General features: G+C 54.2%; 56 protein-coding genes, 4 tRNA genes and 1 other RNA gene (2 of these 61 cut by a window edge). 57 read left to right on the forward strand and 4 right to left on the reverse strand.

Annotated features, from left to right (window positions below; translation table 11 throughout):
• A protein-coding gene (holA, locus tag GX030_06745; protein ID NLV92074.1) for a DNA polymerase III subunit delta crosses the window boundary here: on the forward strand, positions 1–234 show its 3' portion. 765 nt of this gene lie to the left of the window's left edge; only the last 234 of its 999 coding nucleotides appear in the window; the start codon falls outside the window, past its left edge; it ends in the stop codon at positions 232–234.
• 52 nt (positions 235–286) lie between these two features.
• On the opposite strand, the gene rpsT is transcribed toward holA, so the two are convergent.
• On the reverse strand, positions 287–547 hold the full coding sequence (gene rpsT / locus GX030_06750) for a 30S ribosomal protein S20 (GenBank protein NLV92075.1): 261 nt from the start codon (positions 545–547) through the stop codon (positions 287–289).
• 148 nt (positions 548–695) lie between these two features.
• On the opposite strand from rpsT, the gene GX030_06755 reads away from it, so the two are divergent.
• From GX030_06755 to GX030_06775, 5 genes are all read left to right on the forward strand, one after another.
• On the forward strand, positions 696–965 hold the full coding sequence (locus GX030_06755) for a hypothetical protein (protein NLV92076.1): 270 nt from the start codon (positions 696–698) through the stop codon (positions 963–965).
• A 63-nt stretch (positions 966–1,028) separates the two neighbouring features.
• Entirely contained in the window at positions 1,029–2,171 is a 1,143-nt protein-coding gene (locus tag GX030_06760) for a GPR endopeptidase (GenBank protein NLV92077.1), read from the forward strand.
• A 128-nt stretch (positions 2,172–2,299) separates the two neighbouring features.
• Entirely contained in the window at positions 2,300–2,821 is a 522-nt protein-coding gene (locus GX030_06765; GenBank protein ID NLV92078.1) for a hypothetical protein, read from the forward strand.
• 120 nt (positions 2,822–2,941) lie between these two features.
• A complete protein-coding gene (locus tag GX030_06770; protein NLV92079.1) occupies positions 2,942–4,288 on the forward strand; it encodes a hypothetical protein in 1,347 nt (448 codons plus the stop codon).
• 123 nt (positions 4,289–4,411) lie between these two features.
• Positions 4,412–5,191, forward strand: a complete 780-nt coding sequence (locus tag GX030_06775; GenBank protein ID NLV92080.1) for a glucosamine-6-phosphate deaminase — start codon at positions 4,412–4,414, stop codon at positions 5,189–5,191.
• 9 nt (positions 5,192–5,200) lie between these two features.
• Here GX030_06775 and murJ read toward each other — a convergent pair whose 3' ends face one another.
• A complete protein-coding gene (gene murJ / locus GX030_06780; GenBank protein ID NLV92081.1) occupies positions 5,201–6,772 on the reverse strand; it encodes a murein biosynthesis integral membrane protein MurJ in 1,572 nt (523 codons plus the stop codon).
• A gap of 133 nt (positions 6,773–6,905) precedes the next feature.
• Here murJ and lepA point away from each other — a divergent pair, with 133 nt between their 5' ends.
• From lepA to yajC, 28 genes are all read left to right on the forward strand, one after another.
• Positions 6,906–8,738 carry an elongation factor 4 gene (gene lepA, locus GX030_06785; GenBank protein ID NLV92082.1) on the forward strand — a complete coding sequence of 611 codons (1,833 nt, stop codon included), beginning with the start codon at positions 6,906–6,908 and terminating at the stop codon, positions 8,736–8,738.
• Between the two features lie 107 nt (positions 8,739–8,845).
• Positions 8,846–9,994: a radical SAM family heme chaperone HemW gene (gene hemW, locus GX030_06790; protein NLV92083.1), complete on the forward strand. Its 1,149-nt coding sequence runs from the start codon at positions 8,846–8,848 to the stop codon at positions 9,992–9,994.
• Positions 9,995–10,139: 145 nt separating this feature from the next.
• On the forward strand, positions 10,140–11,180 hold the full coding sequence (hrcA, locus tag GX030_06795) for a heat-inducible transcription repressor HrcA (GenBank protein ID NLV92084.1): 1,041 nt from the start codon (positions 10,140–10,142) through the stop codon (positions 11,178–11,180).
• Positions 11,181–11,227: 47 nt separating this feature from the next.
• Positions 11,228–11,833: a nucleotide exchange factor GrpE gene (gene grpE / locus GX030_06800; GenBank protein NLV92085.1), complete on the forward strand. Its 606-nt coding sequence runs from the start codon at positions 11,228–11,230 to the stop codon at positions 11,831–11,833.
• A gap of 32 nt (positions 11,834–11,865) precedes the next feature.
• Entirely contained in the window at positions 11,866–13,719 is a 1,854-nt protein-coding gene (gene dnaK, locus GX030_06805; GenBank protein ID NLV92086.1) for a molecular chaperone DnaK, read from the forward strand.
• 130 nt (positions 13,720–13,849) lie between these two features.
• Positions 13,850–15,007, forward strand: a complete 1,158-nt coding sequence (gene dnaJ, locus GX030_06810) for a molecular chaperone DnaJ (GenBank protein ID NLV92087.1) — start codon at positions 13,850–13,852, stop codon at positions 15,005–15,007.
• Positions 15,004–15,957, forward strand: coding sequence for a 50S ribosomal protein L11 methyltransferase (prmA, locus tag GX030_06815; GenBank protein NLV92088.1), 954 nt, complete (start codon positions 15,004–15,006; stop codon positions 15,955–15,957). Before dnaJ ends, prmA begins: the two co-directional genes overlap by 4 nt.
• 17 nt (positions 15,958–15,974) lie before the next feature.
• Positions 15,975–16,733: a 16S rRNA (uracil(1498)-N(3))-methyltransferase gene (locus GX030_06820; GenBank protein ID NLV92089.1), complete on the forward strand. Its 759-nt coding sequence runs from the start codon at positions 15,975–15,977 to the stop codon at positions 16,731–16,733.
• A 49-nt stretch (positions 16,734–16,782) separates the two neighbouring features.
• Positions 16,783–17,310 carry a metallophosphoesterase family protein gene (locus GX030_06825; protein NLV92090.1) on the forward strand — a complete coding sequence of 176 codons (528 nt, stop codon included), beginning with the start codon at positions 16,783–16,785 and terminating at the stop codon, positions 17,308–17,310.
• 3 nt (positions 17,311–17,313) lie between these two features.
• A complete protein-coding gene (gene mtaB / locus GX030_06830) occupies positions 17,314–18,693 on the forward strand; it encodes a tRNA (N(6)-L-threonylcarbamoyladenosine(37)-C(2))-methylthiotransferase MtaB (GenBank protein NLV92091.1) in 1,380 nt (459 codons plus the stop codon).
• A gap of 80 nt (positions 18,694–18,773) precedes the next feature.
• Positions 18,774–19,118: a histidine triad nucleotide-binding protein gene (locus GX030_06835; GenBank protein ID NLV92092.1), complete on the forward strand. Its 345-nt coding sequence runs from the start codon at positions 18,774–18,776 to the stop codon at positions 19,116–19,118.
• A 167-nt stretch (positions 19,119–19,285) separates the two neighbouring features.
• Positions 19,286–19,477, forward strand: a complete 192-nt coding sequence (locus GX030_06840; GenBank protein NLV92093.1) for a 30S ribosomal protein S21 — start codon at positions 19,286–19,288, stop codon at positions 19,475–19,477.
• A 203-nt stretch (positions 19,478–19,680) separates the two neighbouring features.
• A complete protein-coding gene (locus GX030_06845; GenBank protein ID NLV92094.1) occupies positions 19,681–20,970 on the forward strand; it encodes a nodulation protein NfeD in 1,290 nt (429 codons plus the stop codon).
• Positions 20,970–21,974, forward strand: a complete 1,005-nt coding sequence (gene floA / locus GX030_06850) for a flotillin-like protein FloA (GenBank protein ID NLV92095.1) — start codon at positions 20,970–20,972, stop codon at positions 21,972–21,974. The genes GX030_06845 and floA overlap by 1 nt, the downstream gene beginning before the upstream one ends.
• Positions 21,975–22,010: 36 nt before the next feature.
• Positions 22,011–22,532 carry a hypothetical protein gene (locus GX030_06855; GenBank protein ID NLV92096.1) on the forward strand — a complete coding sequence of 174 codons (522 nt, stop codon included), beginning with the start codon at positions 22,011–22,013 and terminating at the stop codon, positions 22,530–22,532.
• Positions 22,533–22,661: 129 nt separating this feature from the next.
• A complete protein-coding gene (gene yqfC / locus GX030_06860; protein ID NLV92097.1) occupies positions 22,662–22,943 on the forward strand; it encodes a sporulation protein YqfC in 282 nt (93 codons plus the stop codon).
• A complete protein-coding gene (gene yqfD / locus GX030_06865; GenBank protein NLV92098.1) occupies positions 22,943–24,196 on the forward strand; it encodes a sporulation protein YqfD in 1,254 nt (417 codons plus the stop codon). Before yqfC ends, yqfD begins: the two co-directional genes overlap by 1 nt.
• 134 nt (positions 24,197–24,330) lie before the next feature.
• Positions 24,331–25,239, forward strand: a complete 909-nt coding sequence (locus tag GX030_06870) for a PhoH family protein (protein NLV92099.1) — start codon at positions 24,331–24,333, stop codon at positions 25,237–25,239.
• Complete coding sequence (locus tag GX030_06875) at positions 25,217–27,454, forward strand: HDIG domain-containing protein (GenBank protein ID NLV92100.1); 2,238 nt, start codon at positions 25,217–25,219, stop codon at positions 27,452–27,454. Before GX030_06870 ends, GX030_06875 begins: the two co-directional genes overlap by 23 nt.
• Before the next feature lie 4 nt (positions 27,455–27,458).
• A complete protein-coding gene (gene ybeY / locus GX030_06880) occupies positions 27,459–27,941 on the forward strand; it encodes an rRNA maturation RNase YbeY (GenBank protein NLV92101.1) in 483 nt (160 codons plus the stop codon).
• Between the two features lie 6 nt (positions 27,942–27,947).
• On the forward strand, positions 27,948–28,655 hold the full coding sequence (locus GX030_06885; protein NLV92102.1) for a phosphatase PAP2 family protein: 708 nt from the start codon (positions 27,948–27,950) through the stop codon (positions 28,653–28,655).
• A 178-nt stretch (positions 28,656–28,833) separates the two neighbouring features.
• Entirely contained in the window at positions 28,834–29,892 is a 1,059-nt protein-coding gene (locus tag GX030_06890; protein NLV92103.1) for a peptidoglycan DD-metalloendopeptidase family protein, read from the forward strand.
• A gap of 91 nt (positions 29,893–29,983) precedes the next feature.
• Positions 29,984–30,403: a cytidine deaminase gene (locus GX030_06895; protein NLV92104.1), complete on the forward strand. Its 420-nt coding sequence runs from the start codon at positions 29,984–29,986 to the stop codon at positions 30,401–30,403.
• Positions 30,396–30,875 (forward strand): GNAT family N-acetyltransferase, encoded by a 480-nt coding sequence (locus GX030_06900; GenBank protein ID NLV92105.1) that lies wholly within the window; start codon positions 30,396–30,398, stop codon positions 30,873–30,875. Before GX030_06895 ends, GX030_06900 begins: the two co-directional genes overlap by 8 nt.
• Positions 30,872–31,765: a GTPase Era gene (locus tag GX030_06905; protein NLV92106.1), complete on the forward strand. Its 894-nt coding sequence runs from the start codon at positions 30,872–30,874 to the stop codon at positions 31,763–31,765. Before GX030_06900 ends, GX030_06905 begins: the two co-directional genes overlap by 4 nt.
• 30 nt (positions 31,766–31,795) lie before the next feature.
• Positions 31,796–32,821 carry a tRNA preQ1(34) S-adenosylmethionine ribosyltransferase-isomerase QueA gene (gene queA / locus GX030_06910; GenBank protein ID NLV92107.1) on the forward strand — a complete coding sequence of 342 codons (1,026 nt, stop codon included), beginning with the start codon at positions 31,796–31,798 and terminating at the stop codon, positions 32,819–32,821.
• Between the two features lie 57 nt (positions 32,822–32,878).
• Positions 32,879–33,997, forward strand: coding sequence for a tRNA guanosine(34) transglycosylase Tgt (gene tgt, locus GX030_06915; GenBank protein ID NLV92108.1), 1,119 nt, complete (start codon positions 32,879–32,881; stop codon positions 33,995–33,997).
• Between the two features lie 66 nt (positions 33,998–34,063).
• A complete protein-coding gene (gene yajC, locus GX030_06920; GenBank protein NLV92109.1) occupies positions 34,064–34,360 on the forward strand; it encodes a preprotein translocase subunit YajC in 297 nt (98 codons plus the stop codon).
• A gap of 46 nt (positions 34,361–34,406) precedes the next feature.
• On the opposite strand, the gene ssrA is transcribed toward yajC, so the two are convergent.
• Both ssrA and smpB read right to left on the reverse strand, forming a co-directional pair.
• Positions 34,407–34,768: a transfer-messenger RNA gene (ssrA, locus tag GX030_06925) on the reverse strand.
• Between the two features lie 65 nt (positions 34,769–34,833).
• Positions 34,834–35,307 carry an SsrA-binding protein SmpB gene (gene smpB, locus GX030_06930; GenBank protein NLV92110.1) on the reverse strand — a complete coding sequence of 158 codons (474 nt, stop codon included), beginning with the start codon at positions 35,305–35,307 and terminating at the stop codon, positions 34,834–34,836.
• A 155-nt stretch (positions 35,308–35,462) separates the two neighbouring features.
• Between smpB and GX030_06935 the strand changes: the two genes are divergently transcribed.
• The 23 genes from GX030_06935 to GX030_07045 form a co-directional block, all read left to right on the forward strand.
• Positions 35,463–36,410 carry an ABC transporter ATP-binding protein gene (locus tag GX030_06935; protein ID NLV92111.1) on the forward strand — a complete coding sequence of 316 codons (948 nt, stop codon included), beginning with the start codon at positions 35,463–35,465 and terminating at the stop codon, positions 36,408–36,410.
• Positions 36,407–37,240: an ABC transporter permease subunit gene (locus GX030_06940; protein ID NLV92112.1), complete on the forward strand. Its 834-nt coding sequence runs from the start codon at positions 36,407–36,409 to the stop codon at positions 37,238–37,240. Before GX030_06935 ends, GX030_06940 begins: the two co-directional genes overlap by 4 nt.
• Positions 37,237–38,565: a hypothetical protein gene (locus GX030_06945; protein ID NLV92113.1), complete on the forward strand. Its 1,329-nt coding sequence runs from the start codon at positions 37,237–37,239 to the stop codon at positions 38,563–38,565. The genes GX030_06940 and GX030_06945 overlap by 4 nt, the downstream gene beginning before the upstream one ends.
• 134 nt (positions 38,566–38,699) lie before the next feature.
• Positions 38,700–39,536, forward strand: a complete 837-nt coding sequence (locus GX030_06950) for a carboxypeptidase regulatory-like domain-containing protein (protein ID NLV92114.1) — start codon at positions 38,700–38,702, stop codon at positions 39,534–39,536.
• 80 nt (positions 39,537–39,616) lie between these two features.
• Entirely contained in the window at positions 39,617–41,782 is a 2,166-nt protein-coding gene (locus tag GX030_06955; GenBank protein ID NLV92115.1) for an AMIN domain-containing protein, read from the forward strand.
• Positions 41,779–42,306, forward strand: a complete 528-nt coding sequence (locus tag GX030_06960; GenBank protein ID NLV92116.1) for a GerMN domain-containing protein — start codon at positions 41,779–41,781, stop codon at positions 42,304–42,306. Before GX030_06955 ends, GX030_06960 begins: the two co-directional genes overlap by 4 nt.
• Positions 42,307–42,325: 19 nt before the next feature.
• On the forward strand, positions 42,326–43,132 hold the full coding sequence (locus GX030_06965; GenBank protein NLV92117.1) for a glutamate racemase: 807 nt from the start codon (positions 42,326–42,328) through the stop codon (positions 43,130–43,132).
• Between the two features lie 16 nt (positions 43,133–43,148).
• The gene (locus GX030_06970; GenBank protein ID NLV92118.1) at positions 43,149–44,531 is read left to right on the forward strand and encodes a UDP-N-acetylmuramoyl-L-alanine--D-glutamate ligase; all 1,383 of its coding nucleotides are present in this window, start codon (positions 43,149–43,151) and stop codon (positions 44,529–44,531) included.
• A gap of 25 nt (positions 44,532–44,556) precedes the next feature.
• Positions 44,557–45,336 carry a ribonuclease PH gene (rph, locus tag GX030_06975; protein ID NLV92119.1) on the forward strand — a complete coding sequence of 260 codons (780 nt, stop codon included), beginning with the start codon at positions 44,557–44,559 and terminating at the stop codon, positions 45,334–45,336.
• The gene (locus GX030_06980) at positions 45,305–45,925 is read left to right on the forward strand and encodes an XTP/dITP diphosphatase (protein NLV92120.1); all 621 of its coding nucleotides are present in this window, start codon (positions 45,305–45,307) and stop codon (positions 45,923–45,925) included. The genes rph and GX030_06980 overlap by 32 nt, the downstream gene beginning before the upstream one ends.
• Before the next feature lie 105 nt (positions 45,926–46,030).
• Positions 46,031–46,108, forward strand: a tRNA-Pro gene (locus tag GX030_06985).
• A 77-nt stretch (positions 46,109–46,185) separates the two neighbouring features.
• Positions 46,186–46,259: transfer RNA gene (locus tag GX030_06990), tRNA-Gly, on the forward strand.
• Positions 46,260–46,288: 29 nt separating this feature from the next.
• A tRNA-Arg gene (locus GX030_06995) sits at positions 46,289–46,364 on the forward strand.
• A gap of 7 nt (positions 46,365–46,371) precedes the next feature.
• Positions 46,372–46,448: transfer RNA gene (locus GX030_07000), tRNA-His, on the forward strand.
• Between the two features lie 641 nt (positions 46,449–47,089).
• Positions 47,090–48,073, forward strand: a complete 984-nt coding sequence (locus GX030_07005; protein ID NLV92121.1) for an ABC transporter permease — start codon at positions 47,090–47,092, stop codon at positions 48,071–48,073.
• 15 nt (positions 48,074–48,088) lie between these two features.
• Positions 48,089–49,231 carry an ABC transporter permease gene (locus tag GX030_07010; GenBank protein NLV92122.1) on the forward strand — a complete coding sequence of 381 codons (1,143 nt, stop codon included), beginning with the start codon at positions 48,089–48,091 and terminating at the stop codon, positions 49,229–49,231.
• 33 nt (positions 49,232–49,264) lie between these two features.
• Positions 49,265–50,284 (forward strand): ABC transporter ATP-binding protein, encoded by a 1,020-nt coding sequence (locus tag GX030_07015; GenBank protein ID NLV92123.1) that lies wholly within the window; start codon positions 49,265–49,267, stop codon positions 50,282–50,284.
• Positions 50,285–50,294: 10 nt separating this feature from the next.
• On the forward strand, positions 50,295–51,371 hold the full coding sequence (locus GX030_07020; protein NLV92124.1) for an ABC transporter ATP-binding protein: 1,077 nt from the start codon (positions 50,295–50,297) through the stop codon (positions 51,369–51,371).
• Positions 51,372–51,515: 144 nt separating this feature from the next.
• Complete coding sequence (locus GX030_07025) at positions 51,516–51,986, forward strand: hypothetical protein (protein NLV92125.1); 471 nt, start codon at positions 51,516–51,518, stop codon at positions 51,984–51,986.
• Positions 51,987–52,350: 364 nt separating this feature from the next.
• The gene (locus GX030_07030) at positions 52,351–54,222 is read left to right on the forward strand and encodes an ABC transporter substrate-binding protein (protein ID NLV92126.1); all 1,872 of its coding nucleotides are present in this window, start codon (positions 52,351–52,353) and stop codon (positions 54,220–54,222) included.
• Positions 54,223–54,563: 341 nt separating this feature from the next.
• Entirely contained in the window at positions 54,564–56,543 is a 1,980-nt protein-coding gene (locus tag GX030_07035; protein ID NLV92127.1) for an ABC transporter substrate-binding protein, read from the forward strand.
• 164 nt (positions 56,544–56,707) lie between these two features.
• Positions 56,708–57,436, forward strand: coding sequence for an ABC transporter ATP-binding protein (locus GX030_07040; GenBank protein ID NLV92128.1), 729 nt, complete (start codon positions 56,708–56,710; stop codon positions 57,434–57,436).
• Positions 57,433–57,671, forward strand: the 5' portion of a protein-coding gene (locus tag GX030_07045) for an efflux RND transporter periplasmic adaptor subunit (protein NLV92129.1). It continues 868 nt past the right edge of the window; only the first 239 of its 1,107 coding nucleotides appear in the window; it begins with the start codon at positions 57,433–57,435; its stop codon lies off the right edge, out of view. The genes GX030_07040 and GX030_07045 overlap by 4 nt, the downstream gene beginning before the upstream one ends.

Here is a 57,671-nt window from a genome sequence, read left to right on the forward strand (position 1 = left end):
GGGATGTCGACGGGACAGGTTCCCCGCCGCATCACCCAAACCATGGGAATGAAGTCTTATCCCGCGGAGAAGGCCAGCCAGGTGGCTGCTCGCTTAGGAGTCAAAAATGCCTACCGGGCCTTCAACAAAATCTTCACCGCCAATTACCACAGCCGCCTGGGGGTGCACAGTCCCGAGGTAGCCCTGGAACTACTTGTGATAGAGCTGTCTCATCTTTGCGCGGCCCAAGGGTAGGCATAAAAAAACGCCCGAAACGGGCGATTTTTTTATCCTCAATTACTGGCGCTTACATGGCAGCAAACCGCTTAGTGAGGCGAGATTTCTGGTTAGCAGCTTTGTTCTTGTGGATGATTCCCTTGCTGGCTGCTTTATCTAAACTCCGAATGGCGGCGGTCAAAGCAGTCTTTGCGGCCTCCTTGTCACCGGCGGCGACTAGGGCTTCAAACCTCTTGACTGCGTTACGATAAGCAGACCGCTGGGCCCGGTTGTATGCCGTTTCTTTCTTGGTCAACCGAACTCTTTCCACAGCTGATTTGATGTTAGGCACGTCATCTCACCTCCTTGCGTTCTTAACAAATTCATGGACAAAACATATTCTAGCACGGTTTCAAGGGAATTGCAACCGCGAATAGTTTTCCCCAGTCTGCCAAAGACTAGGCCAAGGCAAGTTTTGGGATTGGGAAGGGAGATGTCCGGTGGTGAAAATGCGCCAGGAAACTAAACTGTTAGTTGGCCCGACAACCGATGAACAGCTGATCCTTCCCTTGGTCAGATATTGGGTTTGTGTAGTGCCCCTGGAATCCTTTGTTTTCATCTTCGGGCAGGCCACCTTCTTGGGCCTCGTGGTGGCAGATCTGACGGGCCCCACTGCCCAGGCTCGATTGTTGTTGCAGGACTCCTATGGATATATTAACCCAAACTCCAACTGGGAAGACCTATTGACTCAGTGGACCTTCGCGGGATAGAGGAGGCCAATCATGGCAACCCTAGCATTGGATTCATCATGCTAAGGGGTGAACTGTATGCCGATGGTATATCCCAGTGAAGAGTTTTTCCGCAAGTACAACGTCAGAACGGACTTGGCTCTCGAAGCCCATCAGGTGATTGTCGAGCAGGAGGGTCCACCGGAAATTCCCGGAGTGATCGTGGAAGAGGAAGAGGGCGACAATTACACCGTTTCCCGAATGACCATCGAAACCGACGAAGGGTCCCGGGCTATGGGAAAGGCCAAGGGCAACTACGTAACCTTGATTGCCAAGGGACTGCGACAACGGGACAAGATGGTTCAGGATGCCATTGCCCAGAAAATGGCCCAGGAGTTACAGGGCTTCTTGCAGCGCATGGGTCTAGGGGAAGAGGACCCCGTCTTGGTGGTTGGTCTTGGCAATTGGAATGCCACCCCCGATGCCCTGGGGCCTCGGGTAGTGTCTAAACTCTTAGTTACCCGCCATCTGTACCAAATGTCTCCTCCGGAACTAAGGGGAGGATTGCGTCCGGTGTCCTCGGTGGCCCCCGGGGTTCTGGGCTTGACGGGGATCGAGACCGGGGAGATTGTCCAGGGGATCGTGGAAAAATCCCGGCCGAAGGTAGTCATTTGTGTCGATGCCTTGGCTTCCAGAAGCACCGAGCGGCTTTGCACTACCATTCAAATTGCCGACACTGGTATCCACCCAGGTTCTGGAATAGGCAACAAGCGCTTGGGAATTACCGCCGAGACCATGGGAGTTCCCGTTATCGCCATTGGAGTTCCCACCGTGGTCCATGCTATTACCATTGTCTCCGACGCCCTCGATATGATCGGCAGGGAATCCCAGGTTAGTCCCACTGCTCCGGGACCGATGCATCGTTCCTCGCCACCGCCTCCCCAAAGTCCGATGCTGGATCCCAACCAGATCAATTTGCTTCAGGGCCAAGGAAACCCACCGGTGATGAGTGGCGTGGGCAATTACCAGCATGAGGTGGGTATGATGCCCTTCCAGGTTCCCATCGATGCCGCCACCAAACGAGACCTCATCCAAAGGGTTCTCACCCCTTATATGGGAACGATGGTGGTTACTCCCAAGGAAATCGATGTCCTGATTGAAGACGCAGCTCAGGTGGTGGCCGGTGGGATCAATGGTGCCTTCCATCCGGCCATAGACCAATCTGAGCTGGCCTTCTACACCCGTTAGGGCAAAGTACATTCTGTCTTGAAGGAGCTGGAGTTGCCGAAGGCATCTTTCCGGCTCCTACTTTTTGCTCTACAATGAACGAGAGGCATCATAGTGAGAGCTGCCGTAGGCAGAAGGGAGGAAGGACAGTGAGGAGTGTGCGAGAGGTTCTGCGGGAGCGATTGTCTCCAGCGGATTACCAGCGGCTGGAGGAACTGACCCAGGGTTGGCAGGAGATTCCCTTTGAGTATTATCCCGACTGCAATGCCTTTCAAACCAGTGACGAATGGGAGCTGAGCCACAGCCACTTGGGTGAGGAGGACTTGCAGTTACTCCTTCGGGCCTGCGAGGTCCTGTCTCAGTTGGGGGAAGCGGTAGATATCCCCGTATATCGGGACCAGGCACCGGAGTGGTTCACTCAAGACTTCATCTTCGATGACGGCAACAGCAGGGACAGCACTGTCGTTGGTGCCAAGTTTATTGCCTTGCTGGCAAAGAATCCTGCCTATCGAGTTGAGGCCAGGGAATTTCCTGGGGGATTGCACGTGCAGGTTACCTTTTCCTATCGCAGTGAATTGGAGTTCTCTCGGGAGCATAACAATGTTCGTCTCCTGCTAGAGTCGGCCAGAAACGTGGTTCAACGGCGTTTCTTTGGAGGTTATCGGCTCTAGTATCGGGCGCAGTGGGTCGGGGGGTCTTGGACATATTTTCTGCAGTCAACGCATAGTATATGGAGAATTTTGCTGCAGATTATGTTGCTCCCAGGTTCCATCCCCGACGAGGTGAGTGGTATGCTGCGTCAGATGCATCGACGCTGGAGATTATTTCGGTTTAGAGTCTTTGGCTTTTCCGTTGGTCGGCGAAGGGCGATCCTCAACGTCTTGGCTTTGTACGTAGTGGTGGCGATTTTGGCGGGAGCCATCGCTTACATCGGACTGCATCCCCGGGCCCTGGCTGTGATCTCCCATTGGGGTAGGCAAGGGGTGTCTTGGCTGGTTACCGATGGGTGGGAGATGTTTCCCAGGCTAGTGCAACGGATTCCCATCTCCGAAACCACGGCTCAGTCTATGTTGAAACAAGCCATTCCCCTGCTCAAGGAGCGGGAGACAGCCGGTGATGATCTGCGGATTTCCGAAGCCGCGGTCCGGGATATTCTTGCAATGGTAACCAATTATGACCTGCAGCAACCGGCGTCCTTTCTGGAGGGGCAAATCCCGGTGATCTCCGTGGCTGGCTGGCAGTTGACCTCCCGGGGTGAGGAAGATAGTCCAGGACAGCGCCCCTCAGTGCCCGCTCAGGCCCAGAAGGAAGCCCCCAATGTGACGATCACCGCGGTTCCAAGGGATCCTGAGCCCCCTTCTGTTCCCCAACAGCCCAGTGTCCCGGAACCACCCCCAGCGGTTCATGAGCCAGTGTTAGCACCAGAGGCCAGGAGGCGGGAATTTGCCAGTTTTTATCGGGATTCACGGCCGTTAGTTGGGATTTATCACACCCATACCGGGGAAACCTATCGCACCCACGACAATCTGGCGGGTAAGTCCTATGCTTGGGACAATTACAAACCCGCGGAGGGCCCCATCCCCGGCGTCGTCCAAGCTGGGGTGGTGATCGCCGAAGAGCTGAGAAACCGATACCATATTCCCGTGATCCATTCTACAAGAATCCATGATTACCCCGTCTGGTCCCGGGCCTATGCCAACTCCCTGCAGACTGCCCGAGAGATGGCCCAACAAAACAGCCAGCTGCGTCTCTTGATCGACCTGCATCGGGATGAAGGTAGAACCACCAAGGTGATCGGGGGCCGGCAGCTGGTTCAAGTGTTATTGGTGGTTGCCGCGGGAACCGAGGACTTACCCCATCCCCGCTGGCAAGAGAATCTGGAATTGGCCAAGAAGATTAACGCCAAGTTTGAGGCCCTTTATCCCGGGTTGTCCCGGGGAATTAGGATTCGCTATGACAGCAGGTTCAATCAACACCTTCATCCCGGCGCAGTATTGCTGGAGATCGGCGGGAGTGAGGATGAATTGGAACACGCCCTCAACACCGCCACCATCGTTGCCCATGTTCTCTCCGAGGTGATCTACGACGAGATGCTAGCCGATGGTAGACAGGGCTTGCCGCTACCGGGAGTGCGCTAGGCAAGTTGCCATCAGATGACACAATCTTGCAGGATTATCGAATTTGGCGCAGTAGTCTTGGATTGAGCCAAAATAAGGCCTACTTGGTAGCGGGCCCTTTTGCGGAAAGGTGAGGATAGCATCATGGTACCAACTCCAGTACGGGAGAAGAAGTATGATAACGTCACCGTCAAGATCTTTGCCAATAAGGAGGACTTGGGGCGGGCTGCTGCTGCGGCGGCAGCGGAGCACATTGCTGCCCTGCAGACCCAGGAGGATAGGGTCAATCTGATGTTCTCCACCGGGGCTTCTCAGTTTGAGTTCGTGGCGGCCCTGAAGGACCACAAGGAAATCGATTGGAGTAGGGTCAACGGCTTCCATCTCGATGAGTACATCGACATGGATGATCAACATCCCGCCAGTTTTCGGTTGTGGCTGCGGACCCGGGTGGAGGAGCCCTTCCAGCCCGGTAAGTTCTATTACATAGAGGGAGACGCCGAGGATACCGAGGCTGAGATCCAGCGCTATGCCCGCCTGCTGGAGGAAAACCCCATTGACCTGGGCTTCATTGGCATCGGGGAGAATGGGCATATCGCTTTTAATGATCCCCCGGTGGCGGACTTTGAGGATCCCAAGGCCGTGAAAGTGGTGGAATTGGATGAGGCCTGTCGGCGGCAGCAGCTGGGCGAAGGCTGGTTCCCGACCTTAGAGGACGTGCCCCGCTATGCCATCAGCCTCACGATTCCCAGCATCATGAAGTGCAAGAAGATTATTTCCGTTGTTCCCGATGGGCGCAAGGCGGAGGCAGTGAGAAAGGCTTTGGAGGGTCCGATTGAAACCGCCTGTCCCGCTTCGATTCTCCGGACCCATCCCGACGTCACCATCTTCCTTGACCAAGACTCTGCATCCTTGCTGTCAGACTAGATAAATTCCCTATTCCTTTCCAAACCTAGCTTTGAAGCGGCGGAGGAAGATGTCCAGGATTTCCTGGGCCTCTTCCATCCGCAGGCCGTAGGTGATCAGACCGTAGACGAGAACTCCCCACCCCGAGAGAACTAGAACCTGTGCTGTGGTAGCCCACCACTTACCGGCAAGGTAGGGCGTGATTATCTTGCCGGCCCATACCACTGCCAGTGCCATTACTCCGCTGGCGACCGTTGCCTTCACGATGGTGCTGACCAAGCGTCGGCCATCGATCCTTCCCAACTTACCCCTGAGGATCAGTAAGTACAAACAAAAGCTCAGTACCGCTGAAGCGGAATAGGCCAGGGCCAGAGCCCCGTGGGCCAAGCTGGTGGTGATCAGCAGGAACAAGCTCAACCCGGTATTAAGCACCATGGTGATCACCGAGATTTTCACCGGTGTCTTGGTATCCTGCAGCGAATAGTAGATCCGGGTAATAATCTGGATTCCCGATTGGGCCGCCAGCCCCAGACAGTAATAGAGTAGGGCATGGGCGGTGGCCATGGTATCGGAGGCGGTGAATTCGCCGGTTTCAAACAAAAAGCTAACCAAGGGTACCCGCAGCACTATCAGCCCCGCCGCGGAGGGAATGGTAACAAACAAGATGGACCTAAGCCCCTTGGAGAAGGTTTCTCTAAAGGCGTCCATTTGTCCCTGGGCTACCTGGCGGGTCATCGTTGGAAAATAGACCTGAGAGGTGGCCATGGCAAAGATCCCCAGGGGAAACTGCATCAGGCGGTTGGCCAGCTGGAGGGCGGTAATGGAGCCTTGGGCCAGTCCCGAAGCTAGGTTTTGGGTGATGATTTGATTGAGTTGAGTGATGGAAAGGCCCAATATAGCCGGGAGCATCAGCCGCAGCATTTGCTTAATCCCGGGATGGGATAACTGTAGGGTGGGCCGATACTGCCACTTCACTCGCAGGAGTACGGCAAATTGCAGGAGGAAGTTGGCACAGGCGCCAACTACGGTACCCACTGCCATTCCGGTGATTCCCATCCTAGGTCCCAACAGGTACGCCCCTAGAATAATGAAGAGGTTATAGATGATGGGCCCCACCACGGGAGCGATAAAGTGTTGATAGGAATTCAGTACCCCTGCCGTTAGGCCTGAGAGGGCAGTAAAAAAGACCGCGGGAAACATTACTCGCATCAGATGGATCAGCAGGAGTCTCTGGCTGCCGGTGAACTGATAGGCCACCAAAGGGGCCAGCACCGGCGCGAAGATGATTCCCAGAACAGTTAACATAATCAACAGGCCCCCGGTAACGGTCAAGAAGGTGCTGGCTACTACCCAGCCCTCCTCTTCCCGGTTCTTGGCCAGATAGCTGGTAAACACAGGAATAAAGGCCGACGATAAAGCTCCGGCAACTAAGAGAAAATACATGAGATCGGGAATAACAAAGGCGGCATTGAAGGCGTCGGTCTCTGCCGTCCGTCCAAAGACCTGGCTAGCGGCCCGCAGCCGGACAAAGCCCAGCACACGGCTGATAAAGATCAGGACCATCATCGTTCCGGCGGTACGGGTTAGTCGTTGTTGGCTCATCAGTTTGCTCCTTTCCTACGATACCAAGGGTCAAATTCTGGAGAGGAAGGCAGGAGTCCTCCACTTCTAAGGCCATGAAGGGGGGATAATTGCACAATCCGATGACTCAATGATATAATGTGCTTTGAGTCCAATGCCTGATTCGGCGAAAGAGGGAACTGTAGTGCAGCAAAGCAGAATTAGAAACTTTTGTATCATTGCCCATATCGACCACGGTAAGTCCACCTTGGCGGACCGCCTGTTGGAAAACACCAAGACCGTCTCGGAGCGAAAAATGACGGAGCAGGTGCTCGACTCCATGGATTTGGAGCGGGAGCGGGGAATTACCATCAAGCTCCAGGCGGTGCGGATGGAATACCGGGCCCAGGATGGAAATGAATATATCCTTAATTTGATCGATACGCCCGGCCACGTGGATTTTTCCTACGAGGTCTCCCGCAGTCTAGCCGCCTGTGAGGGTGCACTTCTTGTTGTCGATGCCTCTCAAGGGATTGAGGCCCAGACCTTGGCCAATTTGTATATGGCCATTGAACACGACTTAGAGATTATTCCGGTGATTAACAAGATTGATCTGCCTAACGCGGATCCGGAGCGGGTCAAGCGGGAGTTGGAGGAGTCCATCGGTCTTGATGCCAGTAACGCTATTTTGGCCAGTGCCAAGACGGGAGAAGGGACTATGGAGATCCTCGAGGCCATCGTCCGGGACATTCCGCCTCCGACGGGCGATCCCGATTTGCCCACCCGAGCCCTGATCTTTGACTCCCACTTCAATGCCTACAAGGGTGCAGTGGCCTACGTTCGGGTGGTGGAGGGTCGGCTCCGAGTCGGCGATGAGATCATTATGATGTCCAGTGACCGGAGATTTGAAATCACCGACTTGGGCGTTTTCACCCCAACCATGGTTCCCGTTGATGAACTGGGACCGGGGGAAGTGGGCTGTGTGATGGCCAGTATGAAGCAGGTACGGGATTGTCGTGTCGGCGATACCATCACCTGTGCCCAGCGGCCAGCCTCAGAACCCTTGCCCGGTTACCAGAAGGCCGTACCGATGGTGTATTGCGGGTTGTATCCCGTAGATAATGACGCCTATCCTGACCTGCGAGACGCCTTGGAACGGCTGCAGCTCAATGACGCGGCCTTGTCCTTTGAACCGGAAAGCTCGGCAGCCTTGGGCTTTGGATTTCGGTGTGGGTTCCTGGGACTATTACACATGGACATTATTCAGGAACGCTTGGAGCGAGAATTTGATATCGCGCTGATTGCCACCGCTCCCAGTGTTGAGTATCGGGTGACCACCACCGATGGCAGCGTCCGCCTGATTGAAAACCCCGCGGATTTCCCGGAGCAGAACGAGATCGAACTTATTGAGGAACCCTTTGTCGAGGCCTCGATTGTGGTGCCGGAACAATGGGTCGGAGCCATTATGGAGCTGTGTCAGAACAAGCGGGGGATATTCAGCAACATGGAGTACTTGACTCCCGAGCGAACCCGTTTGGTGTACGAGTTACCCTTGAGCGAGATTCTGCTGGAGTTTTTCGACCAACTGAAGTCTCGCACTAAAGGCTATGCCTCTTTGGACTATGAGTTTATCGGGTACAAGCCAGCTAAACTGGTGAAACTGGATGTGCTGCTGAATGGCGAACCGGTGGATGCTCTCAGCTGTATTGTCCACCGAGACTATGCCGCCAGCCGAGGGCGACAATTAGCCCGCAAGTTGAAGGAAGTTATCCCGCGGCAGATGTTTGAGGTACCCATCCAAGCAGCCATTGGGCGGAAGATTGTTGCCCGGGAGACCATTCGAGCTGCTCGCAAAGACGTTTTGGCCAAGTGCTACGGCGGAGACGTCACTCGGAAACGAAAGCTCTTGGAGCGGCAAAAGGAAGGTAAGAAACGGATGAAACAACTGGGCCGAGTCGAGGTTCCCCAGGAGGCCTTCTTGGCAGTGCTCAGTGTGGAGGATGACTAGGTTCACCAGATTATTGCACAAGGATCGTGGCCCTTGGGTGTTTCCCATGGGCCATCGTTGTCTTAGTGGGGAGTTGTTGATTTTTGCAGATAAGGGAGCAAACCCGTATGGTGGAATCCATTGGGATTTATGTTCACTTTCCCTTTTGCGAGAGAAAGTGTTGGTACTGCGATTTTGTCTCCTACGGACGGGACTCGGGGCTGCACAGTCTCATCCCCCGATACGTTGAGACCCTGTGTCGAGAGATTAAGTTGTGGGGGGAAAAGATAGACTCCCTTCCGGTGACCAGCCTGTTCTTCGGTGGGGGTACACCAACCTTGGTGCCGGCCAGGGAACTGGAATCGGTGTTGGAGACTATCGACAAATCCTTCACCCTGGCCGCCGATGCAGAGGTTACCATCGAAGCTAACCCCGGGACGGTCTCTCCAAGCCTATTGGGAGATTTGCGGGCAATGGGGATCAATCGCCTCAGTCTGGGGATTCAAAGCTTTGATGATCAGGTTCTCAAGAGGCTCGGCAGGGGGCATACCGCTCTTCAGGGATTAGAGGCCTGTAACTGGGCCAGAGCTCAAGGGTTTTCCAATCTCAGTCTCGATCTGATGTTTGCTGTGCCGGGGCAGAATCTGGAAAGCTGGGAAGAGACCCTGGCAATCACCACCGAGCTGGCGCCGGAGCATGTGTCGGCCTACAGCCTTATCGTCGAGGAGGATACTCCCTATGGCCAGTGGTGCCAGCAGGGACTCTTGGATGTGCCCTCAGAGGATCTGTGGGCTGACATGATGGAACTTACCGAGGCCCGGTTGGCCTCCGCCGGTCTTGAACGATATGAGATCTCCAATTACGCTCGCCGGGGCTTTGAGTCCCGGCACAACCAAATCTACTGGCGCAATGGACCCTATCTTGGCTTTGGCGCCGGCGCCCACTCCTACTGGCAGCAGCGGCGCTGGGCCAATACCTCCGATGTTACCCGGTATATTAGGGACTTTGCGGTGACGGGAGCGCCCGTTGCTGGGGAAGAGACCCTGGATCTGCCGGGGCAGATGGGGGAAACGGTGATGCTGGGGCTGCGGTTGCTGCGGGGAGTGGACCTTGCAGAGTTTCGCCGCCGCTTTGGGCGGGACTTGTTGGAGGTCTATGCCGAGACGGTGGAGGAGTTAGTGGAGTTGGGGTTGGTTGAGGTTACCCCTGACGGATATCTTCGGCTCACAGCTCGGGGATTGGAATTGGCCAACCAGGTGATGGCCAGGTTTGTTTAGGTTGTCTTGACAAAGACAGGGCTCAGTGGTATGTTATCACTAGGTGTTAGCACTCATCGGGGATGAGTGCTAATCCCGCAGAGGCTGAGTAACAAAGGGTTTAGCCATCCATCTCTTGGTGGCGAATGAAAATGGGGTGAGAAAGATGAAAGAACGGAAAAGGCGGATTTTGCAGGCGATCACCGATGATTACATCGCTTATGCAGAACCTGTTGGCTCCCGTACCTTGGCAAAGAAGTATCGCTTGGGTGTAAGCCCTGCCACCATTCGCAATGAGATGGCTGATCTGGAGGAAGGCGGGTATCTGCGGCAACCCCATACCTCTGCCGGTCGGATCCCCTCCGACAAGGGATATCGCTATTATGTTGATGTATTAATGATTCCTGAGGTCATTTCTGACGAACAGCGGAATGTCCTGCGGCAGGAGATTTTGCGGAAGCAGTATGCCATTGAAGAGATGATTCGTCATGCTTCACGATTACTTGCCCTCTTGACCAATGAAATTGCCATTGTTGTCGCCCCCAGTTTGTCTAATTCGACCTTTCGCCATATCCAATATATCCCCATCGATCCGATGAGCGTTCTAGTTATTCTCGTGGTGGATCCGGGATTTGTCCAGAACAGCTTGGTGCAGCTGGGAGGTCCCATCTCTCCCGTGGAACTGGAGCGAATCAATCATCATTGTAATCGCTTGATGCAAGGGATCTGCCTCAGTGACATTGGCCAGTCCTTGGTGAAGGATCTAAAGCAGGTAATCGAAGACGGCGCTTTATTTGAAGCTACCCTGGAGTTGGTCTACCGGGGACTAGCCAAGAAGACTACGGATCGAGCCTTTGTTGAGGGATCGGTGAATTTGCTGGCTCAGCCGGAATTTCGCGATGTCGAAAAGCTGCGGGTGCTGCTGGAAGTTTTGGAAAACACCGATGTGATCATGGATGCCATCGGCTCATCTTCGACATCGGGGGTTCGGGCCCAAATCGGGGTAGAGAACCAGCTGGATGAACTCAGTGACTGTTCTATTGTCAGTACCACTTACAGTATTATTTACGATGTTGTCGGAGCTATTGGGATTCTCGGCCCTACGCGGATGGACTATGGGAAGGTGTTTGCGACGGTGGAGTACATGGCGGAGGCTCTCAGTGAGCTGCTGTCCGAGGGCCCCGGGAGCGGATGGAGCGTGGGGTAAGGTAGCGGGCAGGTCAGACAACGTTGGGAAGGGATGTGCCAGTAGGAATGACGGAAGAAGTCAAGGCCCAAGAAACTAGCGCGCAAGAAACTGATGCCACTGTCCAGGAGCAGCGGATGGAAGATACGTCGGAGCCCACCGAAGATACAGCCTGTGACCAGGAACTTGGCCCTGAAGAGCTTCAGGCTCTGGTGGAGGCTCAAAGGGAGCAAATTGACCGTCTCCAGCAAGAGTCTGCAGCCCTCAAGGATCGGCTCCTGAGGTTGCAGGCGGATTTTGATAACTTCCGACGGCGAAGCCGCGAGGAAGTAACCCGAGCCGGTGACCAGGCCAACGAGCGGTTTTTCCTGGAGCTTCTCCCTGTGGTGGATAATCTAGAACGGGCCGTAGCCGCGGGCGAGGAGTCCCAGGGCAGTGGGATGGTGGCCGGTGTTCAAATGGTACTTAAACAACTGCAGGATCTTCTGGCCCGGTGGGAAGTTCAGCCAATTCCCGCAGTGGGGGAAGCCTTTGATCCCAGGCTGCACGAGGCAATCATGCAGGTTGAAGCTGAAGACGAAACCGAGAGCGGTACCATTGTGGAGCAACTGCAAAAAGGGTACACCTTCAAGGATAAGACCCTGCGTGCTAGTCTGGTACATGTAGCAAAATAGGATTGTGGAAGTTAAGCAGGAGGAGATGTAATATGGGAAAGATCATTGGCATAGACTTGGGAACCACAAATTCCTGTGTGGCAGTTATGGAGGGTGGAGAACCCATCGTTATTCCCAGTACCGAGGGTAGTCGGACGACTCCTTCGGTTGTTGCCTTTTCTAAGTCTGGAGAACTCTTAGTTGGTCAAGTCGCCAAGCGCCAGGCGATTACCAATCCCGATAATACAGTCATTTCTATCAAGCGGCATATGGGTACCGACTACAAGGCCCAGATCGACGGTAAGGATTATACCCCCCAAGAGCTGTCCGCCCTGATCCTTCGCAAGCTCAAAGAGGACGCGGAAGCATATCTTGGTGAGGAGGTTACCCAGGCGGTAATCACCGTTCCTGCCTACTTCACCGACGCGCAGCGGCAGGCAACCAAGGATGCCGGGCGGATTGCCGGTCTGGAAGTGATGCGGATTATTAACGAGCCGACGGCGGCTTCCCTGGCCTATGGTCTGGACAAAGAAGATGAGCAGACCATTTTGGTCTTTGACCTTGGCGGCGGTACCTTTGACGTTTCCATTCTGGAGCTGGGCGATGGTGTCTTTGAAGTACTGGCCACCAGCGGTAACAACCGCCTCGGCGGCGATGACTTCGACCAACGGCTGATGGACTATCTGATCAGCGAGTTCCGCAAGGAGCATGGGATCGATCTCAGCAAGGATCGGATGGCTGTACAGCGCTTGAAGGAAGCCGCTGAGAAGGCAAAAATCGAATTGTCCAGTCTGCAAACGACGAATATCAACCTCCCCTTCATCAGCGCCGGCGCCGATGGTCCCCTCCATTTGGATATGAATATCACCCGGGCAAAGTTTAACGAACTGACGGAGGATCTGGTTGAGGCAACGATGGGACCCACTCAAAGGGCCTTGGAAGATGCCGGGCTATCCCCCAGTGATATCGATAAGATCCTGCTGGTCGGTGGCTCCACCCGGATCGTCGCGGTCCAGGAAGCCATTGCCCGCAAGCTGGGCAAAGAACCCTCCAAGGGAGTGAATCCCGATGAGTGCGTGGCTTTAGGTGCGGCCATTCAAGGCGGTGTCTTGGCCGGTGAAGTGAGCGACATTGTCCTCCTGGATGTGACTCCGCTATCTTTGGGTATCGAAACCTTGGGTGGAGTATTTACTCGCCTCATCGAGCGAAATACCACCATTCCGACGAAGAAGACCCAGATCTTTAGCACCGCAGCCGATAACCAGACCGCGGTGGATATCCACGTTCTACAGGGGGAACGGCCGATGGCCGCGGATAACGTCACCTTGGGTCGCTTCCAACTGACGGGAATTCCTCCGGCACCCCGGGGTGTGCCTCAAATCGAGGTTACCTTCGACATTGATGCCAACGGTATCGTCAACGTTTCCGCCAAGGACCTGGGAACCGGTAAGGAACAGAAGGTTACCTTGACTGCCTCCAGCGGTCTGTCGGAAAGTGACATCGAGCGGATGGTTCAGGATGCCGAGAAGTTTGCTGAAGAGGACAAGAAGCGTAAGGAGCTCGTTGAGGCCCGCAACCAGGCCGACAACTTGATCTACACCATCGACAAGACCCTGAAGGATCTGGGAGATCAGGTTACCGCCGACGAGAAGGCGAAGATTGAGGCAGCCAAGTCTGATCTCCAGAAGGTTCTGGATAGCGACGACATCCAGCAAATCCAGGATAAGACCGAGGCCTTAAGTGCCCACTTACACACGGTATCCCAGAGGATTTATTCCCAGGCGCAAGGATCTCAGGGTGCTGCCAATGCCGGGGCGCAAGGCGAGACCGGTGGTGCCACCTCCGGCGGCGATGACAATGTGGTAGATGCCGACTACACCGTCGTCGATGACGAAGAGGAGAAATAATCCTGCATGCTGAATTGGTTCCAGGTGCTGATGGCGAAAATGCAGGGACGAGAGCGGGACAAGGAGATGAGAGACCGCGGTCGCGGTCTCCTCTCCTTGTCTGGCATTGTGGTGGAAGGCGGTGTGTCTTGTGGCAAAACGAGACTATTATGAAGTGCTAGGGGTAGATCGTTCTGCCGGCCCCGATGAAATTAAAAAGGCCTATCGGAGGTTGGCTCGTAAGTATCATCCCGACGTCAATCGAGATGATCCCGATGCTGAGGAGAAATTCAAAGAGGCCACAGAGGCCTATAAGGTGCTCAGTGATGAGCAAGCTAGAGCTAGATATGATCAGTTTGGCCATGCGGCCTTTGACAACAACGGTGCCGGTGGCGCCGGTGGTTTTGACTTTGGTGGCTTCGGTGGCTTTGACGATTTGGGAGACATCTTCGACATGTTCTTTGGCGGCGGGATGGGAACTCGCCGGCAACGCAGCGGCCCCACCAGGGGTGCAGATCTGCGCTATGATTTGGAGATAGATTTCGTTGAAGCGGCCTTTGGTACCGAGGTAGATATTGAGGTTCCTAGAACCGAGACCTGTCCCCGCTGTCACGGCAATAAGGCGGAACCGGGCACTCCCATCGATACTTGTTCCCATTGCCATGGCACCGGTGAGATTCGAGCTGCACAGCAGACTGCCTTTGGGCAGTTTGTCAACGTTCGCCCCTGTCCCACCTGTCATGGTGAAGGTTCCACGGTACGGACCCCCTGTTCCGAGTGTCACGGCAACGGCAGGGTGCGGCGAACTCGGAAGATTCAAGTCAAGATTCCCGCGGGAATCGACGATGGCTATCGGATTCGAGTATCCGGTGAAGGGGAAGCTGGTACTCGAGGTGGCCCCAACGGAGACCTTTACGTTTTCGTTAGCGTCAGACCCCATGAGCTTTTTGAACGTCGAGGTAATGACATCTACCTAGAGGTGCCCATCAGTTTTGCCCAGGCAGCTTTGGGCGATGAGATAGAAGTTCCCACTCTAGATGGGAAGGTAAAACTCAGAATTCCGGAAGGCACTCAAACAGGAACGTCCTTCCGTCTGCGGGGAAAGGGAATTCCCCACGTCCGGGGTTATGGTCGCGGAGACGAACATGTTCGGGTCAAGGTAGTTACCCCGAGAAACCTCTCGCCGAAACAGCGGGAGGCCGTTCGTAAGCTGGCAGAAAGCCTGGGCGAAGACGTCAAGGAACAGGAAAAGGGGTTCTTTGAGAAAATCAGGGATGCCTTTGACGGATTAGGGAGGCATGCCCATTGAAATGGGTAGAGGTATCGGTGCACACAACGTCGGAAGCGTCGGATGCGGTGGCCAGCAAGCTGCTGTCTTACCAGGAATTGTGTGGAGACTATCCCGCGGGGGGAGTCTCCATCGAGGATTCCCAAGCCCTGGCCGCCAAGGCCAAGCGGTTGGTGTGGGATGAAGTAGTGGAGCTTCCCCAAGGGTTAGCAGACACCGGAGTGGTGGTGCGGGCCTACTTTCCACCGGCGGTGGTGACTCCGAGATGGTTGGAGGAGCTGCAGGCCTGGCTTGACCAACTGCCGGAATTTGGTCTCGACGCGGAAGGGACAAAATTAAAGCTCAAGGCGGTACAGACGGAGGATTGGGCCCATGCCTGGAAGGCCCACTTTCATCGGCAGGCCATCGGTAATAGGTTAGTGATCCTTCCTTCCTGGGAAGAATATACTCCCGGTCCCCAAGAGTGTGTTATTACCTTGGATCCGGGAATGGCCTTTGGCACCGGTACCCATCCCACTACGGTATTGTGTCTTGAGGCCTTGGAACAATGGATCACCCCCGGGGATGTAGTCTTTGATGTCGGTACGGGATCGGGGATCTTGGCCATTGCCGCGGCTAAGCTGGGGGCAAGACAGGTTACCGCGGTGGACATTGATCCCGTCGCCGCTGAAGCGGCCCAAGCCAACGTCACTGGTAACGACGTTGCCGATATCGTTACAGTTCGGCAAGGGGTAGTTACCGATATTGCCGGCCAAGGGGATCTAGTCTTGGCGAATATCATCGCTAAGGTGATTATCGGGATTGCTCCAGAGCTGTATCACCGGGTCAAACCCGGGGGCATGCTGCTGGCCTCGGGAATTATCGCGGACAAAGAAGCGGCGGTGGTCGCAGCCCTAGTTGACGTGGGATTTACGATTATCCAGCGAACCACCAAAGAAGAATGGGTATGTTTGGCGGTCCGTCGCCCCTAAGGAGTCGAAGCTAACCGATGCGATTTTTCGTTAGTCAAGACAACATCACCGAGGAGCAAGTGATTATCACCGGTGAGGATTTGAAACATATGAAGGTGTTGCGGTTGGAGCCCGGTGATATCATCGAGGTCTGTGACGGGCAAGGATGGGACTATTCCTGTCGCTTGCTGGAGATCACCGGAGATCGAGCTCTGGCCGCTATCGTCACTAAAGGGGAGAATCGGGCAGAGCCAAAGGTAAGAATTACCCTGTACCAGGGATTGCCCAAATCCGATAAGATGGATCTGATTGTCCAGAAGTGTACGGAAATTGGAGTGGCAAGAATCGTCCCGGTGACTACCCAGCGTACCGTTGTCCAACTGAACGCCAAAAAAGCGCAGCAGCGTCGGGAACGGTGGGAGCGGATCGCAACGGCTGCTGCCAAACAAAGCGGTCGGGGCAGAATCCCACAGGTGGGCCCGGTGATGTCCTGGCAGGCGGCCTTGACCGATGCCCAGGAGCTGCGAAGCCAAGTGGGCTCTGAGCGCTTTGGCGCGGTGATTCCCTACGAACTGGAGAATACAGTGTTTGTCGGGACGGTGTTTCGTCGGTGGCGGGAGCAGGCGGTTCTTGAGGTGGCGATTTTTATCGGGCCGGAGGGCGGCTTTGCCGAAGAGGAAGTGACCCAGGCCCAGGACATCGGAGCCCACAGCGTATCCTTGGGACCTAGGATTTTGCGAACGGAAACAGCGGGTTTGATTACCGCCGGATGCCTGTTGTATGAGATGGAACAATAACTGAACCCGGGCCATTGGTTAGCCGGTGCAAAGGTAAGGTGTGATCCTGGTGAAGGTTGGACTGATTTCCGATACCCATATTCCCTATCGAGCTAGGCACTTACCGAAGGAGATTTTCACCCTCTTTTCTCAAGTGGACCTAATCTTGCACGCGGGTGATCTGCTGGAGCTGTCGGTAATTGGAGACCTGTCGGTTTTGGCCCCGGTGGAGGCCGTGGCGGGAAACGTCGATTCCTTCGAAGTCAGAGCCAAATTGCCCCGGCGGCGATTACTACAACTGGAGGACGCAGCCGTGGGCCTAATCCACGGTGATGGCTCCGGTTACGACACTCCCGGACGGGCCTTGCGAGCCTTTCCCGATGCGGACTGTGTAGTTTTTGGGCATTCCCACCGCCCGATGATTGAGATCAGAGGCGGCAAGCTGTTGGTCAATCCCGGTTCTGCCTGTGATCCTCGGACGATGCCGGAACCCACCGTCGGTTTCTTATATATTGAGGCCGACGGGATGCGGGCTGAGATTGTGGGACTTCATTCTGGCCAGGTGACCCAAGGTCCATGGCATAAATATGGTGGTTAAGACATGAAGCAAGAATTGAGCAGTCAACGGGTGGCCTTTTACACCCTAGGCTGCAAAGTAAACCAATATGATACCGAAGCAGTAGCGGAGCTCTTTGCCCGCGAGGGTTGGCAGATTGTAGAATTTTCCGAGCCCGCGGATGTATATATAATCAATACCTGTACCGTCACCAATATGGGCGATAGAAAATCCCGGCAGATTATTCGCCGGGCGGTGCGGCAAAATCCCGAGGCCGCGGTGGTGGTGATGGGATGCTATGCCCAGGTGGCCCCCGGGGAAGTGGCAGAGATTGAGGGCGTGGACTTGGTGGTCGGGACCAATGAGCGAGGACGATTGGTGGATCTAGTTCGGGAGTTTACCACCAGCGGCAAGCGGCAGTTTGTTGTCAACGATATCTTTCAGACCATAGAGTTTGAAGATCTGCCTATTACCCAGTTCAAGGGGAGAACCAGGGCAACGATTAAGATTCAAGAGGGCTGCAATGAGTTTTGTAGTTACTGCAAGATCCCCTATGCTCGGGGACGGAGTCGCTCTCGTCCCTTAGAATCCGTTGTGGCCGAGGTCAAACGCCTGGAGGCCGCGGGGTTTTCCGAGGTGGTTCTGACTGGAATTCACTTGGGAGCATATGGCCGGGATTTGGACGGGAAACTAGAGCTAGCCGATGTCCTGTCCGCGGTGGCCCAATCCACGGAGATCCCCCGTATTCGGATCAGTTCCATTGATCCCCATGAAGTCACTCCTAGATTTATTCAGGTGATGGAGGAACACCCCAACATCTGTCGGCATCTGCATATCCCTCTTCAGGGGGGACACGACGAGATTCTGCGAGCAATGCGCCGGCGATACACCCTCGCGGAGTATCAAAGAACAGTGGAGCAACTGCGAGAGGTATTTCCCGAGATTGCTCTGACCACCGATATTATCGTGGGGTTTCCCGGGGAGACGGAGGATCAGTTCGCCTCCAGTCTGCAGTTCGTTGAGGCCATGGGCTTTAGTCGGTTACATGTCTTTCGGTACTCCCGCCGCTCAGGGACCCCGGCAGCCAAGCTAGCCAATCAGGTGTCGGTGGCTGAGAAACAGGAGCGCAGCCAGCGAATGCTGGAGTTGGGCCAGCGCCTGGCTCTGAGATATCACGAGGGATTCTTGCAGCGATCGTTGCCGGTGCTCTTTGAGGAGCCCGCGTCGGAGGAAACAGTGGCGGTGGCTGTGGGCTCTACTCCCACCCTTGCTCCCGATGAGCAGCTGTGGGAGGGCCTGACCGACAACTACATTCGGGTACTCGCGCCGGCAGCAGGGGATGTGTCGGGCCGGATCCTCCCGGTACGGCTTCAGGGCGCTTCGGAGGATCTGATGGTGGGGCAAATCGAGAAAAATAGCCAATAATTACCGATTTCCCGCAGGACAGAGTCCTTCGGTGGCGAATCTAAGTAGAGTAAGAGTCCGCCGGGGAGGAGGTGGAGTCGTTGTCGGAGTGCATTTTCTGTAAGATCTTGGCCAAAGAGATCCCAACTGAAGTGCTGTATGAGGACGATTTGGTGATGGCTTTTCCCGACGTATCGCCTCAGGCACCGGAACACATCCTCATTATACCCAAGAAGCATATTCCCTCCCTCGCCGACCTGTCACCGGAAGACGAAGGGGTGATGGGACGCATCGTTAGTGTGGCTAATCGGCTGGCACAGGAGAAGGGATTTGCCCAAGAGGGATACCGGCTAGTGGCTAATTGTGGGAAGCAGGCAGGTCAAACGGTCTTCCACATCCATTTTCATCTGCTGGGTGGCAGGGACTTTGGTTGGCCACCGGGTTGAACCGGGGATGGATGTAGGGCCGAAGAGATTGACACTGCTTAGACTTTCAGAGTATAATCAACTCATATGTTTGTGGTGTTGTTCCTGTCAACTCAAGACTACAGATGTTTGGTTTGGCGTAGGCAGGAGTAGCCCCTCTAATGTAGGTGTTGGAGGGAGGGAGATGGATGCCGGAGGTTCGGGTTGGTAAAGACGAATCCCTCGATCGCGCTCTACGCCGTTTCAAGCAGCAATGTCGTCGCAGCGGCGTTCTTAGAGATGCTCGCAAGCATGAGGTCTATGAGAAGCCTAGTGTCAGACGCAAGAAAAAGTCTGAGGCTGCTCGCAGAAGAGCAAGCAGAGCTAGAAGATTTGGTTAAAATCTGATACGAGAATAACTAACCCACCGCCTTGGTTGCGGTGGGTTTTGCGCGTATGGCCGAATCAGCCAGGAATTCTCGGGGCGAAGTTGAAGAGGTTGCATGAACCGAAGCGGATGGGGAAAGTAGGATAGTAGGAGAGGTGACAGGGTAGAACGCTGCGAAGGGAGGCGAAAAATCTGCGTCCAAGAGGATATCAATTGTTGATCGCTGTCATAACACTGCTGGTATTGTTGTCTACCAACGCAGCCTTGGCTGGTCAGTTGGTCTATGGTTTGCGACTGGAGGGAACTATTGAGCCGGGGCTTGCGGCCTTTGTGAACCGCGGAATGACCGAGGCCCGACAGAACCAGGCTGCGGCCATCCTGATTGAATTAAACACCTTTGGTGGTCGGGTTGATGCCGCAACGGAGATTCGAGACTTGATCATGGCATCCCCGGTACCGGTAATTGCCTATGTGACGGAACGGGCCTGGTCCGCCGGGGCATTAATTGCTACTGCCTCACATCATCTCTACATGGCCCCCGGTAGCAGTATCGGCGCAGCAGAACCCAGACCCGCGGAGGAAAAAACCGTTGCCGCCCTGCGTTCGGAATTTGTCGCTACTGCCCAGGGGCGGGATAGGGATCCCCAGATGGCTGCTGCTATGGTGGATAAGGATGTGGTCATCCCCGGTGTCGTGGAAGCCGGGAAAATCCTCAGCTTGCCTGCGAAGGACGCGGTGGAGTTTGGCTATGCCGATGGCTTAGCAACCAGCCGCCGGGAGGTTTTGGCGGCGGTGGATTTAGCAGAAACCGACATCACCTGGGTTGAGCTGACCTGGGCTGAGCGGTTGGCCCGGTTTGTCACGGAGCCAACGGTCAGTTCCTTGCTTTTGACCATTGGCTTTTTGGGGATCTTATTGGAGCTTTTCACCGCGGGCTTTGGGCTAACGGGGATTATCGGGCTGATTTCCCTGGGACTCTTCTTCGGTGGTCGGATCATCGCCGGCTTGGCCGGGGCCGAAGTGATTGTCCTGTTTGTCAGCGGTCTTGTGCTATTGGCCATTGAACTGGGGGTGCCCGGCGGGGTCTTCGGAGTGGCAGGAATCCTGGCGATTATCACCAGTATCATCCTGAGCTACTCCAGTGCTAGGGCGGCAGCCTATTCTCTCACAGTAGCCGTCGTTCTCACAATTATCTTGTTCTGGTGGTTGTCTCGCTATTTTAAGAAGTCAAATACCTGGGGTAAATTGATTCTCAAGGCAGAGCAGACAAAGACCCAAGGGTATGTAGGAACCAAGGCGAACCCCGATCTTGTGGGTAAACAGGGAATCACCCTGACTGCCTGTCGCCCCGGGGGCACGGTTTTGATTGACGATGTTCGTTATGATGCCATCACCCAAGGCGAATACCTTGGGGCCGATGTCCCGGTAGAAGTAATTGGTCGCTCCGGTGCTCAAGTTGTGATCCGCCAGATTCACCAGCCTACAGATGAAGGGAAGGGTGTTTAGTGGAACTCTTTGCGTTTCTCCCCCTGATTGTGATTATCGTTGGCTTGTTGGTGTTGTTGAACTTTGTTCCCCTGGGCCTGTGGATTTCCGCCTTGGCCGCGGGAGTTAATATCAGTATCTTCAACTTGATTGGGATGCGTTTGCGGCGGGTACCGGCTAGGGCCATTGTCTTGCCTCTGATTAAGTCCACGAAGGCTGGCCTGCCCGATATCACCATCGACCGCCTAGAGGCCCATTACTTGGCCGGTGGTAACGTAGACATTGTTGTCGATGCTCTGATTGCCGCCCAGCGAGCGGAAATTGACCTGGGCTTTGAGCGAGCCGCGGCCATTGATTTGGCTGGCAGGAATGTGCTTGAGGCCGTGCAAATGAGCGTCAACCCTCGAGTGATCGAAACTCCAGTGATCTCTGCCGTTGCCAAGGATGGCATCGAACTCAAGGCCAAGGCCCGGGTCACCGTCCGAGCCAACATCGATCGCTTGGTGGGTGGTGCCGGGGAGCCAACGATTATTGCCCGAGTTGGTGAGGGAGTTGTCACTACCGTTGGCTCTTCAGAGAGTCACAAGGATGTCTTGGAGAATCCAGACTTGATTTCCAAACGGATCCTGGAGAAGGGATTAGATGCCGGTACGGCCTTTGAGATTCTGTCTATTGACATTGCCGACGTTGATGTCGGGCGAAACATCGGCGCGAAATTGGAGATGGAACAGGCTGAGGCCGACAAGAATATCGCGCAGGCCAAGGCCGCCGAAAGGAGATTTGCCGCCCAAGCCCGGGAACAGGAGATGAAGGCACGGGTGCAGGAAATGCGGGCGTTGGTGGTGGAATCCGAAGCCGAGGTTCCCAAGGCCCTAGCCCAGGCCCTTAAGGAAGGCAAGATGGGTGTGATGGATTACTACAGCCTACGGAACTTGCTAGCTGATACCGGGATGCGAGAAGCCATTTCCCGCAGTTCTGATCCAGCCCACCAATCCGAGGGTGATGATGCCGGTAAGACCCGCTAAGGGTTAACTGGCTCGGGAAGATAAGGAGATGGTGCCATGGAAGGTTTATTCGGCCTTCTCGTCATTCTGTATCTAATCTGGTCGGTGGTGGGCGCGGTGCTGGACAAGGTCCGACAAGGTCCGGTATTGTCGGAACCCTTTCCTACCCAAGAGACTACGGGGCAGGAAGAGGTAACGGTTTTCCCTCTAGAGGGTATCCCGTCTCCTGAAAGGCCAGAGTTCTCGGGCCTGCCTCAAGGGGCAGAACCGGAACCCGACCGGGCGGCTGAGCCGGAGGTAACGATGCCAGGGCCTGAACCAGTCCTGGAGCCGGTGATGACCCAGGAGGGACCCGAGGACTTTGGGTGGGAGGATGACTGGACCGAGGAGGATGATTGGTCGGAGTTTGACGACCGGGAAACACTGCTTCCCTGGGAGGAGACCCGTGGTCGCCGGCAAGTACAGCAACAGGCCGCAGGGGGAAGGGTGCCTTTACCGGCTACCCCTTCACAGTGGCAGCGGGCCTTTGTCTTGGCAGAAATATTGGCGCCGCCCTTGAGTCGCCGCCGATACCGATAGATTTGACCCTAAGAAACAAGCAGGTCGCGCAGCGCGAGTGCTTGTTTCTTTCTTTTGTGCTGATTTATCCTGTCCCTGCATAGATTTGATAGCATGGAAGGGTGGGATGGCACGATGATTCGACGGTTAATGCCGAAGGTATCGCGGCGGATAATCGATATGATAGAGATGCCTCGGGACGTCTTTTTGGGTCTACCTAAAATCACTGTGATTGGCTCGATGCAAATGGTGATCGAGAACCACAAGGGGGTCTTAGAGTACAATCCGGAGAGAATCAGGATCCGGTCAACCCAGGGCGAGGTATTGGTATCCGGCCGATACCTCAAGCTAGGGTCCATTGCCTCCAGCGAATTGGTCATCGACGGCAAGATTGATGGCATTGCCTTTAACGGCCAGGGGGGCGATGTGTAGTGGCTTTGCGGTCTTTATGGTCATACATCTTCGGCTATGTTATAATCAAAATCAAAGGTCCCAGAGTCGAACAACTGCTGAACCGGGCGATGCGAGGGGGAATTTCCCTATGGAATTGCCGGCAGCTGGCTCCAGGATTCTATGTGGCGGCGGTGGGAATTTCCGGCTATCGTCGTTTACGTCCTTTGGTGCGGCGCTTGGGGCTGGAGGTTCGGATCCTGCGCCGGGTGGGACTTCCCTTTGTGATCCAACGAGGGGCAAAGCGCCCAGGATTCCTGGCAGGCATGGTTATCTGTGGCCTTATGCTCTTTTATTTATCGGGATTTGTCTGGTTTATTGAGGTAGAAGGTCTTGTGGACCTATCGCCGGAAGAGGTGCTGCAGGAGGCACAGGCCGCGGGCCTCAAGGTCGGTGCTGCTAAGGCAGACATTGTCACCGCGGATATCACTCACCATCTCTTGAGTCAGATTCCAGAGCTGGCCTGGGTTGGTATTAGACTGGAAGGAACCCGGGTGGTCCTGGAGGTAGCGGAGAGGGAAATTGTCCTTCAAGACCAGAACTTACCGGGAGACGTGGTGGCGGCCAAGAGCGGATTAATCGAACAGATCATTCCCCTGGTGGGCTTGCCCTTGGTCAAGGAAGGGGATACCGTTATAGCGGGACAGGTGTTGATCTCTGGGCGACCCCACTACTACGATGAAACGGGAGTTCCTCATTTTTTGCAGGATGGCTTATACCAACGGGCAGAGGGAATCGTCAAGGCCCGGGTGTGGTATGAGGCTCAGGTTGACATTCCCTTGACCCAGGTGGAGGAGTTCCCAACAGGACGGGAAATGCAGACTGTAGAGGTAGATTTATTCGGCCGCCGACTGTGGTTGGGGCCGAAGCCACCTCAGGATGGATTCTGGGAGGAAACCACCGAGAGGATTCCAGTGGTATTGGGGCAGGTGGAGTTTCCCATCGAGGTGATTCGGCATCGGTTTATTGAGCTGGATCGCCGTGTTTACCTGCTGGACAAAGAAGTGGCCATCGAGTTGGGAGTGGCACAGGCCCAAGCCAGTATTCGCCGGGAGGTTCCCCCCAATACTGCGCTGAAGTTCTTGCCGGAGGAAGTGGAGGAGATCGACACTTCAGAGGGAACTGTGATCGCAATCGCAGTAGTGGGAGAGGCTGTGGAGAACATCGCCGCAACCACTCAGATTCAATGGGGGTCGCAACAGCAGTCTTCCTTCGATCAAGCCTTTGGTCAATAACCCAGTGAAGGAGGGTCTTGTCTAGTTTGGGACAAGGTATAGTAGAAAAGAAATTCGTAGCAAATGACATCCCCACGGCGCTGGCCCTGTTTGGTGATCGGGACAGAAACCTACGGGCCCTGGCCAGCAAAACCATGGTTAGTTTCGTTCCCCGGGGTAATGAAGTGGCTATCAAGGGAGATGCCGCTTCGGTGGATAAGGTACTGCGGGTCTTGGATGAATTGGCGAAGATTGCTACGGAAAGGGAGGTCAATTTACAGGAATTGGGCTACACATTGGAATTGGCGGAACGGGGGCAGGAGCAGGCACTGACGGAACTTGAGTCCGATGTCATTCAGGTTACCTGCCGCGGCAAGAAGATTACGCCAAGAACCACGGGGCAACGTCGCTATGTCCAGGCAGTTCGGGAAAACGGAATTGTGTTTTGTATCGGTCCGGCAGGGACGGGAAAGACTTACCTGGCAATGGCTATGGCCGTTGCTGAGCTGAAAGCCAAGCGAGTGGGGCGGATCATCTTAACCCGACCGGCGGTGGAAGCCGGAGAGCGTCTGGGGTTTTTGCCCGGCGATCTGCAGGATAAGGTGGATCCGTATTTGCGGCCTTTATATGATGCTTTGTATGATATTCTCGGCGCCGAGATTTATGAGAAGTACTCGGAGAAGGGTATTATAGAAGTGGCGCCCTTGGCTTATATGCGGGGTAGGACCCTGGATGATTCCTTTATTATTTTAGATGAAGCACAAAATACCACTCCAGAACAGATGAAGATGTTCTTAACCAGGATGGGATTTGGTTCGAAGATGATTATTACCGGAGACATCACTCAGGTAGACTTGCCTCGGGACAAGTCCTCCGGCTTGCAGCAGGTACAAGGGATTCTTCGGGATGTGGAGGGCATCGAGTTCGTATATCTGGATAATCGTGATGTGGTTCGTCACGAGTTGGTCCAGAGGATAATTAAGGCCTATGACCTCTTTGAACAAAAGCAGGTTGTGGCCGAAAAAGATGGTGTGATCAATAATGGAGTGGTGGAAGAGGTCTAGGCGACAGGTAATGCGGTTTTTTGGCGGGCTGTGGGAAAGAGATGGAGCCCGCCACTGGATCGTGGCCTCCATTGTCTATGTCACTCTGCTGGGTATTCTGCTCGCCAACTTGATCCCCAGTCGCTCAGAACTGCGGGTGGGGCAAGTGGCGACCCGGGATATCAGTGCGCCGAAAACCATTGTCAATAGATATCGTACCCAACAACTCCGGCAGCAGGAGGCAGAACTGGCCGTTGACGAGGCGCTGCAGGATCCGGCCAACTACGTCATCGATGGCAAAGTGGCAACTGCCGCCGGAGAGAAGTTGGGTTTAGTCTTTGATCGGGCTCGGGAGCTGCGCTCGCAGTTACCGCCGGCTCAGCCGGAAGGGCTGACCAGTGGTACCAACGGAAGCGAGTCGGCCCCGTCTTCTAGCTTAGCCCCTACCAGCGGCCAGATATCAGCTTTGCAGCAAACCATTGAAGCCGATGCAGGCCTGCGGGTGGACAAGCAGACTCTGACTCTGGTACTGTCCTGTTCTTGGCAGGATTTTATGCAGTTGGAGCGGGTCACGCTGCAGCTGACCCAGGACCTTCTCGGTGGCCGGCGAATCGGCACAGGAGACCGGGAGCGGGTGGTGGCTGAGTTGCCGGATCTCGTGGACAGTTATCTTGAGAGGGAAGGGCTGTTACCCGCGGGTCCGGGAACCAGGGAGACGGTGGCTGAGGCCGTTGTGGCCTTGGTAGAATCTGTCGTGCAGCCTAACCTGATTCCCGATGAAGCCAAGCTGCGGACCATTGCTGAACAGGCTGCGGATACCGTAGAGCCCGTGATGGTTCTGCAGGGTGAGATTGTGGTGCGTCGAGGCGATGTGATTACTCGGGAGCATGCCGAGGTCCTGAAGGATTTGGGCTTGCAGAGGCTGCGAACAAACTATCTCACCGTGGCGGGGATTGCCGGGGTACTGCTGCTGAGCTTGGTGTTCCTGGCAGTGTATCTGTGGCAGCATCAACGGGAAGTGGCCGCTAATGATGGACTTTTGGCCCTCCTGGGCTTGGTGCTGATTATCTCGGTCTTCCTTGCCAAGATTTTATCCCTGATTCCCTGGGAAGGGATTGGCTACCTCATTCCTTCGGCCTTTGCAGCAATGCTAATTACCCTGTTGCTGGATTCCCATCTAGCTATCGTGGTGGTAGTAGCGCTGTCGGTGATTGTGGGGATGGTGACGGATTTTCAGATCTCCACCGTGGTTACCGTGATGGCCGGTGGGATTACCGGAGTGTTTAGCGTAGGACGCATCAGCCAACGGTCGGATTTGACCCGGGCGGGCTTTATTGTCGGTGTAGTCAATTTTGCTACCATCGTCTTCATGGCTTTGGCCACAAATAATCTTTTTATCCTGCGACACTCCTATCTCGGAATAGTCAATGGAATTGTTTCCGCGGTGCTCACCATTGGCTTTTTGCCCTATTTGGAGAGCCTCTTTGGGATTACTTCATCGATTAAGCTTTTGGAGCTGTCCAATCCCAACCAACCGCTGCTGCGCCGTCTCCTATTAGAAGCGCCGGGTACCTATCACCATAGTATTCTGGTGGGTAACCTGGCAGAGACCGCGGCCGACGCCGTAGGGGCCGATGGCCTGTTAGCTCGGGTGGGTGCCACTTACCACGATATCGGTAAGTTGAAGAGGCCCTATCTGTTTGTGGAGAACCAGTTTACTACGGAGAACCCCCACGATAAGTTGTCGCCTTCCTTAAGCACCTTGATTATCACTTCCCATGTCAAGGATGGCTTGGAATTGGCTCGGCAACACAAGCTGCCCCCGGCGCTGATGGATTTCATCGCCCAGCATCACGGCGATGATCTGGTGAAGTTTTTCTACCACAAGGCGGTGGAAGCGGGGATGGCCGTCGATGAATCCGACTTTCGCTACGGAGGCCCGAAGCCCCAGACTAAGGAGACGGCCATTGTGATGTTGGCCGATTCCGTGGAGGCTGCCGTCCGTTCCCTGGCGAAACCCACCCCGGGGCGAATCGAAGGAATGGTTCGCAAGCTAATTAAGAGCCGCCTCAACAGCGGTCAGCTGGACGAATGTAGTCTTACGCTGAAGGATCTCGACAAAATCGCCCATGCCTTTGTTCAGGTATTGGGGGGAATCTATCACAGTCGGGTAGAGTATCCGGAAAGTGCCCTCAAGGAAGAGTTGTCACGGGACAATGCAGAGGGTAGGGGGTGAAACTATGCTTGAGGTGGAGATGACTAATCTTCAGGAGAAACTGTCGGTGGACGAAGCCTTGCAGGCCCTAGTGACCGAGGCTTGTGCAGTGACCTATGAGTTAGCGGGGCCAAGGGATGATGGAACTCTTCCGGCGGCAGAGGTGAGCATCACCTTCATGGACGATGCGGGGATTCAAGAGCTTAATCGCGAGCACCGAGGGATCGATGAGCCCACCGATGTGCTCTCCTTTGCGATGGGCGAAGGTGAGCTCTTTCCCCATAGTGAAGAGCTGGCCCTGCCCCTAGGTGATATTATCATTTCCCTGGAGCGGGCTTGGGTGCAAAGCCAAGAATACGGTCATAGTTTCACTCGGGAAGTTGCCTTCCTTACCGTACATGGGATGTGCCATCTGTTGGGATATGATCATCTGACTGAGACCGAAAGGCAAGAGATGCGCCAGATGGAAGAGAAGGTGCTGGCCAGGCTCGGTCAGAAACGGGAGTAGCCGACGATGCCCTTTAAGACCCGTAATCTCGTGGAAAGCTTTCGCTATGCCTTTGCGGGGCTATGGTTTGCCCTGCGAAGGGAAAGGAATATTCGGATTCACGGTATCGTCGGGACCTTGACTGTGATCTTGGCCGTTCATTTGGGGGTAACTCGCCTGGAGCTGGCGGTAATCCTGTTGACCATTGGCCTGGTATTGACCGCCGAGATGGTCAATACCGCTTTGGAGACTGTCGTGGATTTGTTTACCGATGAGTATCATCCCTTGGCCGCGCTCAGCAAGAATCTGGCTGCGGGAGCGGTACTGGTGACGGCAATTACCGCGGTACCCGTCGGGATCTTGGTGATGGGCAAGTACCTGGTGATCGCCCAGGGAAGGGTGGTGCCTTTGAAGCTGCGCTCGGGGTTGTTGGTGGCTATTGTGGGGGCTGTCTTTGTGGTCCTACTGGTGGTGGCCATTAAGGCAGCCCTGGGCAACCTGCGGGGGTTCCGAGGTGGAATGCCCAGTGGCCATTCGGCCCTGGCGGCGGCTTTGGTAACGGCCATTTACTTTGTTGGGGCTTCCCCCACCGTAGTGGCCTTGGCCATCGGTTTGGCGCTCTTGGTGGCTCAGAGTCGGTTAGAGGCGAGGATTCATTCGCTGACCGAGGTGCTAATCGGCATGATAGTGGGCATAGGAATGGCCTGGTTGGTCTTTTCCCTCCTGGCAGTCTAGTCCAGGTGAGGCAGTGATTGGCCGTTAGGTTGGATATCCCTTGCGCGACTTGCAGAGTATATTGTAGCAGCATTGCAGCCATCGATTGACCTAGAATCTAACAAGTGGCAAAGGAAAATCAGGACTTGGGTTCGAAATGTAACAAGTGTAACAAAAAGAACAGCAACAGGGGGCAACCATGAAGTCACGTATTCTTGTCGCACTTATCTTATCCTTCGTCTTACTATGTTCCACCGTGTCCGCGGCGGCAGCCTTCGGGGGTCGAGTAATTGAGAGAAACATGAGCGGTCCCGATGTGGCTGAAATTCAGCGGATGTTACAGAATCTGGGGTATGATGTTGTTCCCGATGGCAAGTTTGGAGCCAAAACTCAGGCTGCGGTGAAGACCTTTCAGCAGGACAACGGGATTGTCGCCGATGGAATCGTGGGACCGCAGACCTACAAATGCCTGAGGGATGCTGGTTTGAATCTGGTTCATCGGGTCCAGCGGGGAGATACTCTGATTGGACTGGCCAAGCGCTATGGTTCCTCCGTAGAGGCAATTATGGACGCCAATGACTTGACCAGCGACAGGATTTACCGGGGCCAGAAGTTGGTAATTCCCGTTGACAGGGATACTTCCGGTGCCGGCGGCAATGGTGGCGACCAGGTCAAGGACGCCAGCAGTCAAGGTGGGGAAACTGCGGCGATGATGACCTACACCGTGCAGCGGGGAGAAAGCGCTTACATCATTGCTCGGAAGTTTAACACCACGATTAGTGCCATTGCCCGGGCCAATAACCTTCGGGATCCCGGATTTTTGCGGGAGGGACAGCAGCTCTTGATCCCCAGTGTCGGGGGCGGCAGGGTCTTAGAGAGCCTTCGCTGGCCTGTCAAGGGTAGCATTTCCTCGGGATATGGTTGGCGAACCCACCCAGTATATAAGAACCGGCAATTCCATGGGGGGATTGATATCGCTGTCCCCACCGGTACCATCGTCCGAGCTGCAGCCTCGGGAACGGTAATTCAAGCGGAAAATATGGGTGGCTTTGGTCTGGGGGTAGTCATTGACCACGGTGGTGGAGTAACCACTTGGTATGGTCACAACTCCCGGCTGTTGGTGAAAAAGGGTGACAAGGTGGTCCGAGGACAGGCCATTGCCAACTCCGGAAACACCGGTGTCAGTACCGGTCCCCATCTGGATTTTCGGATCAAGATCAATGGAAACACCGTCAATCCACTGTTGTGGTTACCCTAGAATTGAGTTAGGCAAAGAAAGCGACGACCGGTGGGAAGGTCCTTCTTCTAACCGGTCGTTTTCCTGTGGATTATTGGGGAGGGGTTGAGCTGTGAAGAATCCTGACAACAAGGAACTATTGGCCTTGGCTCAGCAGGCCCGTCAGTTTGCCCATGCGCCCTACTCTCAGTTTGCCGTGGGTGCCGCGGTCCGGGGAGGAAGTGGTCGGGTTTATCTGGGGTGCAACATTGAGAATGCCAGCTATGGTGCCACTTGCTGCGCCGAGCGGGTGGCCATGTTTAAAGCTATCTCCGAAGGAGAAAGGGTATTGGAGGAAATTGCCGTGGTTGCCGATACCCAGGGGCCCTGCTCTCCCTGTGGCCTTTGCCGGCAGGTGATGGTGGAACTAGGTCCCAAGATGAAGGTTTGGTTGGGTAATTTGCGGGGAGATGTTCTAGAGACTACAGTGGCAGAGCTGATGCCCTACAGTTTTGACCAGCAGTCATTGAGTGGAGAGAGCGGCTATGAGTGAGTCAGATCTTTCGGTGACTTGGGAAAGGGAACTATCCCAAGAGCTATTAGCGACCTTGGTTGAAATGGAAATCGATGCCTTTGGCATTGGAGGTATGAATGAGTGGTTCTTGCCGGCCTTTGCTCGCCATGGGGCAGTGTTTGTCCTGTGGCATCGCCGCCAACCGGTAGGAGTGGCGGAGTGTATGAGGGATTGGGAGGATCCGGCGACTGCCTATCTCTTCGCCTTTTCTATTGTCGCCGGTAAGCGGGGTCGAGGATGGGGCAAAGTATTCTTGAGGGAGATTTGCCGCCGATTATCGGAGATGAGAATTGCCAAACTAGCCCTAACGGTGGCACCGGAGAATTCCCGTGCCCTGTCCCTCTATCGTGGGGCCGGTTTTCAAAGGGTCAAGATGATTCCCGATGCCTATGGTCCCGGGACCAACCGATACTATTTGATCAAGACTTTGGCTGAAGAGGTGAAGGAATGAGTCAGTTTCGATCAGGATTTGTCGCAGTGGTCGGCCGCCCAAACGTAGGTAAGTCAACGCTCCTTAACAGTCTGCTGGGAGAAAAAGTAGTGATTGTCGCCGACAAGCCCCAGACAACCCGCAACAAAATTCGTTGTATCCTCACTCGCCGGGATGCTCAGATCATTTTCCTAGATACTCCGGGAATTCACCGGCCAAAGAACAAACTGGGAGAGCACATGGTGAAGGTGGCAAGGAGTGCCATTTCCGAAGTGGATGGGATCCTGTTCATCATCGATGGCGTCGATGGGATTCGCCAGGGGGATCGGGCCATTGCCGAAGAGTTGACGGGAGTCTCTACCCCGGTAGCCCTGGCTGTCAACAAGATCGATCAGCTCACCGAGGAGCAGACGAATCAGGTAGTCCAAGGGGCTAAAGCCCTGGGGCCCTGGCCGGTCTTTGCTATTTCCGCCCTGGAGCAAACCAACCTAGACCAATTAGTGGACTACTTGGTTACCCAGCTGCCCGAGGGACCCCAGTATTATCCCGACGACTATATCATTGATCATCCCGAGCAGTTTGTAGTCGCTGAGTTGATACGTGAGCAAGTACTGCACTTGACCCGGGAAGAGGTACCCCACTCCGTGGCGGTCATCGTCGAGGAGATGAAGGCCCGAGAGGACAAGGATTTGGTGGACATTCGCTGCACCATCTTTGTGGAGCGAGACTCACAAAAGGGGATTATTATCGGTAAGGGAGGCAGCATGCTCAAGGAAATTGGGCAGAATGCTCGCAGCAGTATCGAAGGAATACTGGGCTCCCAAGTGTTTCTGGATTTGTGGGTCAAGGTGCGGAAGGATTGGAGAGACAATCCCAATCTAATCCGCCAGATGGGGTACAAAGAGGAATAGGAATAACAACACTAAGGTGGTCACAACTCCATGGATGTAGCAGATTTTGATTTCAACCTACCAGAGGAATTAATTGCCCAATCACCGATGACTCCCCGGGACGCCTCCCGCTTGATGGTGGTCCGACGGGATCGGGAAGAGGTAGAGCACAAAATCTTTCGGGATTTGCCGGATCTGTTGCTGCCCGGTGATCTCTTGGTTCTCAATGATACCCGGGTGATGCCGGCCCGTCTGTATGGTGTGCGAGAGGGCACCGGGGCGCAGATTGAAGTGCTGCTGCTCAAAAAGGTAGGCCTTAACCGCTGGGAGACCTTAGTTAAACCCGGGCGCAGGGCCAAACCGGGAGTGCGGATCCGGTTCGGTGAGGGTGAACTGGTGGGCGAAGTCCTGGCCTCGACGGAGGTTGGGGGTAGATTGATTGAGTTTGAGTTTACCGGTCCCTCCTTTGAGGCGGTTTTGGACAAGTTAGGGCAGATGCCGCTGCCCCCATACATCAGGAGGGAGCTGAAGGACGCGGACAGATACCAGACGGTCTATGCCAAAGAGAGGGGTTCAGCAGCGGCACCCACCGCGGGTTTGCACTTTACCCCCCAGTTATTGGAGGGGCTGCAGGCCCGGGGAATACAGCTGGAGTACGTTACTTTACATGTGGGACTGGGTACCTTTCGGCCAGTAAGTACTGCCACCATCGAGGAACACGTGATGCATTCCGAGTATTTTCGTCTGTCGGCGACCACCGCCAAGGCTATTGCCCAAGCCAAGGACGAAGGGCGCCGGGTGATAGCCGTAGGTACAACTTCCGTGCGCACCTTGGAGACCGCCGCGGGGCTTGGTCCCTGGCAGGCCCGGGAAGGATGGACCGATATTTTTATCTATCCGGGGTATCAGTTTAAGGCCGTCGATGGAATGATCACCAACTTCCACCTGCCAAAGTCTACATTATTAATGTTGGTGTCGGCCTTTGCCGGACGAGAAAAGATACTGCAGTGTTACCAACAGGCGGTGGCCATGGGTTATCGGTTTTTTAGTTTCGGCGATGCGATGTTGCTCCTGTAGGTTTCTCCAGAATAGACGAAGGATCGAGATGTGACAAGAAGATGAGGTGAGGAAAAATTGGCGATCACCTTCACAGTGGAATATCAGGCTCCGAACAATCGAGGCAGACTAGGCAAGTTAACTACCCCCCATGGCGAGATCCAAACACCGGTATTTATGCCTGTGGGCACTCAGGCTACAGTAAAGACAATGGCCCCTTGGGAACTGGAAGAAGTAGGGGCCGAGATCATCTTAGGCAATACTTATCATTTGTATCTGCGGCCGGGCCATGATCTGGTGAAGACTGCTGGTGGATTGCACCGGTTTATGTCCTGGGATCGGCCCATTTTAACCGACAGTGGGGGCTTTCAAGTCTTTAGTCTCAATGACTTGCGGGAGATAACTGAGGAAGGGGTGTACTTTCGCTCCCATCTCGATGGGTCCAAGCATTTTATCAGTCCCGAAAAATCCATGGAGATTCAAATGGCCCTCGGTGCCGATATCGTCATGGCCTTTGATGAATGTGCCCCCTACCCGGCAGACTATGAGTATACGAAGCAGTCTATGGAAATGACTAGTAGATGGGCTAGACGCTGCCTGAAGGCCCACAATAACCCCAATCAGGCCCTCTTTGGGATTGTGCAAGGCGGCATGTACAAGGACCTTCGCATTGCCTCGGCTCGGGATCTGGTGGAGCTGGACTTTCCCGGATATGCCATTGGCGGCCTCAGTGTCGGTGAGCCTAAGGACCTGATGTATGAGATGCTGGAGTATACGGTTCCGGAACTGCCTGAAAACAAGCCCCGTTACCTCATGGGAGTTGGGTCGCCGGACTGTCTCCTTGAGGGAGTGGAGCGGGGAGTAGATATGTTCGATTGCGTGCTGCCCACTAGACTGGGGCGTCATGGTACCGTGTATACCAAGGATGGTCCCCTTACTATCCGCAACGAAAAATACGCTCGGGATTTTCGTCCCATTGACTCTGATTGCGATTGTCGGGTCTGTCGTCAGTTTACCCGGGCCTATATCCGACACCTGCTTAAAACCAAGGAGATTCTAGGTGTGCGGTTGACCACATGGCACAATGTCCGGTTCCTGCTGCGGCTGATGGAAGATATTCGGGAAGCCCTGCGCGAGGATCGGCTTCCGGAATTTCGCCGAGAGTTTCTTGATAGATATAATCAGGGAAAGGAATAGTTTGCCACTACGCAGAAATCGTCGAGTATGTTTTTGCTTTTAGAGCGGGGAGGTGAACCTATGTCAATGGTATTTGCCGCTGCTGAGGGAGCCCAGGTCAGTGGACCGGCCGGGTTGATATCCATGCTTATGCCCTTCATCATCATGCTGGCCGTTTTCTACTTTGTTCTTTGGAGACCGCAGCAGAAGCAACAGAAGCAAAGAACCGAGATGCTGAATGCCATCAAGAAGGGTGACAGAATTGTGACCGTAGGCGGCATTCACGGAGAAGTCACCAATGCTAAGGGCGATGAGATTACTGTCCGGATTGCCGACAAGGTAGAAATTCGTCTAAGTCGCTCCGGTGTTGGTCACGTGAAATAAATGCAGAAAAAAACCTGAGGCAGCAATGCCTCAGGTTTTTGGTTTTTGGTGGAGGTGAGCGGATTTGCACCGCTGTCCACGGATGAACCCACAATAGCTTCTACGAGCGTATCCTCTATATTTCAGCTTCATCGCTCCGGCTCCTAGAGGCAGGATCCTTGGAGCAACTATCCCATTAAGTGTCCTGAACTAGCCATGGGCAACACTAGTCAGCAAGCCTACTGCAAATGACACCCTAGCCGGCCCGTAGGCCAAACCGGTTCGGATGGCTACCGCCTAGTTAGGCAGCAGCGAGAGCGTAATTATCGTTTGCTCTTAAATTTAGGTTCCCGCTGTTTAACGAGGCACAGGAGACCTCGGCTCGCTACTACTGCTCATCCTATCCGTGTCGAACCTAAATTCACCCCCAAGAAAGGATCACACACTTCAGTACACCATATATTATACACCATCTTGCTTCCTTTGCAAACACACTATCCCCGCTGCCGCTCCGCTAGGACCGTTTGGATTCGCCTTTGGGCATCCTTCTTGGCCTGGGCCTCTCGCTTATCATACAGCTTCTTACCCCTAGCTAGGGCCAGCTCCACCTTAGCTTTACCGTAGGAGGTGAAATATACCCGCAGGGGGATGAGAGTAAAACCCTTTTGTTGGACTTGCCCCAGCAACCGCATAATCTCCCGCTTGTGCAAGAGCAACTTGCGAGGCCGAGTGGGTTCGTGGTTAAAACGGTTGCCCTGGTCATAGGGACTGATGTGCATATTGTACAGCCAAACCTCACCGTTTTCGATCAGAGCATGGGAGTCCCTGAGGTTGGCCCGGCCGGCCCGCAGGGACTTAACCTCGGTACCCTGGAGGGCAATGCCTGCCTCTAGAGTATCTTCGATAAAATAATCGTGCCGAGCTCGGCGGTTAAGACAAACCGTCTTCTCGGCCTTTCCTTTAGCCATTGGTTATCACCTCCGGTCTTGGCAGTGACCCTTGGCGTTCCCTTGAGATAAAGGGAAGACATCAAGTGTATAGAAAATTATATCCAACCAGCTGTGAAACAGTCAAGATGGGTGTTATCCCGGTGATTAACACCAAGGGATGGGAGGGACCTATTGTGATCCGAACACGGAACTTGGTTAAACGCTATGACAAGCTAACCGCCGTGGATAATCTCAATATCCATGTGCAAAAGGGGGAGATCTATGGCTTTCTCGGCCCCAATGGGGCGGGCAAGACAACCACGATTATGATGCTGTTGGGGATGGAGCCCCCAACTCAAGGGGAGATTCGGTTATTTGGGAAGAAGCCCCAGGAGGATTACTTCCAAATCCGGCGTCAAATCGGAGTGTTATCGGAGTTTCAATACCTTTACGAGGATATGACCGCCTTAGAATATCTCCGGTTCTTTGCTCGTTTGTATCAAGTGGACAATCCCGACAAGAAGATTCAGGAGGTACTGAGTCGACTCAATTTGTGGTCTCGTCGGGATGGGCTGCTGGCGGAGTACTCCAAGGGGATGAAACAGAAATTGGGCATGGCCAGGGCTTTGCTCGCGGATCCCCAATTGCTCATTCTCGATGAACCGGTGTCGTCGCTGGACCCCTATGGGATCCGGGAAATCCGGGACGTGATCATGGAGGAAAACGCTAGGGGGAAGACGCTCTTCATTTCCTCCCATATCTTATCGGAGATAGAGCGGACCTGTCATCGAGTGGGGATTATGAACAAAGGCAGACTCTTGGCAGAAGATGACATGACCCACCTGAAGCAGCGGCTGCGTCAGGACGTCGAACTGGTCGTAGAATTGGAGGAGCTTCCGGAGCACCTTGTCGAGGCCCTAGAGATTCAGCCCTATGTCATTTCCGTAGTTGCTGAGGGCAATCTGCTTCGGATTAAGACCGATGCTGAGACTGACCACCGGGCCAAGATTTCTCAGTTAATTTCCGGCTCTGGCGGCGTGATTATCGGGATGACCACCAGAGAACTGAGCCTCGAAGATGCCTTTATTACCATCACTGAAAACAATCTGTCCCTGTTGACGAAGGAAGGTGAAGCTTCATGAGTGCCTTATCTCCTCGGATGAACGCGATTTACGCGATAGTGCGCCGGGAGCTGAGATCTAACTTCTACAGCCTAGGTCTGTACGCTGCAATTACCGTTGCCTTCACCGCAGCCGTCCTCAGCGTTACCTCGAACCTGTCCAGTATTGCGCAGAATGGATTGATGTCCCTGAACAGTCCCCTAAGTGATCCCCTACGCTATGCCGTTATCCTGGGGGCCGCTTATTTGGCTTTGTGCTCTGCCATGTCCATCACCCGAGAACGGGATCAGGGCACCTTGGAAGTGCTTTTTTACGGCCCCGTTGATTCTGTCTCCTATGTTTTGGCTAAATTCCTGGAGCAGATCCTTACCTTTGCAGCTATGATTCTCGTCTACTTAGCCTTCTTTGCAGTGGTCTCCTGGGCAACGAACCTGGGCCTTGGCTGGAATTTCTTGGCCCAAGCCCTGATGTCCATCCTTTTGGGTTCCGCCTTGATTGCCTTTGGGATCCTATTATCTGCTGTCACCAAGAGGGCACGAACTTCCATAATTCTCTTCCTCAGTTTCTTGGCCTTTTTCCTGGTGACGGATTTGGCAGCGGGAGTGATGGGGCTGATGGAGTTCAGCGAGAACACCGCTTCGCCGTTGATCTTTGCCCGAGACGTTCTCAGTTACATCAGGACGGCAACCAGTTGGTTCAGTCCCTTCGATTACTTGGATCGGGGTCTTACCGCGATAGTTTTTGGTAACTGGGGACTCTTTGCTCGCAGAACGGTGGAAGCCCTGGCCTATACTGGGGTATTGCTTTGGATTGCAGTGGTTGCCTTTGCTCGGAAGGGGGTCAGAAGATGAACCGGGTAGTGATGGGGTTAGTTTTGGCGCTGTGTATCATCACCTTTGTCGGATCTGGCCTTGCCGCACCGCCGCCTCGGGAAGAACAGTTGGTGTATGGCATCAGTGCCTGGGATGGAAACAAGTTTGCCTCCACCTTCGTCCCTCGGGGGGTGGAGATGTTCCTTCTCGCGGACGTTGATCACGTGATCAACGGTACGAAGACCGATGTGTACTACTGGGATATCACCCAGGAGTGGATGGGCAACTGGATGGAAAAGCGAATCGATGTGCCCGGTCAACTGGAGATTCTCGACTCCGATGGTAATTTGGTCTCGAAGCAGGACATGATGTCCTATGGGTATCGCTTGCGCTCCGGTCAATTCACCCCCAGCGAATTGCTCAAGGGAGATGAGGCCCACCGGGCCTATGAAGCTTATCGACAGGAGCTGGAAAGGTACTACCAGGCGGTGAACGATTACCGCACCGCTCGAGTGGAGTACGAAGAAACTCTCCTTGCGATGGTACAACATGTGCAGGAAACCGGGGTTCCCTATGACGAATCGGAGATTCCCGATCCACCGGTGGAACCGTCGCCGCCCACGGAATTTGTTGGAGCGCCCTTGGAAGCCTTCATCGTAAACTTACCCCCGGGCAAGTACCGGATCAGAATGGTGAACGAGGCAGGGGTCATCCCAGATTCTGAGCGAAGCCTAACGGTATTCTCCGCCCGTAGACACGGGGTGGGATATGAGATCTTGCCCGAGAGCCGTTGGACCCGTCCGGTAATGTCCGATGACAGTTCACACATTCTGTACTTACACGGAACACGAACGATGTATCTTAAAGCCTTTACCGCCTCGGAGTACAGTGCCTATGAATTCCTGCGCATGGTCCAGGCCCACAAGCCCCTGGCAGGACGGGGCATGAAGGGAATGTGGCAGTGGCAGCGGGGGCAAGAGTTGGAGAATATCCAACTGCAAGTGGTTCAGGGTGGTGAGGTTGTGGAAACCGCTCCCTTGGCACCCTACTATGTCCAACAGACACCGGGATATGCCCTGGGCTATGAGATTGTGGAGTTTGATCCCGATAAGGTAGAGATGGCGGGACGGCGTCCCAGCTTTGCCGCCTTCAAATTGGTTTTGGAACCTGGTAGTTATGTGATTCGGGCCATCGACGAAGCTGGGAATGTAGTTCCCGGTAGTGTCCGGGAAATTCGGACCATTAAGGAGCCGCCCCCTTGGTCACTGTACTTGCTGGCGGCGATACCCTTGTTCTTCGGAATTGGGCTCAGCGGGCTTCGGCGATTCACCAGTCGCAGCAGGACCCGAAGCGAAGCTCTGTAACGTAAGACAACTGATTGGCCACCTCCCCAGTGGGGGTGGCCATTAATATCTGCATCTTATCGCCGCTTCGTCGCATATGATGGCTGAGAAAGGCCGGGAGCTTGTAACTTGGCGATGAGGTGGTGACGGGCCAAATGTTTGAACCTAATCCCTGGCGTAAATTGCGACGCATCGCCTGGTATAGTTTTGTTGCTTACTTGGCGTTGGTTTGGATCGCGGTTGTTTCCCTGTTGGTCCGAGAACACTATCCGGGATATTGGCTGCCCACAGTCCCCGCTGCTGTGGAAGGTCCCCAAGCCTGGGGTACCCTTCGCGGTAGGGTATGCAACGTCCTAGGTGATCCGATTTCAGGGGCTGAGATTAGGCTTGGTGAATACTATCGGGCCAGAAGCGATGGCGATGGCCGCTATGTAATCGAAGGAGTACCGGTGGGGCAACACGTCTTGGAACTAGAGGCTGAAGGCTATCGTCGGGAACGAATGACGATTCAAGTGGAGACCGGGGACAACAACCAGCAGTTTACCGCGGATCTGGGATTGTGGCCCGAGGAGGTGGCTATTTCCTTTCACGTATTCACTAACAGCACCCCCAGCGATCCTACCCCTCGGCTCTTTGGTTACTTCGGGATGGCCAATGGGACCGGTTCGTCGGTGGCCGTCTATAGTGTGATGATCACTGACCCACAGGGAGAAAAGGTCTGGGACTTGGTCCAGGACGAAGACGCTCGTTCAGAGTTCCTGGCGATGTGGGAAGAAATCGCTGTGGTAAAGGACAATGGTTATCACTGGGTGGTTCCCGCCCACATCGTCTTTGAGGGCGAGTTGCCATCGGTAAGTGGTGCTGTCACGGGCAGCTATTCCGTTACCGTGGCTTACAGTGTCGGCCGCAGAGATCCCCGGCAACCGGTAACATTGCTCACCGCCTTTGATGAGGCAGAGCCCGATCCCGACTGGAATCCCCGATTGCCCTAACCAAGACTTGGAGGACGTGACAGGAGATGCATTTCGGATTGTCGAACTTGGTATCTATATCCTGCAGGGGAGGTGGCAGAGTGAAGTTATACTATTCCAAGGCATCTTCAGCCTTGCTTTGGTTGGGGGTATTATTGGCGCTGGTGTTTGTTGCTGGGGCCGAGGCCTCGATCACAGTGATCTACAACGACACTCCGCTGCCTTTGGTGGCACCGCTCACCACCGTCGATGGTCGAGTGATGGTGCCCCTAGAGTCCCTAGCCGAGCCCTTGGGGCTGATTATTCGGTGGAATAGGGCGACAGGAGAACTGGCGATTCAGGCCCCAAGCGGAGATGATTACATAGGTCAAGTCGGTGAGAAGTATTTTGTGGGAGCGGAAAGGACTTTGGGGACGGGAGTACCTCCCACACTAATTGACGACCATATCTATGTGCCGATTCAGGCCATAGTGAATATGTTAGGAATCCGGTTGGCTTGGGATGGCGGGGCGAAGGCTCTGAGAATCATGGGGGATCCGCCCAAGGCGTCCGGAGCCTTTCACGTAGAAGGCCCAGTGCCCCAGGATCACGAGGAGGAAGGGCCTCAGTTGGATCCAGAGCCGCAGCTGCTGCCCTTTGACGACTCCCTGGGCCTGGTGAAGCAGGTTGCCTTTGCTCGGGATCAACAGGGTGCTTGGCTGGAGATCAGTTCCACCCGGTTTTCCGGATTGAGCATCAATCTGCTCCAGTCGCCGGCGCGTTTGGTGATTGACATTCCACAATCCCGCCTGGCCGTAGAGTATGAGACCATTGAGATCGAAGACTCTGTGGTGAGAAGCATCCGGATGAGTCAAAACCAGTCCGATGTGGTTCGTATTGTTGTGGACTTACATTGGATGACGGGCTATGATGTGAACTGGCAATCGGAAACCAAAGTTGTGGTAGCCCTGAATCAGTTGGTAGGTGGAGTCAGCTTAACCCGCAGGGGATCGGCTCTGACTTTGTTTTTCGAGAGCACCGGTGATCTTGCCCGGGAAATCAAGCTGCTGCGGGAACCCCACCGACTGGTGATAGATTTTCATGGCGCCACCCTCTGCCAAGAGGGAATCGAAGCAGACATTGAGGACGAATTGGTGTCTAAAATTCGACTTAGTCAGTTTCAACCAGGGATTGTTCGCTTTGTTATGGAGACAAAGGAGCCCGTCGATGCTTCGCGACTAGAGGCAAGGCCGAACCAGAAGGGTGTGGAACTGCTCCTTCCTGGCCTGCGGGGGGAAACGGGATGGTTGGCTCTACGGCAACCCATCTACGATGGCGTTGGTGCCCTGGCAGATACTGGTTGGGAGTCCTTTGGTAATACCCGCTGGGAGGCTTCACCCTCAGAGTCCATGATTGCTGAGGTTAGCGCTGACCTGCCTGCGGGATCTGGTCCGGGGATAGGAGACGGTGACCCAGAATCGGGACCAAGGTCATCACCGGAGGAAGAAGATGTTCCAGTCGGCGGCCAGGAAGCCTTGGATGTCGCCCTTACTTTACCGGCCCTGGATCTGATGACCCCGGAAGCCATCCAATGGCTGAAGCAACGGGAATTGTCTCCGGAGGCCCTTGGTGGATTATTGTCGGGATTAGAGGGCAAGGTGATTGTCATCGATCCCGGACACGGTGGTCCCGAAGTGGGCGCTGCCGGTCGAGACGGCGTTTGGGAGAAGGAACTGAACCTAGCGGTGGGACTGCAGGTATATGAGGGCCTACAGGCCGCTGGCGCGGAGGTCTATATGACCCGGATGACCGATAACCTGGTTCCCTTGAGCCAGCGTAGTCAGTTGGCTAATGAAAGACAGGCCGACGCGTTTATCAGTATTCACTTTAACGCATCCTATTCTAAGCAGGCCGCTGGGACCGAAACTCTATACAAAGACAGCAATCCTGCCAACGCAGCCTTGAGTCGAGCGCTGCAACGGCAGTTGGTCGCAGTGTTGGATACGATAGATCGAGGAACAAAAATCAGAGAGGATCTCTATGTGTTGAGGCACACGGAGGTTCCAGCGGCCCTGGTGGAAGTTGCCTTCCTAGATCACGCCGAGGAGGGTCCCCGCTTTCTCGACAGTGAGATGCAACGGCGAGCCGCTATTGGTATCATCGCGGGAGTATATCAATACTTTAGTGTACCAGAAGGGGAACCTGTGGAGACGGAATCTCTGGTGACTGAGCAAGGGGAATCTAACAGCACCGATACTCTCTGCACAGAAGAGGAGGGACTTCGATGATCCGTCATCAGCTAGGGCGTATCCTGGTGATTATCCTGGCTACTGCCTTGATTATCATCGGAGTCTGGTGGGGTCTTAGGGAGAATCGCCCTACCCTGTCTCCTCCGACGATGCAAACCGTTTCCTTGTATTTTGGCGAACCCAACAGTGAACTGTTGGTGGTGGAGACCAGGGACATGGAGGAGCCTGTCTCCGTGGCTGAGGTGGTAGCGGCCCTGTGTGCTGGACCCCTCAACCCAAAGTATGTTGCGGTCATTCCACCGAATTGTCGGCTCTTGGCTGTAGAAGTAGAGCAAGGGGTAGCCACCGTCAGTTTTAGCCGTGAGCTAGTGGAGGATCATCCCGGCGGCAGCTCAGCGGAACTACAAACGGTATTTTCTATCGTGAATACACTGACTTCCCTCCCGGGTATTCGGCAGGTGGTGTTGCTAGTCGAAGGGATGCCGGTAGATACATTGACGGGTCATGTTGACCTGAGTCAACCCTTGGAATTTGCCGCTGAGATGGTATCGCCGGGAAATTAGTGAGGATGGATGATGAACAATGAGCGACGCGCGTCCCATTGGGGTCTATGACTCCGGGGTGGGAGGGTTGACTGTCGTCAAACAACTAGAAGAAAACTTGCCAGAAGAACACATTATCTATGTGGGCGATACTGCCAAGGCCCCCTACGGGGAAAAAACCGCGGAGCAGATTCGGCAGTATTCCCGGGAGATTATCACCTTCCTGTTGGAGTTTGATGTGAAGTTGGTGCTTGCCGCTTGCAATACTTCGTCGGCACTGGCCCTTCCCGAGATCCAGGAAGAGTTTCCTGTACCTGTAGTAGGGGTAATTGAGCCCGGTGTCAGGGCGGCTTTGCGTCATCACAGGAAAGGACCCATTGCCCTGTGGGCCACTGAAGCGACGGTAGCTTCCGGGGTCTACTCCCAAAAGCTAAAAGCAGCCAATCCCGGAGTGGAAACGGTGGCGGTGCCATGCCCGAAATTAGTTCCCATGATTGAGTCGGGACGCCTGGAAGAACCTAATCTAACCCAGGTGTTGGAGGAATACCTAGAGCCGGTGCGGCAGGCCCAGGCAGAAATCCTCATCTTGGGGTGCACTCATTATCCCTTTCTCGCCCCTCGGATTCAGGCCCTGGCGCCGGAGTTGACCTTGATCGACCCTGCTATCGAAACGGTAGGGGAAGTGCGGCGCAGATTGGAGGAAACCGACGGGCTCAGCCCGGCCCGGGGACGGGGCAGTGAGTATTATGTTAGTGGCGATCCAGGACATTTTGCTGCTCGCTCTCAGGTGTTAGCAGGCAAGGTTCTCCAACCGCGACAATGGAACAGGCCACGGGAATGTGATTGACCAAGGGGGTGGGCAGATGGTTAATTGGCAGGGAAAACGGGTAGCAGTCGTTGGCTTGGGCGTCAGCAATCTGGCCGTAATTCAATACTTACTACCGCGCCAAGACGTGATTACTGCCTGTGACAAAAAGACTCCGGAACAACTGGGACAGCGATGGCACCAGATCAAAGATTATCCGATAGACTTTAAGTTTGGCGCCGATTACCTGTCGGGTTTGGAGCAGTTTGACTGGGTCTTCTTAGCCCCAGGATTGCCCAAGGAATTACCGGAGATTAAAGCCTTGGCCAACACCGATGTGACTATATGCAGCGAAATGGGCCTATTCTTGGAGTTGAACCCCGCTTCGACGGTGGGTATTACCGGCAGTAGCGGTAAGACAACAACTACAACTCTGATCGGAAGGATGTTAGGTAAAGAAAAGCGGACCTGGGTCGGCGGTAATATCGGCACACCGTTGTTGACCAAAATTGCCGACATCGCCAAGTCCGATTGGGTGGTGTTGGAGCTTTCCAGCTTTCAGCTGGAGATTGTCGATCATGCCCCGGATATTGCCGTGGTGACCAACATTACCCCAAATCATCTCGATGTGCATCCTTCTATGGAGGCCTATATCGCAGCCAAGAAGCGAATCTGGCAGTTTCAGTCTTCGGAGCAACAGGTGGTGCTCAATTACGATGATCCCATCACCAGGGCCATGGCGGAATCGGCCCCGGGACAGGTATATTGGTTCAGTCGACAAAGGGAAGTGGATCAAGGTGCCTTTGTCCGAGACGGTGAGATTGTCTTGCGGAATGTTCCGCCGGCGGCGTCAGGGGAGAAAATCCTGTGTTCCGTGGATGATATTCGCCTAGTGGGCAGTCATAATATAGAGAATATCCTAGCGGCGGCAGCGGCATCGGCTTTGGCCGGAGTCTCTTTGGAGGCATTAACTTCGGTGATCACCACCTTTGCCGGCGTGCCCCATCGTCTGGAGAAGGTGCGGGAGATCGATGGCGTGAAGTTCTACAACGACTCCATCGCTACTTCACCCAGTCGAGCCGTTGCTGGGCTCCGTGCCTTTGTGGAACCAATTATTCTCATCGCCGGTGGATATGATAAGAACCTGCCCTTTGATGAGTTTGCCCAAGTGATCCAGGAGAAAGCCAAGGCTGTAGTCCTGTTGGGTGCTGCCGCTGCTAAGATCGAGGCGGCGATTTCGTCTCAAGGCAGTCAAGTGCCGGTTTATCGAGTGGAGGCCCTGGAACAGGCGGTGAGGTTGGCCAATGACCTGGCCAGCCCCGGGGATGTTGTTCTGCTATCTCCGGCCTGTGCCAGCTATGATATGTTTCAGAATTTCGAAGAAAGAGGGGACCGCTTCCGGGAGTTAGTGGGCTCCCTAGTTAGGCGCATCGCCGAGTAGTCGAAGATTCAGGGAGGAGATTTCTTTGTCTAGGTTGGATGGAAGGAGTCCAGATCAATTACGGGAAGTCAAGTTGACCCGAAATATCAATAAGTATGCCGAGGGTTCTGTCTTAATTGAAGTCGGTGACACCAAGGTAATCTGTACCTGCAGTGTTGAGGAAAAGGTACCTCCTTTCTTACGTGGGACAGGGCAGGGTTGGGTGACTGCTGAGTACTCCATGTTGCCCAGGGCGACAGAAACCCGCAACGTCCGAGAAGCGGCACGAGGCAAGCTCAGTGGCAGAACCTCGGAGATTCAACGTCTGATCGGCCGGGCCTTGCGCTCAGTAGTTGATCTGAAGGCCTTGGGGGAGCGGACCCTGTGGTTAGACTGTGATGTAATTCAAGCCGATGGCGGTACCCGCACCGCCGCGGTGACGGGAGCCTTTATCGCGCTGATGGATGCGATGAACTACCTGACAGACCGCCTGAGGTGGACGGCCTTTCCCATCACCAATTTCGTGGCCGCCACCAGCGTAGGAATTGTCGATGGTCAGCCGATGCTGGACCTGTGCTACGGTGAGGATGTCAAGGCCCAGGTGGACATGAATGTGGTAATGACCGGTGATGGACGGTTAATCGAGGTGCAGGGAACGGCAGAGGAATTTCCCTTTACCCGTGAGGAGATGAATCGTCTGCTGGACTTGGCGGAAAGTGGAATTAGCCAGCTAATTGAGATGCAGAAGCAGCTGTTGTCGGAAGACCTTGCCGCTCGCATTGGAGGACTAAGTAATGTTAGAATTGGTACTAGCTTCGAGAAATAGGCACAAATTGGCGGAATTTGCCAGCTTGCTTCAACCCTTGGGAATCAAGGTGGTTGCGGTGAGTGAATTTCCCGAGGTTAAGGAAGTAGTGGAAGACGGGGCCACCTTTCAAGCCAATGCCGTTAAGAAGGCCCGGGAGGTGGCGCTGCAGCTGGGTTTGCCTGCCTTGGCCGACGACTCGGGGCTAGTGGTGGATGCCTTAGACGGGGCACCGGGAGTGCGGTCAGCCCGCTATGCCGGGGAAGATGCCTCCGATGCAGCCAACAATGAGAAGTTATTAAAGGAACTGGAAGGGTTCCCTCCGGAGCAGCGTACCGCGGCCTTTCACTGTGTGATTGCCTTCGCGGTTCCAGATGGAGAGAAGGTCACGGTGCAAACCGCCGAGGGGATTTGTTCTGGGATTATCGCTGATAGCCCCCAAGGTACCAATGGCTTTGGGTATGACCCTATTTTCTTCCTGCCGGAATACGGCAAGACCTTTGCCCAACTTGCTCCGGAGGAGAAGAATAGGATTAGCCACCGAGGAAGGGCGATGGCTCAGCTTTATCAACTGCTGTCCAGCTGGCAGAAGGGGGTATCCAGGGCCTAAGGAGCTTTTCCCAGAGAGTCGGGATTTTTGGGCTTGACGCTGCAAAGGACCCATGGTATACTCATTATTGTTCGCCGGGGCAACAGCCCGGTGGAGGGTTAGAATCGGGGCGTGGCGCAGTTTGGCTAGCGCGCCTGCCTTGGGAGCAGGAGGGCGGAGGTTCAAATCCTCTCGCCCCGACCAGCTCTTCTTCCTAGTAAGAAATTGTGAGGAAAGAGCACTTGAAAAACCTCGGCGAATGTGGTAACATTACAGAGTGCGCGGGAGTAGCTCAATGGTAGAGCTCTGGCCTTCCAAGCCAGCTATGCGGGTTCGATTCCCGTCTCCCGCTCCATCCAAAAATATGGAGCAGAATGGCAGTGAGCGCCTGTAGCTCAGGGGATAGAGCATCGGACTTCTAATCCGAGTGCCGCAGGTTCGATTCCTGCCAGGCGCGCCAGATCGTGGTGGGTGTAGCTCAGTTGGTTAGAGCGCCAGGTTGTGGCCCTGGAGGCCGTGGGTTCGAATCCCATCACTCACCCCACAAGAACGGCTTGCGAAGTTTCGCAGGCCGTTTTTTCATTATCTACGTCGAGGTCTCCGTTGAAGTAAGAGTTTTGATATCTTGCCTCAATTCCCCTGGATTCACTTTCTTAGACGATTGAGACTTTGAAGCGAATCTAGCGAAGACCTGATTTTGTTACAGGAATGTTGCCGCGGCATCTGGAATATATAACGTTGTAAGGCACAGTTTGTTACTCCGGCTTGGATCCAACTTCTATATAAGTTGGAATTTTGTGTGAATGAAAAACAAGCAGTACCAGGCAGGAGAATGAAATGGTGACGTTAAATTATTCTATGATGAGTTTACATGCTGGAAACATCATCAGAGATTTCTGGAGTCACCGGGAGGTGGTGGATTAGGGAAATTGCAGTAGAGCTAGCAGAGGACGCAGCTCGGATTACAGACTAAGTTTGCAGCAGCCTTTACAGCCGGGGAAGCTGGCTAGCCCCCGGAACTCTAGGACTGTGGCCGCTTGATTGCGCAGTGATTTGGCAGGGGCCGCAGAGAACTGCAAACAGACACCAGGTGATTGAGGCCGGCGATCTTGGCTCGGCTCCAAGAAACACACTGCGAATAGTTTATTCGGCACCAAACAACAATGCTGAAGGAAGTGATGCAGCATGATGGCATTTATTGGGCGGCGATTTGTGTACATGATCTCCACCCTAGTATTTGTTTCCATCATCGGATTCTTTTTGATTAACTTACCGCCTGGCTCATATCTTGACGTGTACAGGGCGGAGCTAATGCTTCAGGGAACCAGTACTGCCGACCAGCAGATTGAGGCTCTGAATCAGCGCTATGGGTTGGATAAGCCAATCTATGTACAGTATTGGAAGTGGATTAGCGGCTTTGTCCGTGGCGACTTCGGTCGGTCCTTCCAGTACAACCGAGAGGTAAATGAGTTAATTTGGAGTCGACTTGGATTTACCGTTGTCATCTCCTTGGGTAGCTTGATTTTCAGCTGGATTGTGGCTGTGCCCATCGGTATCTATTCGGCGACACACAAGTACTCAGTAATGGATAATGTCTTTACCTTCTTCTCCTTCATAGGATTAAGTGTCCCGGGCTTCTTGATTGCTCTAGTACTGATGGTCATTTCATCTCGTGTCTTTGGGTGGTCAATCGGTGGCCTGTTCTCCCGGGGAATGGAGAATGCTCCCTGGAGTATGGCCAAAATCATTGACTTCTTACAGCATCTATGGATTCCAGTCATCGTTGTTGGTATGTCCGGTACTGCAGGTCTGATGCGGACTATGCGAGGAAACCTGCTTGACATTCTGAACATGCAGTACGTACAGACGGCGAGGGCTAAAGGGTTGACGGAAACCAAGGTGGTTTACAAGCACGCAGTCCGCAACGCCCTTCACCCGCTGATCATGAGTCTCGGAATGAGCTTCCCTTCGATTATTTCGGGAAGTACGGTTGTGTCAATTGTGTTGAGTCTGCCGACCACAGGTCCGCTGTACTTTAACGCATTGCGCTCCCAAGACATGTTCTTGGCTGGAAGTTTCCTGGTATTTCTTTCAATAATGCTGGTTGTCGGTAACTTCTTTGCCGACATTCTTCTGGCCTTGGTCGATCCGAGAATTCGTTACGAGTAAAGGGAGGTCGGAGTAATGGCTTTGGAACCAGTCGCAACACGTCAAGAGGAAATTGAGGTTGAGTTGGAGACTCAAGGTGAGTCCTTAACTCAAGGTCAACTAATCTGGCGTCGATTCTTGAGAAACAGATTGGCAGTAGCCGGAGGAATTATCGTAGTTGTTCTTTACCTAGTCATGGTAATTTTCCCCGGTTTCTTCGCCACCTATAATTACACGCAACAGAATGAGAATTACATTTATGCTCCGCCGCAGGTTCCCAGGTTCTTTGATGAGGAAGGCAAATTCCACCTGAGACCCTTTGTCTACGGACTTAAGACGGAGCTGGACTTTGAGCTCTTTGAGTGGGTGCATACCATTGATACTTCTCAGAAGTATCCCATTAAGTTCTTCGTCCGCGGCGATGAGTACAAGTTGTTCGGTTTGATTCCCACCAATATCAGACTGATGGGTGTGGATGCTCCCGGCACCTTCTACCCCTTTGGTACCGATGACCTTGGCCGTTGCTTGTACAGCAGAATTCTTCACGGTGGTCAGGTCTCGCTTACCGTCGGTCTGGTGGGTGTTACCTTGACGATTATCTTGGGTTCGGTGTTGGGTACCATTTCCGGATACTACGGTGGAATTATTGACAACGTTATTCAGCGGATTGTAGAGTTGCTGCTCTCTTTCCCGGATATTCCGTTGTGGGCAGCTTTGGCTGCTGCGGTTCCTCCCGAGTGGTCTCCGACGAAGGTCTTCTTTGCGATTTCTATCATCCTCTCGTTGAGAAACTGGACCGGTCTGGCCAGACAGGTGCGGGCCAAGATTTTGGCCTATCGGGAAGAAGACTATGCAGTGGCGGCTCAAGCCATGGGCGCTTCGGATCGCAGAATTATCCTGATCCACATGCTGCCTAATGCTCTGAGTCACATCATCGTTGTGGCCACGCTGTCGATTCCCGGAATGATTCTGTCTGAGACGTCCTTGAGCTTCCTTGGCCTGGGAATTCAACCGCCGACAACGAGCTGGGGAGTATTGTTGCAGCAATCGCAGCAGGTTAGTGTAGTCTTGCAACGTCCGTGGTTGCTGTTGCCTGGTCTGTTCGTCGTCCTTGCGGTACTGGCATTCAACTTCCTAGGCGATGGTATCCGGGACGCAGTGGATCCCTATTCCAGCTAAAGTGACCGCAATGAGATTGAAGGAGGGATCGTGGTGGCAGTAGAGCAGAAGACGCTAGCTACCAATAATGAGGAACTGATCCGAGTTGAGGATCTAAGAACGTACTTCTATACTGAGCAAGGCGTAGTTAAGGCCGTCGACGGCGTTAACTTCTCAATAAAAAAGGGTAAAGTTCTTGGTGTTGTAGGAGAAAGTGGCTGTGGTAAAAGTATTACAGCATCATCCATCATGAGGCTGTTGCCGGAACCACAGGGACGAATCGTGTCGGGTAAGATTACCTTTAATTCACCCGATGGACAGGTTATCGATATTACATCACAGGACCGTCATGGACAGGTGATGCGGAGTATTCGGGGTCGTCATATCGCTATGATTTTCCAAGAGCCTATGACGTCCTTGAACCCGGTATATACCGTTGGCGATCAGATTATGGAAGCGGTAACGCTTCACCAGAAAGTCGGTGAGGCCGAGGCTAGAGAAAGAGCCATTGAGGTTCTGCGGGAAGTAGATATCCCGGATCCTGAGCGTCGTGTCGACGAATATCCTCACCAGATGAGTGGAGGACAGCGCCAGAGAGCAATGATTGCCATGGCTCTATCCTGTCGTCCTAGTCTGTTGATCGCCGACGAGCCGACCACAGCCTTGGACGTCACTATTCAGGCTAAGATTCTGCGGAATATGAAGGCTCTGCAGGACGAGTATGGCATGGCAATTATGATGATTACCCACGACTTGGGCGTAATCGGGCAACTTGCCGATGAGGTTATTGTCATGTACGTCGGTAAGAAAGTTGAGCAGGCTGAGGTCCGAGAGCTGTTCCACAACCCTGCCCACCCCTATACGCAAGGGCTGATGAAGTCGGTACCGATGATCGGCTTACGGCATAAGAAGCTGAGCCCCATCGCTGGATCGGTCCCAAGCCCCTACGCGCTGCCGAAGGGTTGTAAATTTGCTCCGCGGTGTCCGAAGGCGATGGACATCTGCCGTCAGGAAGAGCCGCCGGAGTTCGAAATCGGGCCCGATCACACCGTCAACTGCTGGCTGTATAAGTGAGGTGGTTACTATGACGAATGCTAACACAGCTAAGAAGGACAATATACTGCTCGACGTCAAAGGTCTTAAGAAGTACTTCCCGATTCAGAAGGGATTTTTCCGCAAGACCGTCGGCTATGTCAATGCTGTCGATGGCGTTGACTTGTTTATTCGCGAAGGTGAAACTCTAGGTCTAGTTGGCGAAAGTGGATGTGGTAAGACAACCACCGGCCGAACGATCTTGCGATTAATCGAACCAACGGAGGGGGAAATCAATTTCCGTATGCCCTCCGGTGAGATGGTGAATATCACTACCCTAGACAAGGAAGAAATGAAGCGTCTGCGTCGGCAGATGCAGATCATCTTCCAGGACCCCTTCTCATCCCTTAACCCACGGATGTCCGTGGAGCGTCTGGTCTCCGAACCCTTGGTAATCCACAATATCGGTGATGAGAAGTCCCGCCGGGAACGGGTAGCCGAGCTGCTGCAAGCTGTAGGTCTGAGTCCAAGTGTTGCCTCACGTTATCCCCACGAGTTTAGTGGTGGACAGCGGCAGCGGATTGGTATTGCTCGGGCATTGGCGCTAAATCCAAAATTGATCATCTGTGACGAACCAGTCTCGGCCTTGGACGTGGCGGTTCAGGCTCAGGTGCTCAACTTGCTTCAGGATCTCCAGGAAGAGTATGGTCTAACCTATCTCTTTATTGCCCACGACCTGAGCGTAGTGGAGCATATCAGTGACCGAGTCGGTGTGATGTATCTGGGTCGAATTGTCGAACTGACCACGGCTGAGGAATTGTACGCAAATCCCTTGCATCCTTACACCGAGGCACTATTGTCGGCCATTCCTTTCCCAGAGCCAGACATGAAGACCGAGGAAATCCTTCTGGATGGTTCTGTACCGGATCCGTCCAATGCACCTTCGGGTTGTCACTTCCATCCTCGCTGCCGTTATGCGACGGAGCAATGTGCCGTTGAAGCCCCGGTCCTGCAGGCGACGGAGGAGAATCCGGAGCACTTTGTGGCTTGTCATCGCTACAAGGAGCTTTCGCTGGCCGCGGTTCAGCCGCCTCAGTCCGTACTCGACAGAGTTGCCGGGGAAGACTAAGTGCGATAATTGACTGAAGAAGACAGCCAGAACAGAGAATTCTGGCTGTCTTTTGGTATATCCTTGAACGGGCACTAATTGAAGCGACGATTGTCTACTCTTGACTTGCTGAAGATCAACTACCGGGTTTACGGAGGGGTAAAGATGAAAACACTGTTGGCGACAGTGATGGCGTTGGTCGGAGTTGGCGTCAACGTCTATGTGATGATCGAGTTGGTAGAAATTGTCGAGATTGTCGGTGCCGTCCGTGCCGCATGGGGCAGACCAGAGGGATCTACAGGGACTATTCCCTGGTTGCCGTTATTTGTCGTTATTCCCGTCCTTGCCATCGGCGGAGCGATCTTTGTGGCGGAACGACTATTTCGCTATGCTAAAAATGGCACTTTGAAGGATATGCTCTCCCTTGGTTGCAAGGTGGCTGCTGTGCAACTGGGAGCATTGTGGCTGGGTCGCACTACCATGGTGCTGGTGCGGCCGGTAGATCGCACTCCTGGTAATCTGTTGTTCTTACTGCTTTATGCCCTAGTAGTAGTGGGGTTGTGGACCCTCCCCAGCACTCCTCTAGGAGTGAAATTGTTTAACAAATTGCAGTCCGGCAAAGCGCAAGAGGAATGAGAATTGTGCGACACAATGGAATATCTTGACCTCGTTGAGAAGGGAATCTGACGGGCCCTGCGTGATTGCGGGCCTGTTTTCTTTTTTAAGAGGCGAAAACACTGAGAGTGAAAATAGACGGAATTTTCAGAGGAAGGAAAGGAAGGTAAAAGCCCATAATTGTACTAGTGTTGGTAACAACAAAGAAACAGGGCATGGGAGGGATTGGTAGACGGAGTAGCATTGGATGTTGTAGTCGTAGTAAGTTACACCGAATAGGGAGGGTAAATAGTTGATTAAGCAAACTTCAAGAATTGCATTACTAGCTGTAGTTGCTGTAATTGCTTTTGCTTCTTTTGCTTTCGCTTATAACGAAGCACCTGTGTTGGCAGATAAGGTAAAGGCCGGTTTGCTGCCGCCGGTAGAAGAGCGTCTACCGGAGAATCCGTTGGTTATCGAGCCTTTGCGTGAGGTCGGTCAGTATGGTGGCACCTGGGTGCGCTTTACCACCGATACCAACTTCACCGACGCTCGGATGTTGATGTATGGTTGGTCACCAATCCGTTGGGTTAACGACGCCCTGGACATTGCTCCTGGCTGGTTGGAGAGCTGGGAGTCCAACGCCGATGCCAGTGAGTGGACCCTCAACATCCGCAAGGGCATCAAGTGGTCTGACGGAGCTCCCTTTACCGCCGCCGACTTCATGTTCTGGTGGGATGACATGGTCCTCAACCCTGAGATGTCTGACCCCGTTCCGGACATGTTTATCGCCGGTGGAGAAATTGCTCAGTTCAGCACCCCTGACGAGTACACCATTATCGTGAAGTACGCTGCTCCGGCTCCGTTGCTGCCCTACCGGTTGGCAATGTGGTGTAAGGCCGGTCACGGTGAGCGCCTCATCGTACCAGCTCACTACTTGAAGCAATTCCACCCAGACTACTCCGACTACACCACCTTCGAGATCTTCGAAGAGAAGATGGAGTGGTGGACCAATCCGGAGATGCCTGTTCTCTCCGAGTGGATGCCTGTGGAGTATCGCCCGGCTCAGAAGCTGGTTCTGGAGCGTAACCCCTACAGCTACTATGTCGATACCGAAGGCAATCAGTTGCCCTACATCGATCGGATCGAAGTTGACCTGATCGAGGACAAAGAAGTTATCAAGCTGAAGTTGATGAATGGCGAAGGCCAGATGCAGGTTCGTCCTTACATGGATCTTTCCGACCTGTCCATGTTGATGAGAGGTCGGGAGGCCGGCGGTTACGAGGTCTACCTCTGGGACAGTGGCTCTGGTACCGGTCCGATGTTGTACTGGAACTGGAACCATCCCGACGATGCTAAGCGGGAAGTATACCGCAACAAGGATTTCCGCCGTGCTCTCTCCCTCGGTATCAACCGGGAGCGCATCCAGAGAATGCTGTACTTCGGTCTCGGTGAGCCAACCACTGGAACCTTCAGCCCCAAGGCTGCTGAGTATCACCGTACCGAGGAAGGTCAGGCTCTCTTCCAAGAGTGGAAGAACTCCTGGGTCAAGTATGATCCTGAGCGAGCTAAGCAGATGCTAGATTCCATTGGTGTTGTCGACCGCAATGGTGACGGCTGGCGGGATCTGCCCAACGGCGAGCCTTTGGTACTGCGGATTGACTTCAACTCTCAAGCCAACCGCACCGACATTCAGATCAACGAGATGGTTGCAGTCGACTGGGAGAACCTGGGCCTCAAGGTTCAACTGAACCCCATCGATGGTTCTCAGTTCAGTGTGCTAGATGCCACTGCTACCTTTGACATCCACAACAGCTGGGAAATCGGCGACGGTCCGAACCACTTGGTCTTCCCGCAGTGGATTGTGCCCATTGACGTCAGCCGCTGGGCTCCGCTCAACGGTGGTTGGTACTCTGTCATCGGTACCGACAAAGAGGGTACTGAGCTAGACAAGGCACCCCGTGATCGCAGCCCGGTGCGTGAGCAACCTGAGCCCGGTGGTCCGGTAGAGCGTCTGCAAAAGCTCTATGACCTGGCCAAGGTCGAGCCCGATGAGGCCAAGCGTGATCAATATGTTCTCGACATGATCCGCATCCACATCGAAGAAGGTCCCTTCTTCCTGGGTACTATTGCCAACTATCCTCGTCCTGTGATCGTCAGCAAGAACATGAGGAACGTACCCACCGGAGATGACCTGGCACTAGGTGGCTTCGTCAACCCCCACATCGTGCCTTATCCTGCAATTACTATTCCGGCTCAGTACTGGCTGGCTCAGTAGTAGGGCAGGTAAATAAAGTCAGATAATTGACGCATTGCAGCCGAGGAAAAAACTGTTTCCTCGGCTGTATTTTAGTTAACGCTTTTTTTACAGCGGTTTCGGACATTGTGTTCGAAACCGCTGACTTGTTTTTAGGCGGCTCATTGGCGGCAATAGGCAAAGAGTTTAAAGAAATGTAAAGAAAAAAAGAGATCAAAAGAAGGAAAAAGGCCTTCGCCGTCTAACATTTCTAATAGTGGTAACACAACAGCAATGTTTCGGGGGTGGTAAGGGAAGAGACAACGACTCGGTACTTATTTAGGTTTAGTATATGTCCGAGAACTTAAGGAGGTAACACAGAAATGATTAGACGATCTTCTGTCTTTACCGTACTTGTAATGATTGGCTTGCTGGTTTTCAGCGCAATGGCCATCGCAGCTCCGAAGAAGTATAACGAAGCTCCGATGTTGGCCGAGAAGGTTGCCGCTGGGCTATTGCCTCCCGTCGAGGAGCGTTTGCCCGAGAATCCGATGGTAATTAAGCCTCTCCATGGCGTTGGCCAATATGGCGGTACCTGGGTCCGATTTGAGAGCAGCCCGACCTGGGGCGCCCTACGAATGATCATGTATGGTCACTCTCCGATTCGCTGGGTTGACGACGCCCTAGGTATCGAAGGCAACTGGGTGGAGAGCTGGGAGTCCAACGAGGACGCCACTGAGTGGACCCTCAACATCCGTAAGGGCATCAAGTGGTCTGACGGTGTTCCGATGACTTCCGCAGACTTCATGTTCTGGTGGGAGGACATGGTGCTCAATCCCGAGATGTCCGACCAAGTTCCGGACTACTTCATTGCTGGTCGCCGGACCGCCCAGATTTGGGCTCCCGATGAGTGGACCATCAATGTGAAGTTTGCAGCTTCGGCTCCTCTGCTGCCGGAACGGATGGCATGTTGGGTCAACAACGGCCACGGCGAGCGGTTAATCGTTCCGGCTCACTATCTGAAGCAGTTCCATCCCGACTACACCGACGAGTATACCGACTTTGAAGTGTTGGAAGAGAGGATGGAGTGGTGGGTGAACCCAGAGTGTCCTGTGCTCACCGCCTGGATGCCCGTAGAGCATCGAGTTTCTCAGAAACTGATCCTCGAGCGGAACCCCTACTACTGGGCAGTCGACACCGAGGGTAACCAACTGCCTTACATCGACAGAATCGAAGTTGACTATGTCGAGGACGTCGAAGTTATCAAGTTGAAGCTGCTCAACGGCGAAGGCCACATGCAGGTTCGTCCCTATCTGCAGCTGTCTGACCTCTCCATGCTGATGAGAGGACAACAAGCCGGGAACTACAGAGTATATCTCTGGGATAGCGGCTCCGGTACTGGTCCAATGCTCTACTGGAACTGGAACCATCCCGACGATGCTAAGCGGGAAGTTTATCGGATGCCTGAGTTCCGTCGGGCCTTGTCCCACGCTCTAAACCGCGAGCGGATGCAGCGGATGCTCTACTTCGGTCTTGGCACCCCCACCAGCGGTACCTTCAGCCCGAAGGCTGCTGAGTACGGTCGGACCGAGGAAGGCGCCGCAATCTACGAACAGTGGAGAACCGCTTGGTTGGAGTACAATCCCGAGAAGGCTAAGGCAATGCTCGACGCCGCTGGTATCGTTGACCAAGACGGCGACGGATGGCGGGATCTGCCTAACGGCCAGCCTCTAACGGTACGGATTGACTTCAACGCCCAAGCCAGCAGAACTGACGTCCAGATCAACGAGATGGCTGCCGCTGACTGGGAAGCCATCGGCGTGAGAACTCAGCTGAACCCCGTAGACGGATCTCAGTTGAGCTTGATGGATGCCAACGCTACCTTTGACGTTCACAACAGCTGGGAGGTCGGCGACGGACCGAACCACTTGGTCTTCCCACAGTGGATCGTTCCCATCGACGTCAGCCGTTGGGCTCCGCTCAATGGTGGTTGGTACTCCGTAATTGGTACCGATAAGGAAGGCACCGAGCTGGATAAGGCTCCTCGTGAGCGTAGTCCTGTTCGGGAAGAGCCCGAGCCAGGCAGCCCCGTTGCTCGTCTGCAAGAGCTCTACGACATTGCCAAGGTCGAGCCCGATCAAGCTAAGCGTGACCAATTGGCCCTAGAGATGGTCAAGATTCACATCGAAGAAGGTCCCTTCTTCCTAGGTACCATCTGTAACTATCCTCGTCCGGTTGTTGTCAGCAACAAGATGCACAACGTACCGGATGTCACCGACCTGCCTCGCGGCGGTGCTGTGAACCCCTACATCACTCCTTATCCGGCAATGACCATGCCTGAGCAGTACTGGCTGGAGCAGTAGGGAATAGAAACTGAATATCGCATAGAAGGTCCGGCCTATGGCCGGGCCTTTTTTTATTGCGCGGCCGCTTGTCAGGCAAGCGCGAAAATAAAGAAAAAAGGGAAAGGTTCAGTTGTCGGGAACCTAGGCTAGAGGCAGGGCAGCTCAAGGGTGGTGAGCAGAACTTGGCAGTGAGACAGACAGCGGATCCAGCGCCGATGGTTACGATGCGAAAGGTAACTCGGGTATATGGAACCGGCAGACATAAGGTTCATGCTTTGCGGGGGATTGACCTGGAGATTCCTCCAGCAACTTTGGCGATAATCAAAGGCAGGTCCGGTTCAGGGAAGACTACCACCTTGAACCTGATGGCTGGCCTTGACCGAGCCACTTCCGGTCAGATCCTGGTTGCAGGAGCAGACCTAGCTGAACTTACCCAGAGGCAATTGACCCGGTGGCGGAGAAAGACCATCGGCTTTATCTTCCAGAGTTTTGGCCTGTTGCCCAGCTTGACGGCCTTGGAGAATGTTGAGCTGCCAATGCGGATTCTCGGCGTTGGCAGCAAGTTCCGTCGGGAGCGAGCCTTGGAGTGTTTACACCTGGTGGGGTTAACTCGGCGAGCCAGCCATCGGGTCTTGGAATTGAGCGGTGGAGAACAGCAAAGGGTGGGCATTGCCAGAGCCTTGGTCAACAAGCCCCAGCTGATTCTAGCCGACGAACCCACGGGAGAGCTGGATCACAACACTGCGATGAAGGTGATGGTGCTCTTTCGGGAATTGGTTGAGGTCCAGGGAGTAACCATCTGTTTGGTCACCCACGACCCCGCGGTAGAGGAGTTTGGAGACTACGTCTTTGCCATTGAGGATGGGCGAATCGGCGAGGTGCTGCACAGGCGCGAGGAGGGAGGGAGGTGAACCGCATTGGCCCCAGGGCTCAGGTTTTGGGCCTAAGGGCGGCGGTCTTGGCAATGGGAAAAGGACACTTAGCTTGGTACCGAAGGGGTTTTTTCATCGCAGCCGTGCTCATCGGGTTGCTTCTGATGGGTTCTGGCTGTGCCTTGTTACCGGAGGAGAAGGTGGATGAGGTGCCAGTATTACTGAGACCACCGGAAACCCGGCTTGTGACCTATGAGGTGATCGTAGGTCCCAT

The organism is Bacillota bacterium (assembly GCA_012727955.1).
Lineage (GTDB): Bacteria > Bacillota > Limnochordia > DTU087 > JAAYGB01 > JAAYGB01.

Bases quoted from the DNA above. Each gene is read 5' to 3' on its own strand.
- GX030_06770 (NLV92079.1), top strand. From the start codon at position 2,942: ATGCTGCGTCAGATGCATCGACGCTGGAGATTATTTCGGTTTAGAGTC.
- GX030_06890 (NLV92103.1), top strand. From the start codon at position 28,834: ATGAAGTCACGTATTCTTGTCGCACTTATCTTATCCTTCGTCTTACTA.
- GX030_06905 (NLV92106.1), top strand. From the start codon at position 30,872: ATGAGTCAGTTTCGATCAGGATTTGTCGCAGTGGTCGGCCGCCCAAAC.
- ybeY (NLV92101.1), top strand. From the start codon at position 27,459: ATGCTTGAGGTGGAGATGACTAATCTTCAGGAGAAACTGTCGGTGGAC.
- GX030_06875 (NLV92100.1), top strand. From the start codon at position 25,217: ATGGAGTGGTGGAAGAGGTCTAGGCGACAGGTAATGCGGTTTTTTGGC.
- lepA (NLV92082.1), top strand. From the start codon at position 6,906: ATGCCTGATTCGGCGAAAGAGGGAACTGTAGTGCAGCAAAGCAGAATT.
- GX030_06885 (NLV92102.1), top strand. From the start codon at position 27,948: ATGCCCTTTAAGACCCGTAATCTCGTGGAAAGCTTTCGCTATGCCTTT.
- GX030_06775 (NLV92080.1), top strand. From the start codon at position 4,412: ATGGTACCAACTCCAGTACGGGAGAAGAAGTATGATAACGTCACCGTC.
- murJ (NLV92081.1), bottom strand. From the start codon at position 6,772: ATGAGCCAACAACGACTAACCCGTACCGCCGGAACGATGATGGTCCTG.
- GX030_07025 (NLV92125.1), top strand. From the start codon at position 51,516: ATGAAAACACTGTTGGCGACAGTGATGGCGTTGGTCGGAGTTGGCGTC.
- GX030_06900 (NLV92105.1), top strand. From the start codon at position 30,396: ATGAGTGAGTCAGATCTTTCGGTGACTTGGGAAAGGGAACTATCCCAA.
- smpB (NLV92110.1), bottom strand. From the start codon at position 35,307: ATGGCTAAAGGAAAGGCCGAGAAGACGGTTTGTCTTAACCGCCGAGCT.
- GX030_06940 (NLV92112.1), top strand. From the start codon at position 36,407: ATGAGTGCCTTATCTCCTCGGATGAACGCGATTTACGCGATAGTGCGC.
- yajC (NLV92109.1), top strand. From the start codon at position 34,064: ATGGTATTTGCCGCTGCTGAGGGAGCCCAGGTCAGTGGACCGGCCGGG.
- mtaB (NLV92091.1), top strand. From the start codon at position 17,314: ATGAAGCAAGAATTGAGCAGTCAACGGGTGGCCTTTTACACCCTAGGC.
- GX030_06970 (NLV92118.1), top strand. From the start codon at position 43,149: ATGGTTAATTGGCAGGGAAAACGGGTAGCAGTCGTTGGCTTGGGCGTC.
- queA (NLV92107.1), top strand. From the start codon at position 31,796: ATGGATGTAGCAGATTTTGATTTCAACCTACCAGAGGAATTAATTGCC.
- GX030_07005 (NLV92121.1), top strand. From the start codon at position 47,090: ATGATGGCATTTATTGGGCGGCGATTTGTGTACATGATCTCCACCCTA.
- grpE (NLV92085.1), top strand. From the start codon at position 11,228: ATGACGGAAGAAGTCAAGGCCCAAGAAACTAGCGCGCAAGAAACTGAT.
- GX030_06840 (NLV92093.1), top strand. From the start codon at position 19,286: ATGCCGGAGGTTCGGGTTGGTAAAGACGAATCCCTCGATCGCGCTCTA.
- GX030_07020 (NLV92124.1), top strand. From the start codon at position 50,295: ATGACGAATGCTAACACAGCTAAGAAGGACAATATACTGCTCGACGTC.
- hrcA (NLV92084.1), top strand. From the start codon at position 10,140: ATGAAAGAACGGAAAAGGCGGATTTTGCAGGCGATCACCGATGATTAC.
- hemW (NLV92083.1), top strand. From the start codon at position 8,846: ATGGTGGAATCCATTGGGATTTATGTTCACTTTCCCTTTTGCGAGAGA.
- GX030_06965 (NLV92117.1), top strand. From the start codon at position 42,326: ATGAGCGACGCGCGTCCCATTGGGGTCTATGACTCCGGGGTGGGAGGG.
- GX030_07010 (NLV92122.1), top strand. From the start codon at position 48,089: ATGGCTTTGGAACCAGTCGCAACACGTCAAGAGGAAATTGAGGTTGAG.
- GX030_06950 (NLV92114.1), top strand. From the start codon at position 38,700: ATGTTTGAACCTAATCCCTGGCGTAAATTGCGACGCATCGCCTGGTAT.
- GX030_06870 (NLV92099.1), top strand. From the start codon at position 24,331: ATGGTTAGTTTCGTTCCCCGGGGTAATGAAGTGGCTATCAAGGGAGAT.
- yqfC (NLV92097.1), top strand. From the start codon at position 22,662: ATGCCGAAGGTATCGCGGCGGATAATCGATATGATAGAGATGCCTCGG.
- GX030_06855 (NLV92096.1), top strand. From the start codon at position 22,011: ATGGAAGGTTTATTCGGCCTTCTCGTCATTCTGTATCTAATCTGGTCG.
- dnaK (NLV92086.1), top strand. From the start codon at position 11,866: ATGGGAAAGATCATTGGCATAGACTTGGGAACCACAAATTCCTGTGTG.
- GX030_06820 (NLV92089.1), top strand. From the start codon at position 15,975: ATGCGATTTTTCGTTAGTCAAGACAACATCACCGAGGAGCAAGTGATT.
- GX030_06960 (NLV92116.1), top strand. From the start codon at position 41,779: ATGATCCGTCATCAGCTAGGGCGTATCCTGGTGATTATCCTGGCTACT.
- GX030_07035 (NLV92127.1), top strand. From the start codon at position 54,564: ATGATTAGACGATCTTCTGTCTTTACCGTACTTGTAATGATTGGCTTG.
- GX030_06980 (NLV92120.1), top strand. From the start codon at position 45,305: ATGTTAGAATTGGTACTAGCTTCGAGAAATAGGCACAAATTGGCGGAA.
- GX030_06945 (NLV92113.1), top strand. From the start codon at position 37,237: ATGAACCGGGTAGTGATGGGGTTAGTTTTGGCGCTGTGTATCATCACC.
- GX030_06760 (NLV92077.1), top strand. From the start codon at position 1,029: ATGGTATATCCCAGTGAAGAGTTTTTCCGCAAGTACAACGTCAGAACG.